General features: G+C 57.2%; 41 protein-coding genes and 7 pseudogenes (1 of these 48 running past the window's edge). 25 read left to right on the top strand and 23 right to left on the bottom strand.

What is annotated here, in order from left to right; genetic code table 11:
• Nucleotides 1–62, bottom strand: partial view of a sigma-54 interaction domain-containing protein gene (locus AC3WWR_RS12730; protein WP_492598744.1) — the beginning only. It extends 946 nt beyond the left edge of the window; only the first 62 of its 1,008 coding nucleotides appear in the window; its start codon is at nucleotides 60–62; the stop codon falls past the left edge of the window.
• A 249-nt stretch (nucleotides 63–311) separates the two neighbouring features.
• On the opposite strand from AC3WWR_RS12730, the gene AC3WWR_RS12725 reads away from it, so the two are divergent.
• Nucleotides 312–560, top strand: a complete 249-nt coding sequence (locus AC3WWR_RS12725) for a hypothetical protein (protein ID WP_492598743.1) — start codon at nucleotides 312–314, stop codon at nucleotides 558–560.
• 619 nt (nucleotides 561–1,179) lie between these two features.
• Nucleotides 1,180–1,839, top strand: coding sequence for a hypothetical protein (locus AC3WWR_RS12720; protein ID WP_492598742.1), 660 nt, complete (start codon nucleotides 1,180–1,182; stop codon nucleotides 1,837–1,839).
• A 1,244-nt stretch (nucleotides 1,840–3,083) separates the two neighbouring features.
• On the opposite strand, the gene AC3WWR_RS12715 is transcribed toward AC3WWR_RS12720, so the two are convergent.
• A complete protein-coding gene (locus tag AC3WWR_RS12715) occupies nucleotides 3,084–3,968 on the bottom strand; it encodes a LysR family transcriptional regulator (protein WP_492598741.1) in 885 nt (294 codons plus the stop codon).
• Nucleotides 3,969–4,134: 166 nt separating this feature from the next.
• Here AC3WWR_RS12715 and AC3WWR_RS12710 point away from each other — a divergent pair.
• The 3 genes and pseudogenes from AC3WWR_RS12710 (at nucleotide 4,135) to AC3WWR_RS12700 (ending at nucleotide 7,390) form a co-directional block, all read left to right on the top strand.
• Nucleotides 4,135–5,490: pseudogene (locus tag AC3WWR_RS12710) on the top strand (MFS transporter).
• A gap of 15 nt (nucleotides 5,491–5,505) precedes the next feature.
• Nucleotides 5,506–5,961, top strand: a complete 456-nt coding sequence (locus AC3WWR_RS12705; protein WP_020797506.1) for a type II 3-dehydroquinate dehydratase — start codon at nucleotides 5,506–5,508, stop codon at nucleotides 5,959–5,961.
• Nucleotides 5,962–6,094: 133 nt separating this feature from the next.
• Nucleotides 6,095–7,390 carry an OprD family porin gene (locus tag AC3WWR_RS12700; protein WP_042955353.1) on the top strand — a complete coding sequence of 432 codons (1,296 nt, stop codon included), beginning with the start codon at nucleotides 6,095–6,097 and terminating at the stop codon, nucleotides 7,388–7,390.
• Nucleotides 7,391–7,819: 429 nt separating this feature from the next.
• Here AC3WWR_RS12700 and AC3WWR_RS12695 read toward each other — a convergent pair.
• The 10 genes and pseudogenes from AC3WWR_RS12695 to AC3WWR_RS12650 form a co-directional block, all read right to left on the bottom strand.
• Nucleotides 7,820–8,007: pseudogene (locus tag AC3WWR_RS12695) on the bottom strand (histone-like nucleoid-structuring protein, MvaT/MvaU family); the annotation flags it as partial.
• Between the two features lie 54 nt (nucleotides 8,008–8,061).
• Entirely contained in the window at nucleotides 8,062–9,480 is a 1,419-nt protein-coding gene (locus AC3WWR_RS12690; RefSeq protein WP_020797504.1) for an aldehyde dehydrogenase family protein, read from the bottom strand.
• A gap of 12 nt (nucleotides 9,481–9,492) precedes the next feature.
• A complete protein-coding gene (locus AC3WWR_RS12685; protein ID WP_492598740.1) occupies nucleotides 9,493–10,533 on the bottom strand; it encodes a homoserine dehydrogenase in 1,041 nt (346 codons plus the stop codon).
• Between the two features lie 114 nt (nucleotides 10,534–10,647).
• Entirely contained in the window at nucleotides 10,648–11,085 is a 438-nt protein-coding gene (locus AC3WWR_RS12680; protein ID WP_020797502.1) for an Lrp/AsnC family transcriptional regulator, read from the bottom strand.
• Nucleotides 11,082–12,470, bottom strand: a complete 1,389-nt coding sequence (gene thrC / locus AC3WWR_RS12675; protein ID WP_083349092.1) for a threonine synthase — start codon at nucleotides 12,468–12,470, stop codon at nucleotides 11,082–11,084. The genes AC3WWR_RS12680 and thrC overlap by 4 nt, the downstream gene beginning before the upstream one ends.
• 18 nt (nucleotides 12,471–12,488) lie before the next feature.
• Nucleotides 12,489–13,379, bottom strand: a complete 891-nt coding sequence (locus AC3WWR_RS12670) for a LysR substrate-binding domain-containing protein (protein ID WP_033045435.1) — start codon at nucleotides 13,377–13,379, stop codon at nucleotides 12,489–12,491.
• Nucleotides 13,380–13,430: 51 nt separating this feature from the next.
• The gene (locus AC3WWR_RS12665; protein ID WP_020797499.1) at nucleotides 13,431–14,867 is read right to left on the bottom strand and encodes an amino acid permease; all 1,437 of its coding nucleotides are present in this window, start codon (nucleotides 14,865–14,867) and stop codon (nucleotides 13,431–13,433) included.
• 134 nt (nucleotides 14,868–15,001) lie between these two features.
• Nucleotides 15,002–16,270, bottom strand: a complete 1,269-nt coding sequence (locus tag AC3WWR_RS12660) for a cystathionine gamma-synthase family protein (protein WP_151142280.1) — start codon at nucleotides 16,268–16,270, stop codon at nucleotides 15,002–15,004.
• 438 nt (nucleotides 16,271–16,708) lie between these two features.
• Nucleotides 16,709–18,070, bottom strand: a complete 1,362-nt coding sequence (locus tag AC3WWR_RS12655; protein WP_492598739.1) for a heavy metal sensor histidine kinase — start codon at nucleotides 18,068–18,070, stop codon at nucleotides 16,709–16,711.
• Nucleotides 18,067–18,738, bottom strand: coding sequence for a heavy metal response regulator transcription factor (locus AC3WWR_RS12650; protein WP_020797495.1), 672 nt, complete (start codon nucleotides 18,736–18,738; stop codon nucleotides 18,067–18,069). The genes AC3WWR_RS12655 and AC3WWR_RS12650 overlap by 4 nt, the downstream gene beginning before the upstream one ends.
• 150 nt (nucleotides 18,739–18,888) lie before the next feature.
• Between AC3WWR_RS12650 and AC3WWR_RS12645 the strand changes: the two genes are divergently transcribed.
• The 11 genes and pseudogenes from AC3WWR_RS12645 to AC3WWR_RS12595 all read left to right on the top strand — a co-directional run bounded on the left by AC3WWR_RS12645 (nucleotide 18,889) and on the right by AC3WWR_RS12595 (nucleotide 28,612).
• Nucleotides 18,889–19,392: a GlcG/HbpS family heme-binding protein gene (locus AC3WWR_RS12645; protein WP_492598738.1), complete on the top strand. Its 504-nt coding sequence runs from the start codon at nucleotides 18,889–18,891 to the stop codon at nucleotides 19,390–19,392.
• Nucleotides 19,393–19,402: 10 nt separating this feature from the next.
• Complete coding sequence (uraH, locus tag AC3WWR_RS12640) at nucleotides 19,403–19,813, top strand: hydroxyisourate hydrolase (RefSeq protein ID WP_492598737.1); 411 nt, start codon at nucleotides 19,403–19,405, stop codon at nucleotides 19,811–19,813.
• A gap of 363 nt (nucleotides 19,814–20,176) precedes the next feature.
• Nucleotides 20,177–20,950 (top strand): annotated as a pseudogene (locus AC3WWR_RS12635) (PAS domain-containing protein); the annotation flags it as partial.
• 33 nt (nucleotides 20,951–20,983) lie between these two features.
• Nucleotides 20,984–21,493 (top strand): methyl-accepting chemotaxis protein, encoded by a 510-nt coding sequence (locus AC3WWR_RS12630; RefSeq protein WP_371106610.1) that lies wholly within the window; start codon nucleotides 20,984–20,986, stop codon nucleotides 21,491–21,493.
• Between the two features lie 144 nt (nucleotides 21,494–21,637).
• A pseudogene (locus AC3WWR_RS12625) lies at nucleotides 21,638–21,832 on the top strand (DUF6482 family protein); the annotation flags it as partial.
• 26 nt (nucleotides 21,833–21,858) lie between these two features.
• The gene (locus AC3WWR_RS12620; protein WP_492598736.1) at nucleotides 21,859–23,397 is read left to right on the top strand and encodes a cryptochrome/photolyase family protein; all 1,539 of its coding nucleotides are present in this window, start codon (nucleotides 21,859–21,861) and stop codon (nucleotides 23,395–23,397) included.
• Nucleotides 23,394–23,515: pseudogene (locus AC3WWR_RS12615) on the top strand (DUF2256 domain-containing protein). The gene AC3WWR_RS12620 and the pseudogene AC3WWR_RS12615 overlap by 4 nt, the downstream one beginning before the upstream one ends.
• A 49-nt stretch (nucleotides 23,516–23,564) precedes the next feature.
• Nucleotides 23,565–24,500: pseudogene (locus AC3WWR_RS12610) on the top strand (LysR family transcriptional regulator).
• Nucleotides 24,501–24,670: 170 nt separating this feature from the next.
• A complete protein-coding gene (gene tcuA / locus AC3WWR_RS12605) occupies nucleotides 24,671–26,122 on the top strand; it encodes an FAD-dependent tricarballylate dehydrogenase TcuA (RefSeq protein ID WP_020797488.1) in 1,452 nt (483 codons plus the stop codon).
• Nucleotides 26,109–27,266, top strand: a complete 1,158-nt coding sequence (gene tcuB / locus AC3WWR_RS12600; protein ID WP_020797487.1) for a tricarballylate utilization 4Fe-4S protein TcuB — start codon at nucleotides 26,109–26,111, stop codon at nucleotides 27,264–27,266. Before tcuA ends, tcuB begins: the two co-directional genes overlap by 14 nt.
• Nucleotides 27,267–27,313: 47 nt before the next feature.
• The gene (locus AC3WWR_RS12595; RefSeq protein ID WP_020797486.1) at nucleotides 27,314–28,612 is read left to right on the top strand and encodes an MFS transporter; all 1,299 of its coding nucleotides are present in this window, start codon (nucleotides 27,314–27,316) and stop codon (nucleotides 28,610–28,612) included.
• A gap of 190 nt (nucleotides 28,613–28,802) precedes the next feature.
• Here AC3WWR_RS12595 and AC3WWR_RS12590 read toward each other — a convergent pair whose 3' ends face one another.
• The 4 genes from AC3WWR_RS12590 to AC3WWR_RS12575 all read right to left on the bottom strand — a co-directional run bounded on the left by AC3WWR_RS12590 (nucleotide 28,803) and on the right by AC3WWR_RS12575 (nucleotide 34,062).
• Entirely contained in the window at nucleotides 28,803–30,056 is a 1,254-nt protein-coding gene (locus tag AC3WWR_RS12590; protein WP_083349081.1) for an OprD family porin, read from the bottom strand.
• Between the two features lie 93 nt (nucleotides 30,057–30,149).
• The gene (locus tag AC3WWR_RS12585) at nucleotides 30,150–31,454 is read right to left on the bottom strand and encodes a CitMHS family transporter (RefSeq protein WP_020797484.1); all 1,305 of its coding nucleotides are present in this window, start codon (nucleotides 31,452–31,454) and stop codon (nucleotides 30,150–30,152) included.
• A 149-nt stretch (nucleotides 31,455–31,603) separates the two neighbouring features.
• On the bottom strand, nucleotides 31,604–32,935 hold the full coding sequence (gene dctA, locus AC3WWR_RS12580; protein WP_033043348.1) for a C4-dicarboxylate transporter DctA: 1,332 nt from the start codon (nucleotides 32,933–32,935) through the stop codon (nucleotides 31,604–31,606).
• Between the two features lie 44 nt (nucleotides 32,936–32,979).
• Complete coding sequence (locus AC3WWR_RS12575; protein WP_033043347.1) at nucleotides 32,980–34,062, bottom strand: 4-oxalomesaconate tautomerase; 1,083 nt, start codon at nucleotides 34,060–34,062, stop codon at nucleotides 32,980–32,982.
• A gap of 167 nt (nucleotides 34,063–34,229) precedes the next feature.
• On the opposite strand from AC3WWR_RS12575, the gene AC3WWR_RS12570 reads away from it, so the two are divergent.
• Entirely contained in the window at nucleotides 34,230–35,120 is an 891-nt protein-coding gene (locus AC3WWR_RS12570) for a LysR family transcriptional regulator (RefSeq protein WP_020797481.1), read from the top strand.
• A 35-nt stretch (nucleotides 35,121–35,155) separates the two neighbouring features.
• Here the strand turns inward: AC3WWR_RS12570 and ilvA are convergent, their stop codons facing one another.
• A complete protein-coding gene (gene ilvA, locus AC3WWR_RS12565) occupies nucleotides 35,156–36,169 on the bottom strand; it encodes a threonine ammonia-lyase, biosynthetic (RefSeq protein WP_080725354.1) in 1,014 nt (337 codons plus the stop codon).
• A 495-nt stretch (nucleotides 36,170–36,664) separates the two neighbouring features.
• Here ilvA and AC3WWR_RS12560 point away from each other — a divergent pair, with 495 nt between their 5' ends.
• From AC3WWR_RS12560 to AC3WWR_RS12550, 3 genes are all read left to right on the top strand, one after another.
• Nucleotides 36,665–37,480, top strand: a complete 816-nt coding sequence (locus AC3WWR_RS12560) for a DUF1206 domain-containing protein (RefSeq protein WP_083349076.1) — start codon at nucleotides 36,665–36,667, stop codon at nucleotides 37,478–37,480.
• A gap of 136 nt (nucleotides 37,481–37,616) precedes the next feature.
• Nucleotides 37,617–37,865: a hypothetical protein gene (locus AC3WWR_RS12555; RefSeq protein ID WP_042955357.1), complete on the top strand. Its 249-nt coding sequence runs from the start codon at nucleotides 37,617–37,619 to the stop codon at nucleotides 37,863–37,865.
• 78 nt (nucleotides 37,866–37,943) lie between these two features.
• On the top strand, nucleotides 37,944–38,195 hold the full coding sequence (locus AC3WWR_RS12550) for a hypothetical protein (protein WP_370628215.1): 252 nt from the start codon (nucleotides 37,944–37,946) through the stop codon (nucleotides 38,193–38,195).
• Here AC3WWR_RS12550 and AC3WWR_RS12545 read toward each other — a convergent pair.
• Nucleotides 38,182–38,418 (bottom strand): hypothetical protein, encoded by a 237-nt coding sequence (locus tag AC3WWR_RS12545; protein WP_404821811.1) that lies wholly within the window; start codon nucleotides 38,416–38,418, stop codon nucleotides 38,182–38,184. The two genes, AC3WWR_RS12550 and AC3WWR_RS12545, sit on opposite strands and share 14 nt — an antisense overlap.
• A gap of 371 nt (nucleotides 38,419–38,789) precedes the next feature.
• On the opposite strand from AC3WWR_RS12545, the gene AC3WWR_RS12540 reads away from it, so the two are divergent.
• A complete protein-coding gene (locus AC3WWR_RS12540; RefSeq protein ID WP_033043344.1) occupies nucleotides 38,790–39,482 on the top strand; it encodes a 3-oxoacid CoA-transferase subunit A in 693 nt (230 codons plus the stop codon).
• Nucleotides 39,483–39,490: 8 nt separating this feature from the next.
• Nucleotides 39,491–40,132, top strand: a complete 642-nt coding sequence (locus AC3WWR_RS12535) for a 3-oxoacid CoA-transferase subunit B (protein WP_020797475.1) — start codon at nucleotides 39,491–39,493, stop codon at nucleotides 40,130–40,132.
• Nucleotides 40,133–40,300: 168 nt separating this feature from the next.
• On the opposite strand, the pseudogene AC3WWR_RS12530 reads toward AC3WWR_RS12535, so the two are convergent.
• Together AC3WWR_RS12530 and AC3WWR_RS12525 are read right to left on the bottom strand one after the other, a co-directional pair.
• A pseudogene (locus AC3WWR_RS12530) lies at nucleotides 40,301–40,702 on the bottom strand (methyl-accepting chemotaxis protein); the annotation flags it as partial.
• Between the two features lie 786 nt (nucleotides 40,703–41,488).
• Nucleotides 41,489–43,384 carry a sigma-54-dependent Fis family transcriptional regulator gene (locus AC3WWR_RS12525; protein ID WP_083349073.1) on the bottom strand — a complete coding sequence of 632 codons (1,896 nt, stop codon included), beginning with the start codon at nucleotides 43,382–43,384 and terminating at the stop codon, nucleotides 41,489–41,491.
• Between the two features lie 245 nt (nucleotides 43,385–43,629).
• Between AC3WWR_RS12525 and AC3WWR_RS12520 the strand changes: the two genes are divergently transcribed.
• The 3 genes from AC3WWR_RS12520 to AC3WWR_RS12510 all read left to right on the top strand — a co-directional run bounded on the left by AC3WWR_RS12520 (nucleotide 43,630) and on the right by AC3WWR_RS12510 (nucleotide 52,360).
• Nucleotides 43,630–45,453 (top strand): NAD(P)/FAD-dependent oxidoreductase, encoded by a 1,824-nt coding sequence (locus AC3WWR_RS12520; protein ID WP_492598735.1) that lies wholly within the window; start codon nucleotides 43,630–43,632, stop codon nucleotides 45,451–45,453.
• Nucleotides 45,454–45,579: 126 nt separating this feature from the next.
• Nucleotides 45,580–46,545 carry an endonuclease gene (locus tag AC3WWR_RS12515; RefSeq protein ID WP_042955351.1) on the top strand — a complete coding sequence of 322 codons (966 nt, stop codon included), beginning with the start codon at nucleotides 45,580–45,582 and terminating at the stop codon, nucleotides 46,543–46,545.
• Nucleotides 46,546–46,744: 199 nt separating this feature from the next.
• Entirely contained in the window at nucleotides 46,745–52,360 is a 5,616-nt protein-coding gene (locus AC3WWR_RS12510; protein WP_492598734.1) for a putative Ig domain-containing protein, read from the top strand.
• 225 nt (nucleotides 52,361–52,585) lie between these two features.
• Here AC3WWR_RS12510 and AC3WWR_RS12505 read toward each other — a convergent pair whose 3' ends face one another.
• The 3 genes from AC3WWR_RS12505 to AC3WWR_RS12495 are packed head-to-tail and all read right to left on the bottom strand — an operon-like array spanning nucleotide 52,586 to nucleotide 57,022.
• Nucleotides 52,586–53,935 carry a TolC family outer membrane protein gene (locus AC3WWR_RS12505; protein WP_151142292.1) on the bottom strand — a complete coding sequence of 450 codons (1,350 nt, stop codon included), beginning with the start codon at nucleotides 53,933–53,935 and terminating at the stop codon, nucleotides 52,586–52,588.
• 2 nt (nucleotides 53,936–53,937) lie between these two features.
• On the bottom strand, nucleotides 53,938–55,308 hold the full coding sequence (locus AC3WWR_RS12500) for an HlyD family type I secretion periplasmic adaptor subunit (RefSeq protein WP_492598733.1): 1,371 nt from the start codon (nucleotides 55,306–55,308) through the stop codon (nucleotides 53,938–53,940).
• The gene (locus AC3WWR_RS12495) at nucleotides 55,301–57,022 is read right to left on the bottom strand and encodes a type I secretion system permease/ATPase (protein ID WP_492598732.1); all 1,722 of its coding nucleotides are present in this window, start codon (nucleotides 57,020–57,022) and stop codon (nucleotides 55,301–55,303) included. Before AC3WWR_RS12495 ends, AC3WWR_RS12500 begins: the two co-directional genes overlap by 8 nt.
• Nucleotides 57,023–57,671 lie beyond the last annotated feature (649 nt).

Raw genomic sequence — 57,671 nt, 5'->3', positions numbered from 1 at the left:
GGCGACTCCCCGATAAGATTCAGTCGTACAAAGTCGACTGTATTAACCGACAGTTCGGACAATCTCTCTCCCTCCCTGCAGAATTTTTTGCCGTTGTCGCAATATGCCGGGTGGTGATCGAGGCGACATCCGGAGCAGCCTAGCATGCAATCCAAACTGCCGTACGAAACCCGCATCCGCCCACCTAACGTTTCAATCAAACGATTGGGCAATCCATACAGAAGTACCTTAGCGTATGGGGGATCAAAGACAATCACATATGACCAAGACGGATATTTGTGTGCCGCAATTGGGAGTAATCCGCGGCAGTCATGGCCGCACGGACCTTGGCGACGGCACCTGGCAGGCTTTTAAGTGCCTTGTACTCACCCAATGCCGTGCAGTTTGCCGTTTCACGTGCGATTGCCGGGGAAAGCAGTGAAATACAACTGGACGATGTCTTGAACGGCATACAGCGTGAATATGAAAAAGAAGGAAAGTTGTCCGGCAATGGAAAGAACCAGACACAATCCGCAACGCTACAGGTCGGGGCGCTGATGCAAACCAACGCTCGCGACTAACCACACCAGACCATTCCGCATGCCATTACCGATAGCACTAATGAAGAGCGCCAATCAGTCTAGTGACTTGTAACCATGAATATAGACTTATAGATTGTTTGAGAAAGAGTCTTGTATGAAAGCCGGGTGGCGGTTACATATAATTTTTCTATTGGGCGCTCTACCTTCAATAGAGTTAATGGCCGCATCGGAGACAGCCTGCAGGGCTTATGCAAATCGAGCCGTCCAACAGTACCAGATCGCGAATACCCACGCCAACTGCCATCACAATATGAATGCGAGGTGGCAACCAAATTACCAGAACCATTACGGCTGGTGTCTCAATGCGCAAACCAGCTGGCTACAATCCGAGCAAAAAATACGTGACAACTTCCTTGCCAAGTGTGGTGGCCTGAGCCCCATTGATAACGGCCCCCAACTCCATCCGGTCAACGAGTAAGCGTTTTGCGCACTACAAAAGCTACAACGGGAAATGGCAAGAAATCATCGCCTGCGTGCGCGAGCCCCTTCTGGGCTGAGGTGAACGGATAGTTGAACCTGCCTCACACTGCCCCGAGGCGCATTGGCTCAGCGCTGGACGACTTGCCATGGATTGGACTTTCCGCCTTGGGAGATAATGATGGAAACGATCATTGCTGCAATCCAGAACACCCCCATCCCCACTATCCTGATACTCGCCGGTTTGCTTTTTCTATTGCTGGGTTTTGTAACTAAGCTCGGAGGAATCGTAGAGGTATCGCCAGAACAAAAAAGATTAGCTTTCCCGATTGGACTGTTGGTTTTAGCTATTGGCTTATTGTTAAACTTCATACCGACTAATGATCATGAAATTCCTGAACAACATACAAAGTCTGAAGCAGATTCCACAGCTCCCCCAAAATCCACAGTCCCGCCTACTCCTGCAGTTGTGAAGACCCAGGCTCCAGCTTCACCGAAGCAAGAAGTAAAAGTACAGGACGTGGCTGTTGCACATGAAACAAAACCACCCATAGAGAATGCCACGACAAACCGTACCCGTTGGTTGACCTTCGACTTTCCACCGCCCAACGGCGGACTGCTGGTTTACACGATCACGCCGGATGGCGATCCAGCATGCGCGTCCTACGACGGTGCCAATTGCTTGTGGGGACTCGTTTACGATCAAGTTGATTTTAAACGACTCAAAACTCTAGTCTGCGGTGAAGGGCATCGCGCCAAATGGGGTGTCACGGGTTACGAAGACCCCAAACACTGGTGCAATTTGGCGGTGCAGACTAGCAAGGTCAAGCCCGCTAACTAGAGCCTGTGTTCTACACCTATGGAGCGATCCCGTTGTCAGGTTGACACGAGTGTCGCAAACCTTGGGGTTTGTCGGTTGTAGATGAGGTGCAGCGGTTGAGATGAGCCAGGACTTAATGAGTGGCCAGCTTGACTCAGCGCCCTTGCTCACTCACACCCTGACGCTGGCGCGAATCAACGTTCTGCCTGATGCATGAAGACAAATCAATCCGCAGCGCCATGATTGCAGGCCTTCCTCGTTCTTCAACGCACATAGAAGCTCCCAGGCATCGTCTTTTTAGTAGCAGCTATTTGCGACTATTCGCCAGAAAACTGGCAGCCATGAGCAAGATTCGAAGAGCAAACGCACCGGTTTGTCAGCCATTGAGCGAGCAGCTGTGCCTTTTTGGACAACTCATGAACGCCCGGCATCGCCTATAAGTTCAATTAGGTGCTATGTCAGATATGTTCACGAGCAGCTTAAACCACTGATTCGACAAACCCGCTTCTGGCGTCCACTCTCTCAACGGGCCATGTCCTTCGTGTTCATGGCGCGTCATTGAATGAGGTGGCTGCCAATGAAGCTGATTCAGTGCCGTTTCTCTTCAGGTCTGCGTGTACCGCTGCTTGTGCAAGCTGGTAATGCGGCGCCGTTACCCATACTCGTTCCGTTCATCTACGTACAACTCAAACTCAGACACCGCGCATACAACACTGCCGCAGCGCACCTGTGCGCGCGATCCAAACTTTCTACACCTATGCCAAAACCCGAGACCTGGATATAGATAAACGCCATCTTGTCCTGTCGCTTTGAAGCGATTCTCGCCTTGTTGGATGCTTACGCGATCTGGCTCCAAAGCGACCGTCACGGCGACAACCTGATCGCCCGAACGGGCACAGCGGTATGAGTTTCATGAGCGCTATATTTCGAAACTCCGGCGGGTCTGCGGTGGGTCTGACAGTTCGACGATGCCACGCCGTTATGCAATTCGTTATCTAGCCGACTCGGCCAACCTCCACAACACCTAGCGTGCCTCGGCAGCCTGGAGCCGACTTGAGAGTTCAGGAGGTTCGCCGTGACGAAAACAGCCGATAAAGAACACGCGTCACCCTCCTCCTCTTTGCCTTCCTACGTGTTCAAGGGGCCGGCACAGGTTGCTATTCGAACCCGCACTAATGGCCAGCCCAGGTACTGACAGCTCGAACATTTCCTCGATGTGCTCTGAGCCTGTACGCAAAAGCAAAGGGCCCAGAAGCGCTAAAGCATCAACCCCAACCATGAGCTTCCTCGATGAAGTGCAACACGGCGCTGGAACGCTCATCAATGCGCGAAATCAGAGAAAGCTCACTGACCATTTCTGGCTGAGCCAACGGAATTATCCGTACGCCAGGCATGGTCAGTCGGGTCATGGTTTCCGGCACGATACTCAAGCCAATACCCGCTGCGACCAGTCCGGGGATGCTCATCAACGAGGGCACATACATGATGTTCTCCGGATGCAGTTGATTCTGTCGGCAGGCCTGGAGTGTGTGCGAGGTTAAGCCGATACCGGCAGTGTCCTGCAAAAATACGAATTTCTCGTGTCGCAGCAAAGCCAGCTCGCCGGTAAAACGTTCGGCTAGTTCGTGGTTGTCCGGCATGAGCAGGACGAGATTGGACTGACTGAAATGATGTGTGCGCAACCGGTCTGGAAGGTGATCCTTGAACACCCTGGCAAATGCCAGATCCAGCTTGTGATCGAGCAGCATTTCAAACTGCGCGCGAATACCCGCATCCACCAGCGACACTTTGACTTCGGGGAACGTGCTGAAGTAATGCCGCAGCAATTGCGGCAGATTGGCCTCGAACAATGCCGAATGGTAGCCGATGTTGATTTCGCCGACTTCGCCCCTCCTGGCACGCCGCGCAGCCGCAATCGCCAGTTCGCTAGACTCAATGGATTGCCTGGCATGGGGCAGAAACGCCAGGCCGGCAGCGGTCAATGCCACGCCACGGTTCTCGCGCCTGAACAGTGTCAGGCCTAACTCTGATTCAAGGGTACGCATCAATTGACTGAGCGCCGGTTGTGCAATGCCCAGCTGCTCGGCGGCCTTGCTGAAATGCTGGAGGTCGGCTGCAACGACAAAGGCCTTCAGATGTCGCAGTTCCATTAGGCTTACTCATAAGGTTGGCTTATGTATTTGTACGGATTTCGATAATTATTCTGCAAGCAGGATGCGTTAACGTCTACCCACTTCGACGCGTCCTGCCAGTGGCCCTGCCCCGAACGGGAACGTGTGAGTACCCATAACCATAAAAACAACGACGAGCACCTCTATGAGCACGACAAGTCACGAGACTCATGATTCGCGCATGCCTCGCAAAGCGGTGACCGCCGCGACTATTGGCACCGCGCTGGAATGGTTTGACTTCACGCTGTATGGCGCGATTTCGGCAACCATTTTGCCCAAGCTGTTTTTCCCGGCGATGGAACCAACGGCGGGCCTTCTGGCCTCGCTGGCAACCTTCGGTGTGGGTCTGGCCGCTCGCCCATTGGGCGCGATTACCTGTGGCTACCTCGGCGACAAACTGGGCCGTCGCAACCTGATGCTGGCCACCGTGACCCTGATGGGGCTGGCGTCGGTACTGATGGGCCTGTTGCCGACTTATGGTCAGATCGGCGTCTGGGCACCGATCCTGCTGGTGCTGCTGCGCATCATTCAAGGCTTCGCGCTGGGCGGTGAGTCCACCGGCGCCCAACTGATGGCCTTGGAACACGCCTCACCCGATCGCCGTGGGCGCTATTCGGGCATGCTGGGCCTGTGCTCACCGCTTAGCCAGATTTTGGCCAATGGCGTGCTCATGGGACTGGCCGCCACGTTGTCCAGCGAGCAGTTTGAAAGTTTTGGCTGGCGAATCCCCTTCCTCCTCAGTTTCATACTGGTGGTGGTCGGAATCTTCATCCGCCTGAAAGTCGATGAAACACCCGCGTTCGTTGCCTTGAAAAAGACTCCGGTCAAACAGGAAAAAAGCCCACTTAAATCCGCCGTCGGCAGCCACTAAAAGACCATCCTGCGCTTGATGTTGTTCTTCTGCTCGCCCGCCGCCCTGTTCTATCTGATCGTGATCTTTTCCCTCAGCTACCTGACCAAGCACCTGGGCTTTAGCCAGCAGACGGGTTTTATGTCGCTGATGGTGGCAAACGTCTGCGCGATTTTCGGTGCACTGGCCGGTGGTTACCTGGCCGATCGCTGGGGTCGAAGAAAGGCGCTGGCGCTGGGTTCATGCATGACCTTGCTGATCCTGTTCGTGTACTTCCCGATCCTCAACACCCTGAACGTCCCCGCCATCATGGCAATCATGGGTCTGTTCCTGGGCTTCACCCAGTTCCAGAGCGGCATCCAGCCCGTGGCATTCGCCGAAGCGTTCCCGACCCAGGTTCGCTATTCGGGTTCCGCACTGGCCTACACCGGCGCCAACCTGGTCGTTGGCGGCCCAATGCCAATGATCGCGGTCTATCTGATGGCCCAGTCGAACAACTCGCCGTGGCCTCTGGTGACGCTGTGCGCGGTGATCAATCTGATCTCGCTGGCGATGATCGTCATCGGCCCGGAAACCCGAGGTATTGACCTAAATACCGTCGCTGCACAAGACACCGTTGATACCACCCCCACCGCCATACTCACTAAATAAAGCAGCAGGACGACCATGAACCGCACTGTCTTCATCCTCAACGGCCCTAATTTGAACCTGCTGGGTCGGCGCGAGCCGCACATCTACGGCCACACCACGCTTGATCAGATTCGCCAGACCAGTGAAAGACTGGCCGAGGAACTTGACCTGGTCTGCGACTTTCGCCAGACCAACCACGAAGGCGTGATGGTCGACTGGATCCAGGAGGTTTTTGAACAGGGCGCGGCGCTGATCATCAACCCGGCCGGCTTTTCGTTTCACTCGATTCCGGTGCTCGATGCCCTGAAGTTGCTCGATACACCGCTGATCGAACTGCACCTGTCGAACATCCACGCCCGCGATGAACTACATCGTCACTCGATCATGTCCGGTGTGGTCAACGCCGTTATTTGCGGCATGGGAGCCGACGGTTATCCCCTGGCTATCAGGGCCATTGATGACCTGCTGCGCCGCAAGGCCCTGGGCAACTGACGCATCTCATCGCTTACTCCTGATACGGCGGTCTCTTTGGCAGAAGGTTAGCCGGGCCGCCTGCGCCTGAAATCCAGGTGCCGACCTCATAAGTGCACACAAAAAAACAATAATCCACTGCGAGAACACCTCCATGTACTCCCCTCTTTTTCACTGCAACGTGCCCGTACGACGCTCCTTGATAAGCCTGGCCCTGGCACTCGGTGCAGGACAGGTCGCCGTTGTCCAGGCCGATGAAAACAGCGGTTTTATCGAGGGCGCCAGCGCCACGCTGAATCTGCGCAATGCTTACATCAACCGCAATTTCGTCAACCCCGCCTACCCCAGCAGCGCCGCGCCTCAGGGCAAGGCTGAGGAGTGGACGCAAAACTTCATCCTTGACGCCCGCTCCGGTTATACCCCGGGAGTCGTAGGGTTTGGTGTTGATGTGCTGGGGCTTTATTCACAGAAACTCGACGGCGGCAAAGGCACGGGCGGCACTCAGCTTTTGCCTATCCATGATGACGGACGCCCCGCCGACAATTTCGGACGGCTTGGCGTTGCCGCCAAGGCCAAGGTGTCGAAGACGGTGGTCAAGGTAGGCGAATGGGTCAGCACGCTGCCGATTCTCCGTTCCGATGACGGCCGTTCGTTGCCGCAGACCTTTCAAGGCGCCCAGATCACCTCCCAGGAAATCAGCGGATTGACGTTGTACGGCGGTCAGATCAGGCAGAACAGCCCGCGTAACGACGCCAGCATGGAAGACATGTCCATGAACGGCAAAGCGGCGTTCACGTCTGACCGATTCAACTTCGGTGGTGGTGAATACACCTTCAACGAGAAACGCACCACCATTGGACTCTGGTATGACGAACTCAAAGACATCTATCAGCAGCAATACATCAGCTTGACCCACAGCCAGCCGGTGGGCGACTGGACGCTCGGCGCCAACATGGGCTTTTTCACCGGCAAGGAAGACGGTGCCGCCCTCGCTGGCGACATGGACAACAAAACCGCCTTCGGCTTGTTCTCGGCAAAACTGGGGGGCAACACCTTCTATGTGGGCTTACAGAAACTGACCGGAGACACTGCCTGGATGCGCGTCAACGGAGCCAGTGGCGGCACGCTGGCGAACGACAGCTACAACTCCAGTTTTGATAATGCTCAGGAACGCTCCTGGCAGGTGCGCCATGACTTTAATTTCGTCGCAGTGGGCCTCCCGGGACTGACCATGATGAACCGCTACATCAGTGGCGACAACGTGCACTCGGGAGCGTTTACCGATGGCAAGGAATGGGGGCGCGAGTCAGAACTGGCTTATGTGGTGCAGTCCGGCACGTTGAAAAACCTAAGCGTCAAATGGAGAAACTCAAGTATCCGCAAGACTTTCAGCACCAATGAGTTTGACGAAAACCGGCTGTTCATCAGCTACCCAATATCGTTGTTGTAGGGGGGGGGCAGTTGAGCCAACTGCGCTCATCGGTACCCGGCCTTGCGAACCAAGGCCGACCCACAAAGGCAGACAGTAACCGGAGTGCAACGAGCTGAGCCGAACCTGAGTAGAGGAGCCGTGTCTCCTCCATACTCATGCCTAGCGACATTCCCATCTCAATAGCCATAAACCCGGTAACCAGCACGAATGGAACCACTGCGGGAGTCAGTGGGATGAGCGTCCGAATTACGAATTGATGTGTCAACAGCGCTCGTGAATCTTTTTGCTTTTGCGTGATTGACGGTCGCAGGCATAGGCGCTGATTCGCACCAGGTGTCGATGGGAGGGATGAAGTTGGGTTTAAGCCCGCGACGTGTACGCGGTGTGCGAAATTTAGGAGCCCACAAAAAAGGGCCCTCGACGGGCCCTTTTGTTCTCAAACCAAAATCACTTGGTCAGCCAGGACTCAACGGTCGCGGAGCCGTGTTGCACTTTCCATTCCTTCAGCGTTTTGTGATTGCCGCCTTTGGTTTCGACGATCCGCCGGTGTGCGGCTTTTTGTAGACTTTTACCTGACGAGGCTTACGAGTGCTGGTCCTGGACTCAGTAACTGGTGCACGACGACCGGACATCGGGCGTCAGAAAAAGCGTCCACCCGATGTGAGTCAATCGCAATTTTTTTTGTAGGTTTAATCCAACTCGCTGATGCAGACCACTTTAGGCTGCGTCATGTCCTCATACGCAAATCGAACACCTTCGCGCCCCAGACTTCCGTACTTGAAACCACCGAAAGGCATGGCATCGAAACGATAATCCGAAGAGTCATTGATCATTACGCCACCCGCTTCAATCTGACGCGATAGTTTTAAAGCCTTGGAAATATCACGTGTAAAAAGACCTGCATGCAGGCTGTACTCTGTTGCGTTAGCCAGAGCAACGGCGTCGTCCAGATGATCAAAAGGTTCCAGGATAACCACCGGCGCGAAGACTTCCTGCTGCCAAATCGTACTGCTATGTCTCACATGCTCGAGCACGGTCGGCGCATAACTTCCAGCTTGGCGTTGGTGCCCACACAGAAGGACAGCACCTTCGGCCAGTGCTTCATTGACCAATTGCTCCGTACGGCGCGCCGCCTGCTCCGTAATCATCGGGCCTACATCCGTTGCTCGCTGGTTAGGATCACCTACTACCAAGGCGCGCGTTTGACTGACAAAACGCTCACGGAACTCCTCATAAATTGAACTATGTACGAGGATGCGTTGAGTGCCGATGCAATTCTGCCCTGCTGCCCAAAAGGCACCCGACACACAGGACTCAACGGTCGGGCCGATATCACAATCTTCAAGCACAAGAACCGGGGCATTTCCCCCCAGATCCATTGCCAGCTTCTTCAACCCGGCGGTACGAGCAATGGCCTCACCCGTAGCAAAACCACCCGTGAAGGAAATCATCCGTACGTCGCGAACCTCCACCAATGCTTTACCCAGGTCAACGCCACCCGTAGCCGGGGTAATCACAGAGGGTGGAAGCCCCGCTTTCACCAAGCACTCGACGAGCTTGAGAGCAGACAGCGGCGCGAGTTCCGAGGGTTTCAAAATCACGGCATTGCCGCCGGCGATGGCCGGGCCGAGCTTATGGGCGACCAGATTCAGCGGATCGTTATAGGGCGTGATGGCGACGATAAGTCCCAACGGCTCCCGTGTGAACCAACCTTGCCGCGATTCCGATCCTTCATAGGCCCCAAATGGAATTACTTCACCGGCGTTACGACGCGCCTCTTCCGCCGATAGCTTCAAGGTGTTCACGCAACGCTTCACCTCCTTCTCTGCTTGTCGCAGCGTTTTTCCCGCCTCTGCAACGATCAGCTTGGCAAATGCATCAGACTCAAGCTCCACACACCGAGCGGCATCCTCAAGAATGCGCGCACGCAGGTGACGAGGCATTGCCGCACTCTCGCGCACGCCGATTCGCGCGCGTTCCAGCAAGCCAGGAACTGCGGCTGCATCAAGGCAAGGGACGCTCCCTACCAAGCGACCATCGAATGGACTGAACACATCAATCTGTTTGGCTTCCACAAGCTGGATACTGGCCATGCTGGATACGCTCATGACAACCTCCTGTTACTTGCCGTGGGTGGTGTGAATGGCGACGATGTCCGACAGCAATGCAAAGGCCGTCTCGATACGCCCTGCCCCAGGCCCGGACACCGTGACAGCTCCCAGCAGTTCGGTATTGAATGACACGGCATTCGTGGCGCCGGCAATACCTGTCAGAGGATGCGAATCCGGCAGCAGCCGGGCCTCGACACTCGCTCGAACCGAGCCATCGGCTGCACGATCGGCTGAGCCAATCAGTTTCCAGCTCGCACCATTGGCACTTGCCTGAGCAATATCTTGCGCACTGATATTGCTGATGCCCGAACACGCTACATCACTGACATTCAGTCGTGCATTCAGCAGTTCGTTGGCCAGGATGACCACCTTGAGGCGTACGTCAAACCCCTCTACATCGGCGGTTGGATCGGCCTCGGCGTAGCCGAGTTGTTGCGCTTGCACCACGGCATCGTTAAACGCCAGGCCATCTTTCATCTGGCTGAGCACATAGTTGGAAGTGCCATTGAGGATGCCTTCAAAACCTTGGACGTTAGCACCCGCCAAGGCCTGCTTGGCCAGGCGAATCACAGGAGTGCCACTCATCACCGCCCCCTCGTATTCGAAAGCCACCTGGTTGCGACGGGCCAACGCTTTGAGCTCGGCCCCGTGCAGCGCAATGGGCCCCTTATTGGTGGTGACTACATGAATGCCACTTTCCAAGGCCCAACGGCAAAAGGTAGTTGCGGGCTCACCATCCACCGGGTTTGTGAAAGTGGCCTCAGCGATGATGTCTGCACCGGAGTTCTTGATCACGGCTTCATTGAAGGCCTCAGCCTTGCCGCCAGGCAGGTGAGCGAATGCGCCTTTTTCCACCGGTAGCGCGACCAACTGCTTTGCATCAAGACCCTCTTTGGCAACGATGGAGCCAAGGAACAGATCGGTAACACCGACGATCTTAACCGTGAAACCCAGGGAGTTTTTCCACTCGGCATTACGCTCGGCGACCAATTGGGCAAAGCCACGGTTCACGCCACCAAACCCTACCAAGGCAATTTTGTACTCAGTCATAACAGCTGTTCCTTTATTGATGTTGTTCGATAGGAACATCCTAAGAGCGGAGCTTTGGCAGTTGAATATGGCAGTCTGCTGTATTAGTTGAGCGTTTTGCCCAAGCGCGATCTTTTAAAACACCGCGGAAAGAACGAACGATGTCACGGTGTTTTCCACCCCCGACATGGCCGCAATTTCCTTCCACACGAGGTGGACACGTTCAGGTGTGGCGGCATTCACGCGTAACATCAAATCGAACTCACCACTGAGTACTTCACACTGCACGACTTCGGGAATGGAGCGCAGAGCCGCGAGTACTTCTTCGCCACGCATGCGGTCATAGCGGTAGACAAAGATCACCGCGCTGATAAGCGATGTAGGTCGTCGTGACTCACCGAGAAGGACTGTGTAGCCCTGGATCGCACCATCGCGCTCAAGACGCTCGATACGCTGTCGCACAGCATTGCGCGACAAGTTGATCTTGGCACCCAGTTCGATATGGGCTATTCGCGCATTGGCGGTCAGTTCGGCCAGTATGCGTTCGTCCAGCGGATCCAGAATGCGCTTCATGAAAGCCTCTGCTGTGCCAGACGGAGAGCCTGGCACAGGCCCTCGAGATCGCCCTTGGCCAGGTAAGGCAGTTGCTCGCGCACCTCGACAGTCCTCGCAACGCTTGCTTGCCAGACGCCGAGCTCTGCCAACAGCGCTGCCGACTTGGCCGGCGCTATTTGCCCGAAGGTGACCATTGGCGCCCCCAGGCTGCGTCGATGAAGCCGGCCGGCCAGCACACCGACAGCGGTGTGAGGATCGATGGCAGAACCTGTCTCTCGAAACAGTTCGACCACCTCATCGCGCACCTGGGATTCGTCTACCGCATAGGAATCGAAGAGTACTCGGGCACGCAGCCATTGCTGATTGCCGATGCTCATTTCTCCGCAACTTTCAAATTGCTCCATCAGCGCTTTTGTTGAGCAGCCATCGTGCTCGTAAATCTCCCAGATAAACCGCTCCAGGTTGGAAAACAACGAGAAGTCCATCGCTGGCGAAACTGTTCGACTGGTCATCCGGGTGGAGTAGCGATTGCAATGAAAAAACTGGTGCAGCGCATCATTGCTATTGGTAGAGATGATCACCTGATTGATGGGTAATCCCATTTTCTGCGCAATGTAACCTGCGTATATCTCGGCCGAGCTGGCAGCGGGAACGCTAAAGCCGACGGGACGTGAACCACCCCCCAGTTGCAACGCCGCGTGGAAGTAAAAAACGATTTGGGCCAGGACGCCGATCCAATTGGTCGAGTTGAAACAGACCGGCATCACTGCGTCCAACGGCCACTCACGCAAGAGTCGGGAGACCAGCGTCTGGCAATCATCGAAATTTCCGTCAACCGCAAACAGCTGAACCCGCGTTGGGTCGGCTGCCTGCAAGGCACTGAGTTGCTCAGGCGCAAGCCCCTCGCGCGGATACAGTATCGCCATGCGGACAGCCGGGCAGTCAGCAAAGGCTTCAAGCGCCGCGAGACCTGTATCACCATTGGTTGCACCGACCACCAACGCCTCTCTACCCACCTCCTCCAGAAAATGCTTGACCAGGCGCGACTGCAACTGCGCGGCGAAATCCTTGGAAGAGTGCGTCGGGCCATGAAACAGCTGGAGTATCCACTCGTTATGCCCGATCTGCTCAAGCGGGGTAATAGCGCGGTGCTTGAATTGTCGATAACTGTCGCTGAGCAATGCTCGGAGGGTGCTTTCGTCCATGGACGAACCAACAAATGGCGAGATTACCCGCCATACCAGCTCATCAAACGGCAGCCATGACCAGCTGGTGATTTGTTTCTCTGTGAATACCGGCAAACGGGTTGGTACATACAGGCCACCATTCTCGGCGAGCCCCGACAGCACCACACGGCGAAAGTCCGCCCGCATGTCACCGCCGCGTGTGCTTACATAATCCATGGTCACTCCCAATCGGTATTACAAAAGGCGATGGGCTTGAGCCACCAGCCAAGTAGAAAAATTTGCGGCATCAGGCGATAGCACTTCGGACTGCTCGTGCACCAGATAAAAAGATTCGCTGGCCTCTATTCGGTGATTGAATGGCGCAATCAATTGCCCACTCTGAAGCAAATCCTCGACAACGGAAGACCGCGCCAGCGCAACGCCCTGCCCCAATTCGGCCATGCGAATCGTGGAAATCAGCGTGTCAAACTGAAGCCCACGGGAATAATCGACGTCGTCTGCTCCAACTCGCTTCAACCAATAGCCCCAACCTTCTTCGTAACCCAACACGTGAAGCAGGGAATGGTTCATCAAGTCGCGAGGCTCATGTATGGGTGATCTGACCATGAGATCTGGAGAGCAAACAGGTTGAAGGATGTCCCAGGTCAATCGCTGAGCGTGCAAGCCAGACCACTCACCGCATCCCCACCGGATCTCCAGGTCATCCTCACCATCCGGTTCTTTCACCCAAAGATTGCTGATGTATCGAATATCAATCTGGGGATACTCCCGACAAAAGTCTGCGAGTCGGGGGGCCAACCAATAATGAAGAAAGGAAAGGCTGCCGCGCACCTTCACATGTCTTCGATTGTGCTGACCGAAAATCTCGTTCGTGCCAACGGCAAGGCGACTGATCGCGTCCTGAACAACAGGCAGGTACGACTGCCCCTCCTCGGTCAAGCCAAGCCCTCGGGGTAAGCGCTTGAACAGCGCCACACCGAGGTGACTTTCTAACTGACGAATCTGCTGACTCACGGCCCCTTGAGTCAAATGGAGTTCTTGCGATGCGTGGGTAAAGTTCAAACAACGCGCCGATACTTCGAATGCCCTCAACCAATTCAAGGGTGGTAGTGACTTTTGACTCATCGGCGCAACCTCATCAGGGCGTTATCTATACTCAATCATTGCCTGAGAAATTCACGCAGTGCTAGAAGAATGAGCAGCTGCGGCTAATGCCAACCTTTCTGCTCTCTTGTTTCGAGTGATCCAATAAACGAAATAGCACCACGCAATAAAGGGCAGGCCGAAATAAAGCGCCACTCGCTGCTCAGGATCAAATGCAATACCGACGCAGGCCAGGAGGCAGCACAACATTGCACCGATAGGCACCCACGGATAGCCACGCACACGGAAATGCAGGTCTTCAACGCGTCCGCCATTGGCAACGTATTGACGACGGAACGCGATCTGGCTTGCAGCAATGCTCATCCACACGACGACGACCGCCAGACCGGAAATGGACACCAAAGCCAAGTAAACCGTATCAGGGGCAAACACACTGCTGAGCAGAGAAGCCACTGCTCCTGCCATGCTAAGAACGATGGCGTTTACGGGCGTTCCGCGCCTGGAAAGCCTGGCGTAGCGCTTAGGCATATGTCCTTGATCGCTCAATGTCCACAGCATGCGCGATGCTGCATACAGCCCAGAGTTGGCGGCAGAAATCAGTGCAGTGAGAATGACAAAGTTCATAATGTCGGCGGAGTATGGGATACCAATCAACTCAAACACCATGACGAATGGACTTTCTACAAGTCCCGCCTGCTCCCGTGGCAGTAAGGTCGCAAGGACGAAAATTGTTCCCACAAAGAACAACGCCAAACGCACCACTGTCGTGCGGATTGCCTTCGGTACACTGGTTTGTGGATCTTTCGCTTCGCCTGCAGCAATTCCGATCAGCTCTGTTCCTGAAAATGCGAAGGAAACAGCCAGGAGGGTCATTGCAATGGGCAAGAACCCGGTGGGGAACAGCCCCTCACGAGTGAAGTTGGAAAGTCCCGCCCCCTGCAGACTCTGTACTTGCAAAAGTCCGATAATTGCCGCCCCCCCGATCGCTATGAACGTGATAACGGTCAGGACCTTAATCAGCGAAAGCCAAAATTCAGTTTCCGCAAACAACCGGACAGAGACAACATTGCTTAAGAAGACTGCAATGGCAAACAACGCACTCCAAATCCAGACCGGCGTTTCAGGAAACCACCGCACCATCAGTATACCCGCGGCTGTAAACTCTGAACCGATAGCGACTGCCCATGTGAGCCAGTAAAGCCAGGCCACTGTATAGCCGGTGCCTGGGCCAAGGTATCGCGTTGCGTAGCTACTGAACGATCCGGTTTCTGGCATCTGTACAGCCAACTCACCGAGACAGACCATGACTAAATACACCATCACCGCACCGATGATGTAAGCGATCACCGCACCGAGCGGCCCTGCCTGATTCACGGTGTAACCGGAGGTAAGGAATAACCCCGTACCAATCACACCGCCCAGTGCCAACATAACGATATGACGGGTTTGCATTTCCTTTTTAAAGCGCGAGTTTGGATCGGGCTGATTATTTTCTATACGCGTGGACATAGTTGTATTCTCATGAAATGTTCGGACAAAACTTGTAACTGGTTTTTTGGCAGTACAATTTTTTCGTCGCTGGATATTATTATTTTCATTCTTCATGAATGGCTTAAGATGAATATCGAAAGTCCTGCCTGCATTCAGGCTTCTATCTCAATGAAACGTTTGGCACTGTCAGCGTGAAGGATTGCATCATTTTGTTTACTTCGCACTAAAGCGAAGGCTTGCTTTAGATCAGCCAGTAAATCTGCTGAATCTTCAATTCCTACAGACACCCGAACCAGACCTTCGGAAATTCCAAGTGCCTGACGTTCTTCCGGGGTATTTTCCACATGACTGGTTGTCCGAGCAGGCCCATAAATAGTCTCGACCGCACCCAAATTACCCGCCCGATGCGCATATCTGAGCAGCGGGAGCAAACGAGTCACAGTGTCCATGCCGCCTTTAAGCACGAAGCTGACGATGGCTCCGAATCCGTTCATTTGCGATCGAGCAATGTCATGACCAGTGTGTTGAGGCAAGCCCGGATAGTTCACGGACTCTACCAACGGCTCGGTACAGAGGTACTCGGCCAAAAGTTGTGCGCTCGCCTGTTGCTGACGAAGGCGCAGAGCCAGAGTCTTGATGCCACGGATGATTAGATACGCCGAAAAAGGATCCAGCGAGGCCCCATTGATTTCGCGGTAATGGCGAACTTGAGACATCAGATGCTCAGCGCCGCACACTACACCGCCGAGTACATCACCATGACCGGACAGAAATTTGGTCGCGCTGTGCACAACCACATCAACGCCTAACGCGAGCGGATTCTGATTAAGAGGCGTCGCGAATGTGTTGTCCGCAACAATCAAAGCACCCACTCGCTTCGCCGCTGCCACAAGGCGCCGAATATCAACAATTTTCAGCGTAGGGTTCGTGGGTGTTTCCAAGTACAGGACGCTGCATCCTTTAGCAATCTCCTGCTCAAGAACCACAGTGTCGAGCGTATCGCAAAGGGTGACCTCCACCCCCATGCGTGGAAGGAACTCCTCAAAAATCTTGTTCGTACCACCGTAGCTGTCACGTGTAGATATCACACGCTGCCCATAGGATAGGAAGGTGTGTAGTACACCGCTGATTGCGGCCATTCCGGTGCTGAAAGCTACGGCAGACTCTGCGCTTTCGAGTTCACAGAGTTTATCTTCCAGGACAGAGACCGTGGGATTGCTCATCCTGCTGTAAATGAAGCCGGGCTCCTTTCCCAATGCCACGTCATACCACTTGTCGATATCGTCATAGCCGTAGGCGGCACTGACCACTATGGGTGCCTGGGTCGCATTATAGGGATGTTGAACCTGCTCTCCTCCCCATACGGCTCGAGTTCCCATCCCAACCTCTGAAGCTTGGACGGTGCGTTTTTTGTTTTCCATAAAGTTGTCTCGCATCAAGGGAAACACAACCCTTCCTGGTGGGCTTGGGAGGACTATATGGAAGGCTCGTGCTTGTGAAAAATCATGATATCTGGGAGTAAGGGGTGCTTTTTTTAATGGCTGGATGCCAGTTAAAGAGTGTCAAACCGTTACTGGCTGAGAAGTGCTCACATTCAGCTGCGCATGTAGTGGCTGGTATCGCGCCGGGCTACTTGAGCCGTTCTGTAGCCCATGGTCGGTATCCATTTCGTTTTCAAGCGGAACACGCGCTCCATTGGCGCGTTGACCCTCGCGCTCATGGCGGATCGCAAAGTTTGGGTCCCGGGCCCGGGCAATGTCTTCGGTGATCACCCGCTCGCGCCGAAACGCTGCGGTGCCGCAGGTGCCTTCCTGTGTTGTGAACCTCTCTCGCAGCGTTTTATACAGCTCTACCCGGCTTTAAAGAGGGAATTCCAAGTGAAAGGTCGTGCCTGCTTCAATGCTATCAACGGATACGCGACCGCCATGCAGTTGCATGATTGAGCGAACAATGGCCAATCCCAGACCACCGGAATCGTCGGGTTGATTGCGTGAAGGGTCGCACCGGTAAAAGCGCTCAAACAATCGCGGTAGATGTTCTGCTGCAATCGGCTCGCCGTGGTTGTGCACCGTAATTTCGAGCGTGTCTTGCGAAACCCTGCTGCTAATCGTCACTGCAGATTCGGGAGTTGCGTAGCGCAGCGCATTGGCCAGCACGTTAGCCAATGCTCGACGGATCAAGCCTGGATCACCCACCAACTGATCCTGAGTCCGGTTTATCAGTTGCACATCTCGCTCTTGCGCCACGCCTTCAAAATACTCACATAGCTGCTCGATCAGACCGTGCAGGTTGATTTGCTCGAATTTTACGCAAGCGTTTGGCTGCTCGGTGCGAGCAAGAAACAGCATGCTGTCGATCATTCTCGCCAGCCTTTCATACTCTTCCTGATTGGAAACCAGCAAGTTCTGGTAGTCCTCGATAGATCGACTGCGTCTCAGGGCTTGCTGGGTTTGTCCCATCAGGTTGCCAAGCGGGGTTCGCATCTCATGGGCGAGGTCTTCCGAGAAGCGTGAAAGCTGGGCGAATCCATCCTCAAGGCGTGCAAGCATCTGGTTGAGGGCGCTACAGAGCAGCTTGAGCTCATTCAGTTCATTGAACTGATCCAGCCGCAGATGCAGATGCTGCACATCGATTCCCGCTGCGCGCTTGGCCAGCAGGCGCACAGGGTGCAAGCCTCGTTGACTGACCCACCAGCCGAATGCGAACGCCAGCAGCGCACCGACTGACATGGCCACCCAGAGCTTGAGCCGGTAAGCCCCCAGCATTTGGTCGCGCTCCCCCAACAACTTGCCAGCAATCAGGGTCAAACCGCGATCACCCTCTATTACATCCTGCCAGGCAAGTCGCACCGGCTCGGAGGACTGATCGTCAACGAGGCGAGCGTGGGGTGCAGCCGGCAACTTTGGAAAAGTCATACCCACCGGGTTGATTTCGATCAACACCTTGCCGGTGTCATCGACAATCCATAGCAGACTGTCGCGATTGCCCAGCATGTTTTCGTAAAGCTTGGGCCGAGCTCGCAGTTGCTCGATGCTGTCGCTATCGCTGATCAATGCTTGCATTCGCTCCAGGCGTCCCAGCAGGGCCTGGTCGTCGCGCCACGCAATCTCTCGCTGTAACGATTGATAAAGATAAAAACCAATGGAGCCCAGTAACAGTGCGCTGACCAATGCGAACATGATCGCCAGGCGCAGGCTCAGGGTGCGCGGAAAAAGAGTCAAGATTGCACCTCAAGCATGTAACCGATACCACGCACTGTGTGTATCAACTTGAGCGAGTATGGATCGTCGACCTTGGCCCGCAGGCGACGAATCGCGACATCCACCACATTGGTGTCACTGTCAAAGTTCATTTGCCAGATCTGTGAGGCAATCAACGAACGCGATAGCACCTCCCCTTCACGACTGAGCAGAAGATGCAGCAGGGCGAATTCCTTGTTGGTCAGGGTGAGGCGCTCTCCGTTGCGCGTTACCTTGCGTCGCAACAAATCCAGGCTCAGGTCGCCAGCCACAAAATGCTCCACCTCGCGAGGCGGGCCACGGCGCAGCAAAGTGCGTACGCGCGCCAACAGCTCGGCATAGGAAAAGGGTTTGACCAGATAATCATCGGCCCCCAACTCCAGCCCTTTGACCCGATCATCAACCGAATCACGTGCGGTGAGAAACAGCACCGGGGTCTGCCACTTACGGCGGATGATTTGCAGCAATTGCCAGCCATCCAACCCCGGCAGCATGACATCCAGAATGATCAGATCGTACTCACTCTCCTGCGCCAAATGCTGGCCATCCAGCCCGTCAAGGGCGATCTCTACGACATAGCCCGATTCAGTCAGGGCTTTGCGCAGGTAATCCGCCATTTTCGTTTCATCTTCAACCACCAGGATACGCATTTTTTCCTCCAGGACTGGAGCACAGGCTAGCCCGCTTCGCTGATTTCTCACATTACATATTGGTAATCCGCAGGCAATCATTCTGACGGGGTGCTCTGTTCATGATGTCTGGCAATGACTCAGACAGACTCCACCCACCAAGGAAACAGCATGCGTAAAAGCCTATCGACTTCATTGCTGATCACACTCGCAATGAGCTCTGCATTCGCCGTTGCAGCCCCGGATCAAGTTGCGCAGCGCAAGGACGTGTCACTTGCAATGGCCAACGATTTGCTAAATGCCGCGCTGACGGCCTGTCACGCCGATGGCCGCACAGCCGTTGCCGCCGTTGTTGACCGAGGGGGCAATCTGGTTGCCGTGCAACGCGATGACAATGTCGGCCCGCACAACACGTTAGCCGCGCAACGCAAAGCCTATACCGCCCTCTCGACCAAGACTTCGACGCGTTTGTTAGCTGAACGCGCTCGCGCGAATCCGGACGCTGAAAACCTCAACACCCTTGATGAGTTGTTGCTGCTGGGCGGAGGCGTGCCATTGAAATTCGATGGTCAGGTCATTGGCGCCATCGGAGTGGCCGGTGCAGGGGGCGCTGCAAACGATGAAGGTTGTGCAGAGGTCGCTATCAACAAAGTTTTACCTGCCGTTAAAAACTAAGGACATCCCCATGACTGTATTGAAAAGCTTCTTCGTTGGCGCTGTATTGAGTGCCCTTTCAGCCCTTGCATCAGCGGCAACAAATCCATTGAGCGTGCATGTACTCAACTTGCAGGATGGCCTGCCCTCCCCTGGCGTCAATGTCACGTTGGAAAAACAGGACGGGAAAAACTGGGACATGCTCAACAGCGCGGCAACCAATGAGCAAGGTCGTATTACCGGGCTGTATCCGGAAGGTCGGGGCCTGGAGAAAGGTACGTACCGTGTCACCTTCAAAACCGGTGAGTGGTTCAAGGCGCACAAAACGTCCAGCTTCTTTCCGGAGGTACCCGTCATATTTGAGGTGGACGGCACTGTCCCGCACTACCACATCCCGTTGCTTCTCAGCCCCTACGGTTTCTCCACGTACCGAGGAAATTGATAGTTAAGCGATACCCAATGGTAGCCGCCAGGAGGAGAAGACAGCCGCCCTACTCGAAAGGGCGGCACTGTGGCCTGACTTTGCGGCGTCAAAACCTTGCGCGATAACCGGCTACGGAAATGACTTTAGGCGCCATCCGTGCGCCCCTTTCAGTCGGATATTGAGTGCTCTGCCAATCATGCGGCAGCTGCGAAAAGAGAGGGGCAAACGCCGATGCGCAATCCCCTACCCGATCAATGCGTGATTCGCGATCAACGTGCGTACCTCGTGTTTAACCACGGATTTACTTGTACAATCTCTATCGCTATGTATAAGTATTGCGTTTAATGAAAGTGCCAAGCAGTCCATACCACTGAGGTACATATGTTCAACTCGCAAATCAAAAAAGAACTGGCCATCAGCCAGCAGCGCTTGGCCGACTGCGAAGCCACCCTCGCTGCACTGGGTGGCTCCATGGCTCTGATTGAGTTCCAACCTGATGGCACTGTCCTCGACGCCAATACCAATTTCCTGAGACTAATGGGCTATCGCCTTGAGGAAATTCAATCCCGGCATCACCGCTTATTCTGTACGCCGACATACGCCAACAGCCCCGCTTATCAAGATTTTTGGTCGCGCCTGAGCAAGGGTGAGGTCATAAACGACAACTTCCTGCGCCTGGACAAACAAGGGCGTGAGATCTGGCTGGGGGCCACTTATAACCCAGTTCGCGACATATCCGGACGGGTGATCAAGGTCGTCAAGATTGCGACTGATGTCACTGCCCGGGTACAGAAGGAACAAGAGCAGGAGAGCCAAATCAAGGCGATTAACCGTTCCATGGCAACCATTGAGTTCAACCGGCAGGGAGAAGTGATCAGCGCCAACGAAAACTTCCTTGCAGTGATGGGTTACCGCCTGGATGAGATTATTGGCAAGCACCATCGTCTGTTCTGTGAGCATAGCGAAAGTGAATCCAACGAGTACCGACAGTTCTGGGAGCGCTTGAATCAAGGCGAATTTTTCTCCGGTAACTTCAAGCGCCTCAACAACCAGGGACACACCGTCTGGTTACGTGCGACTTACAATCCGGTTTTCGACGCCAACGGCAGCCTTTACAAATTCGTCAAGTTTGCGAGCGATATCACTGCTCAGGTGCTCCAGCAGGAAGCTGAGTCACGAGCCGCGCGCATGGCCTATGAGACTTCATTGAAAACCGACGGTACAGCGCGCGAAGGAGCACGAGTGGTGCAGGAGACAGTGGATGTCATGCAAAGCCTGGCTGGCGAATTGAATCACGCAGCCGAAGGTATCAATGCTGTCAGTCAGCAGTCGGAAGTCATCAGCAGCATCGTGCAGACCATCCGTGGCATCGCCGAACAAACGAATCTTCTCGCACTTAACGCAGCCATCGAAGCGGCTCGTGCCGGAGAGCAGGGTCGTGGTTTTGCGGTGGTCGCCGACGAAGTGCGCAATCTCGCTTCGCGCACAAGCCAAGCCACCATCAAGATTGTCGAGGTGGTGCAACACAATCGTGAATTGGCCAAGGGGGCAGTGACCAGGATGGAGGCGAGTAAAGACAAGGCAGAACAAGGCGTCAAATTAGCCGGTGAGGCTGGACAAGTGATCCTGGATATTCAGGACAGTGCTCGCCAAGTCGTACACGCGATCAGCAATTTCTCGTCGGCATTAGCACGATGATTCAGCCTTGCAGCCTTGTGCAAAGTCTTGTTTTGTCAGCATCAATTTTTTACCCAATGCGGCCTATGTTATGCAATACCTATACGCGACCATACCATCTGTACAATAAAGAGCATCGGCCACTGACGCTGTACCCTGAGCGTGAAGTTAACTTTACTGGACGATGTAGCGAAGCCTATGCACCTTCGTTCCATCAATCACCTGCGTGAGTTAATGCAGCTTGTCCCGCCATTTCCATGCGTGCTTGTGCAGCAGTGTGTCCATGACGAGATGTGCGGCTCACGTGAGGGTCCCATCGAGCCGTTGCGCATTCCTTTCTCCCTGGCTGCGCCTTGGTAAGTCACACTTACGCTGGATCCTGTCAAATGAACAAGACTCACCGACTATACCTGGTCTTGGGCGACCAGTTGTCCTTCGACCTGGCCTCATTGAAAGGGCTGGATGCGGAGCAGGATACGGTTTTGCTGGTGGAGGTAATGGAGGAAGCCAGCCATGTGCCCCATCACCCGCAAAAAATCACCCTGATCTTCAGCGCCATGCGCCATTTTGCCGAAGCGTTGAAGCAGCGTGGCATCCGAGTGCAGTACGTCACCCTTGATGACCCACAGAATAGCGGAACGGTGCCGGGCGAATTGCGCCGCTGGCAGACGCTGCTGCACGCAGAGGAACTGCACCTGACTGAGTGTGGTGACTGGCGCTTGGAGCAGTCGCTCAAGGACTGCGGCTTAGCGATCCAATGGCATAGCGATAGCCGTTTTCTCTGCAGCCGCGCCGAATTTTCGTCCTGGGCCAAAGATAAAAAACAACTGCGCATGGAGTTCTTCTACCGAGAGATGCGGCGCAAGAGTGGCCTGTTGCTCAATGGCGACGGCAGCCCGGTCGGCGGCTCCTGGAACTTTGATGCGGAAAACCGCAAGGCATTACCCAAAGGCGTGCGCCCCCCCTCGCCCGTGCGCTTTTCGGCAGATGCGATTACCCAGGAAGTGCTGGCGCTGGTCGTAAAGAACTTCTCCAGCCACTATGGCGTCCTCGACACCTTTGACTACCCGGTAACCCACGCCGATGCCCAGGCGTTATGGGACTATTTCCTCGATTGGGGCCTGGCAGCCTTCGGCGACTACCAAGATGCGATGGCCAGTGATGAGCCCTTCCTGTTTCACGCGCGGATCAGCGCTGCACTCAATATTGGCCTGCTGGATCTGCGTGAATTGTGCAATGACGTGGAAGCTGCTTACTGGGCGCACAGGATTCCGCTGAACGCTGCCGAAGGCTTTATCCGCCAACTCATCGGCTGGCGTGAATACGTGCGAGGGGTCTACTGGCTGAAAATGCCCGAGTACGCCAGCGGTAATCTGTTTGGCAACAGCAGGCCGCTTCCGGAGTTCTATTGGACGGGCGCTACGAAGATGAACTGCATGAGCCAGGCGATCGGTCAAAGTTTGAAACACGCCTATGCCCATCATATCCAGCGCCTGATGGTGACCGGCAACTTTGCGCTGCTGGCCGGCATCGCGCCGAGCCAGATTTGCGACTGGTACCTGGCGATATACATGGACGCGTTCGACTGGGTTGAACTGCCGAATACGTTGGGGATGGTCATGCACGCCGATGGCGGTTACGTGGGCTCCAAGCCTTATTGCGCCAGTGGCCAATATATAAAGCGAATGTCTGACTACTGCCGTAACTGCGCTTACAAAGTCAGTGAAAGTACGACGCACGACGCTTGCCCTTTCAACTCGCTCTACTGGCATTTCCTGATGCGTCACGGTGACCTTCTGCGTGGCAATCAGCGCATGAGCATGATTTATAAGAACCTTGATCGCATGCCTGAATCCAGGCAGCAGGCGCTATGGCAACGTGGCCAATTTTTGCTCGCGAAACTAGATGAAGGTGAGTCATTCTGAAAAAGAGTGAACGCCTGTCAAAGCATGCCTGGCATGCGGCCTTCCCTTCACATGGAGGAAGAAGTGGGCTCACGGCCGGGAGGAAGTGCACTACTGCCCGGAATGCTGCCATAGGTAGTCTTCAGACGTAGGCATTCCAACAACAAATTGACGTGGAGCAGCAACGCTTGGAATTAAGACAACTGCGTTATTTCGTAAAAATCCTCGAACACGGCAGCCTGGGACGCGCAGCGCTTGAACTGGACGTGGGCGTATCAGCCCTTAGCCAACAGATCGCGAAACTTGAAAGTGAACTGTCAACCCGCCTCCTTAATCGCACCACCACTGGCGTCACACCGACCAGCTCCGGTATGGCGTTCCTGCACCATGCCCAGCTGTGTTTGCGGCAGGCCGACAATGCGATCATGGCGGCTCACCGTGGGCGAATGAGTGGGTAAGTCACCGTCGGAATGGCGCCCACGACTGCCACTGTTCTCGCCCTGCCATTGATCAACGCGATGCGAGAGCGCTACCCGGATATTCAATTGCACCTGGTCGAGATGCTGTCCGGGCATTTGGCCACGCAACTCAATGCTCGCCAGATCGACCTGGCCATTCTGTTTCAACTCGAAGGGGGTAAGCGCTGGAGCGTGACGCCGCTGCTCGACGAGAAACTATTTGTCATCAGCTCACCTCACCTGCTCCACGCCCCCCAAGGAACCAGCGTGCAACTGGCGGATCTGGGTCAACTTCCACTGGTGATGCCGAGTGTGCAACACGGTTTGCGTTCTACGCTGATGGTTGCGTTTGAACGTTCGGGATTGGCGCCCAACATCATCATGGAAGTGGATGGTCTTGCCGTATTGATGAACGCCGTACGCGCAGGTCATGCCGCCACCATCCAGCCCGGAGCGGCGGCGGCGCTTAAAGGCGAGTCGGGACTTTCCGTGGTGGAAATTTCCGATGCTCACGTGGGTCGACGAAACCTGTTGGCGACACTGCCTGATGATGAACTGGCTCCCGCAGCCCTGGCGGCGCGGCTGGTCATCACTGATGTCGCGCGACAGTTGGTGATTGATCATCAGTGGCCGGGCGCTTCGTGGATCGAAGACGTCGCGCCATGATCTCTATGCCCCCTACCCCGGCTTTACGGTGAGCGCCAACCGGCAAAGCCTTTACGAAAACTAAACACCCCAACTCATTTCGCGCCTTTCGACAATAAGCTGACAGCACTACCTTCTCCCCACTCGCGAGGAGCACTTCGTTCATGCCTCCTTGCGATTGAGGAGTGATGATGATCGACGTATTAGTAATTGGCGGTGGCAATGCTGCCTTGTGTGCAGCGTTGATGGCTCGAGAGGCCGGCGCTAGCGTCATGTTGCTGGAAGGTGCACCAAAAATCTGGCGCGGCGGCAACTCGCAACACACCCGAAACCTGCGCTGCATGCACGACGCACCGCAAGATGTGTTGGTCGATGCCTATCCCGAAGAAGAATATTGGCAGGATCTGCTGAAAGTCACCGGTGGGATTACCAACGAAAAGCTTGCTCGTATTGTCATCCGCGCCTCGTCGAACTGCCGTGACTGGATGCGCTCCCATGGTGTGCATTTTCAGCCGTCGTTGTCTGGAGCCCTACATGTTGCGCGCACCAATGCGTTTTTCATGGGCGGCGGCAAAGCGTTGGTTAATGCCTACTTCCGCAGCGCCGAGCAGCTGGGCGTCAAGATCCGCTACAACGCACAAGTCACTGACATTGAGTTGAAGGGTGGAGAGTTCGTCGCGGCGTACATCGGTGAACGTGAGGTCGATGGTCAGCGTTTTCCCGCCGAGCGTATCCAGGCCAAGGCCTGCGTTCTGGCCGCTGGCGGATTCGAATCCAACCGCGAATGGCTCCGCGAAGCCTGGGGTCAAAACGAGCGCGGAGAATGGCCTTCAGACAACTTTCTGATTCGCGGGACGCGTTTCAATACCGGCGTACTGCTTCGGCGCATGCAGGCCCTGGGCGCCGATTTCATTGGCGACCCGACGCAAGCGCACATGGTGGCCATCGACGCCCGTGCGCCCCTGTATGACGGTGGTATCTGTACCCGTATCGATTGCGTATCGCTGGGCGTGGTGGTTAATCGCGACGGTGAACGCTTCTATGACGAGGGCGAAGACTTCTGGCCCAAGCGGTATGCGATCTGGGGGCGCCTGGTCGCGGGTCAACCCGGCCAACAGGCTTACTCGATCATCGACCAACAAGCCCTCGGCCGGTTCATGCCGCCTGTGTTTCCGGGCACTAAAGCCAACTCGTTGGAAGATCTGGCCCGCCAGTTGAAGCTTCCCGTTACCCAATTCGTCAAAACCATCGAGCAATACAACGCGGCCTGCCGCGTCGGCACGTTCGACCACACCGCACTGGACGATTGCCACACCGAGGGTTTGGCGCCCGCCAAAACCCATTGGGCCCGCCCGCTGGTAAAGCCACCGTTCTGCGCCTACCCACTCAAGCCCGGCGTGACATTCACCTATTTAGGTCTCGCTACCGACGAAACCGCCGCCGTTCACTTCAACGACAAGCCTAGCCCCAACCTGTTTGTTGCAGGAGAAATGATGGCGGGCAACGTATTGGGCAAGGGCTATACCGCCGGCATCGGCATGGCCATCGGTACCGCATTCGGTCGCATCGCCGGTGTGCAAGCCGCGGCTGCGGCCGGCTTCCTTACCCCTTCATTCACGGAGCCCCAACATGCAGCTGTTTGATCCCCAGGCACCGGGTCAATTGATACCGGTACTCAACCTTGAAGAAAGTGAAGTCCAGCGCCAAATGACCGTTTGCAATGCCTGTCGTTATTGCGAGGGCTTCTGCGCTGTATTCCCGGCCATGACAAGGCGTCTGGAGTTTTCTCAGGCAGATATCCATTACCTGGCGAACCTTTGCCATAACTGCGGTGCGTGCCTGCATGCCTGTCAGTACGCTGCCCCTCACGAGTTCGAAATCAATGTGCCCAAGGCCATGGCCAAGGTCCGCCTCGACACTTACGCCGAGTACGCCTGGCCACAGGTGATGGGCAAGTTGTACCGGCGCAACGGACTGACTTTGGCGCTGGCATCCGGTGCAGGGCTCGCGCTGTTTCTCTGCCTCACGTTGTTGGCGATGGGCAATCTGTTTACCGCAATGCCCGGGGGAAATTTCTACGGGATCTTCCCGCATAACACCCTGGCACTGATGTTCGGTGCGGTCTTCGGCTTCGCGGTACTGGCTTTGACGATTGGCGTGCGACGCTTCTGGCGCAACGTTTCACCGGCGGATGCGCCCCGCCAGGAAAAGACAGCCGCTGTGCTGGAGGCCACGGCCAACGTCGCCCAACTCAAATACCTGGACGGGGGTCATGGCGAGGGCTGCAATAACGCCGATGATCAATTCACCCAGTGGCGGCGGCGCTTCCACCACTTCACCTTCTACGGCTTCATGCTGTGCTTCGCCGCCACCGGTGTCGCCACGCTCTACCATTTCCTGTTGGACTGGTCGGCGCCCTACCCCGTCCTGAGCTTGCCGGTAATGCTGGGTATCACCGGTGGACTCGGCCTGCTGATCGGCCCCGCAGGCCTGTTGTGGCTGAATCTGCGTCGCCACCCCGAGCACGGCGACGAGAATCAGAAACCCATGGATCGCGGCTTTATCGCGCTGCTGTTTCTAGTTAGCGCCAGCGGCCTCGCACTTCTCGCGTTTCGCGACACCACTGCCCTGGGCCTGCTGCTGGCGATCCATCTCGGCCTGGTCATGGCGTTTTTCCTGACCATGCCCTACAGCAAATTCGCCCATGGCATTTTCCGCAGCGCCGCGCTGCTCAAATACTCCATCGAAAAACGCCAACCGAACCCGATCAACGCTGGAAGCGACTGATCGTTGAGCCATCTATTCCAAAAACAATATTGATCACCACGGTAGCCATGATGAAAACAACAACTCAAGACACCCGATCCAAGGGGTCGAAACTGGGCGCCATCCTGCGTGTCACCAGCGGCAATTTTCTCGAACAGTTCGACTTCTTTCTGTTCGGGTTCTACGCGACCTACATCTCGCAGACTTTCTTCCCTGCCACCAGCGAGTTTGCTTCGCTGATGATGACCTTCGCCGTATTCGGCTCGGGGTTCCTGATGCGTCCGTTGGGCGCTATCGTGCTGGGGGCGTACATCGACAAGGTGGGACGGCGCAAGGGACTGATCGTGACGCTGTCGATCATGGCTGCCGGAACAGTATTGATCGCCTTGGTACCCGGCTACGCCAGCATAGGCATCGCAGCGCCGATATTGGTGTTGCTCGGGCGACTGTTGCAGGGATTCTCCGCGGGTGCGGAAATGGGGGGTGTTTCCGTGTACCTGGCTGAAATCGCCACGCCCGGACGCCGGGGTTTCTTTACCAGTTGGCAGTCGGCCAGCCAACAAGTGGCAATCATTCTTGCGGCTTCGTTGGGTTATGCGATTAACGCGTCCATGGACGCTGCGGACGTTGCAGCCTGGGGCTGGCGTATCCCATTCTTCATTGGTTGCCTGATTATCCCGTTCATCTTCATCATTCGCCGCTCGCTTCAGGAAACCGATGCTTTCAAAGCGCGCAGCCATCACCCAAGTGCCAGTGAAGTCTTTCGCTCGATGCGCGACAACTGGCGCACGGTACTGGCTGGTGGTCTGTTAGCGTCGATGACCACCACCACGTTCTATCTCATTACCGTCTACACCCCGACTTTTGGCCGGTCTGTACTGAACCTGAGCACCAGCGACAGTCTGGTGGTCACGCTCTTCGTCGGCCTGAGCAACTTCATCTGGCTACCCATCGGCGGTACGATCTCTGATCGCATTGGTCGCCGCCCCTTGTTGCTGGCGGTCAGCTTGCTGTGCATCTTCACCGCCTATCCCGCCATGCATTGGCTGGCCGCGGCGGCAAGCTTCGAACGACTGCTCGCCGTGCTGCTGTACTTCTCTTTTTTCTTTGGCATTTACAACGGCGCGATGGTTGCGGCATTGACCGAGGTAATGCCGCAGAACGTACGAGTCGTAGGATTTTCACTGGCATTCAGTTTGGCAACGGCTGTGTTTGGCGGTTTTACACCCGCCATCTCAACAATCCTGGTACAGGCAACAGGAGACAAGGCGTCGCCCGCCTACTGGCTGATGTTTGCTGCGGTGTGTGGGTTCACAGCGACGACGATCCTGTATCGCAGGCAAAAAGCAGTGCCAGTCAACGCTTGATCAAAGATAGGTTTCGGCGGAATTCAGGGCTTTGCGCTGAATAGATATCGCGCCCTGGCCTGCATTGAGTCCTCTTCGTCTCAATGCAGGCCAACAACCTACCTATCCTTTCCAGAGCCCTGCTCCACGGTGCCCAAACCTAAAACCAGAGCAAACAACATCTCGGGTGCGCGAGGCCGCGATCAGGGGATCACCAAAGAACGATGTCGTAGGTAAAGTAGACCCGGTTGCTGTCTCGGCCACGGGAATAATCCGAACGGTAAACGTAGTTACGCAACCGCACACCCAGGCCTTTGAAGGTGCCTTGCTGTACGACGTAAGCCAGTTCGGCATCACGCTCCCACTCTTTTACCGTGGTGTTGGATTTACCGTCGTTGCCGCTCAAATAGCGGGTGGAGAACGTCAGGCCCGGCACACCAACGGCAGCAAAGTTATAGCCGTAATTGAGCATCCAGGTTTTTTCATCTTCCTCGACGAACTTGCCTATCCCGGCGTTGCTGAACGAGTAAACCGTAGCGCCACTGATAAAGGGCAAACCAGCATCACCACTCAGGGTCTGGTATCCGCCACCGAAGGTATGGCCGGAGATGGCGTAGGACAGTTGCCCGCTCAGCATGTTGTTGTCGATCTTGCCGCTGTAGGCAGAACCGGTATCAACACTGTTGAAGTAGCGCAAATCACTGGTCAGCACGCCGCCGCCCAACGGAAGATCGTGCTGGATACCCGCAAAATTCTGACGGTAGAAATTTTCCAGCTCGCCGTAGAAGTAACTCAAGCGAATGGTTTTCCCCAGCTTGTACTCGGCCCCTGCGTAGCTGAAGTCGCCTGATTTATCACCGCCATAACCGTCGGGCACAATCGGCATGCTGTCGGTGGAATCACGCTGTTTGAATCGATCCAGGTAGCCCCCGGTGAGGGTGAGGTTGTCGATGTCGACGCTACTGATATGTGTGCCCTGGAACGTTTGCGGCAATAGTCGCGCATCGTTGTAGATCAGCACCGGAGTCTTGGGTAACAAGGTGCCGTATTTGACCGTGGTCTTCGCCAATTGGGCCTTGGCGGTCATGCCCAGGCTTGAAAACTCGTCAGCCGCACGTCCGTCATCATGGACAGGCAACAAGCCAGTGCCGCTACGGCCCCGGCCGGAGTCAAGCTTGACCCCGAGCAGGCCAAGGGCATCCACACCAAACCCGATGGTGCCGGGGGTAAACCCTGACTGGTAATCCAACAGGAATCCCTGGGCCCACTCGGTTCGCTCGCTCTTCGCCGTCCTTGCCGATTTGGCACTCAAACCATGCTCGTCGCGGAAATTTTCATTGAAATAGACATTACGCAATTGCAGCTTGAGCTTGCTGTCATCGATAAATCCTTGCGCACTGGCACTGGCCAGCGGCATCAAACAAAGAAGTGGAAATAGCGCCCGTTGGGTGTGCAAAGTGGTCATGACAAGCTACTCATTGTTGTTTTTTTGGAGTGCAGGACAGCGCGCGCCTCACTGGCGAGGCGCGTCGGGAAAAAGCAAGTGGTGTTGGGGGAATCAGGTGAAGAGACTGATCGCCCCGGTCAACAGCGCTAGCGCGGTAATCACCAGGGAAGTGAGCACCGCCCATTTGACGGTGGCTTTCTGGAAGTCGCCGATATCGCGATCAACCATTCCCACCAGCAACAGGGTTGAAGCTACCAACGGACTCATCAGGTGTACTGGCTGGCCGAGAATCGATGCGCGGGCGATCTCCACCGGATCAATGCCATACGCCGCAGCGGCATTCGCCAGGATGGGCACCACACCGAAATAGTAAGCATCGTTGGACAGGACGAAGGTCAGCGGCATGCTGGTAATCGCCACTACCAGTGGGAACAGATGCCCCCAAGACGGTGGAATCCAGTCAACCAGGGTTTGCGCCAGCGAGTCGACCATCTTGGTGCCGGAAAAAATCCCGGCAAAGATACCGGCGGCAAACACCAGGAGTACGACTGTCATCGCGTTGCCCGAATGGGCAAGGATGCGTTCCTTCTGAATATCCAGTTGCGGATAGTTGATCATCAGCGCCAGTACGAATCCGATCAGGAACAGGATCGCGGAATGCATGATCCCCATCACCAGCGCTACCATCACCACGATCACCAACAGCAGGTTGACGTAGGCCAGCTTCGGGCGCTTGTGCGGAGTGTCTTCAAGAATCGCCTTGATGTAGCAATCACCGCCGCCGCTTTCCAGTTGGATATTACCGATACGCTTGCGCTCGGCACGGCCCAGCAGGAAGGCAGTGAAGACCACCCACATTGCACCGCCGATCATGGTCGGCAGCAAGGGAACGAAGTAGGCGCCGGCATCCAGGCCCAGCGCCGCGATCGCTCGGGTCGCGGGCCCTCCCCAAGGGGTCATGCCACTCATGATGCTCAGAGATAGCATGGCAATGGTCGCCAGGATCATTGGATTCATCCCGATACGTTTGTACAGGGGAAGCATTGCCGCACAGGTAATCATGTAGGTGGTGGTGCCATCACCGTCCAGAGCTACCAGCAGCGACAACAACGCTGTGCCGACCGCGATTTTCATCGGGTCGCCGTTGACGCGCTTGAGGATCTTGCGAATCAGTGGGTCAAACAGGCCGGCGTCGATCATCAAGCCAAAAAACAAGATCGCGAACAGCAGGAGCGCGGCCGAAGGTGCGACCATTTTCAAGCCGTCGAGCATCATCTTGCCGGTAGTGCCCCCAAAACCGCCAATGACGGCAAACACAATCGGCACCACTGTCAGGGCGACAATCGGCGACAACCGTTTGGTCATTATCAGGACTGTGAAGACCACCACCATGGCCAAGCCAAGCAATGCGAGCATAGTTAAGTTCTCTTGTTCTTATGAGTAGCGTGGCCGACGCACAGACGCACAGACGCACGACCCCGTGCCCGCCAGATGGCACGATCAACGGTACCTGGCGGGGGGTGTTAATTGAAGTATTGAAGGGGGCTCGATTCAGCCGTGACCGGTTAGACGTGTTCCGTGACCTTCAGGCCGTCCCAGTCCGGCGTCTGGACTTGGGTAGAGGCCACCGCGGGCAAAGGTGTGCCGTCCAGGGTGCGCATCAAGGTCTCGCGGTCGCAGGCGTTCTCCGAGATGGACATCACCACGGTAGCCACCGCGTTGCTCGCCAGACTGGTCAATGCCCGGGCTTCCGACATGAAGCGGTCGATACCGATCAGCAGGGCGAGGCCGGCCAGGGGAATATCATGGATCACGGTGAGTGTCGAAGCCAGCGCGACAAAACCGGCGCCGGTGACACCTGCGGCCCCCTTGGAGGACAAGAGCATGATCGCCAGCATGGTCACGGTCTGGGTCATGCTCAGTTCGATGTTGCAGGCTTGGGCAATGAACACTGCTGCCAGCGAGAGGTAAATCGCCGTACCGTCGAGGTTGAACGAGTAACCCGTTGGCAGCACCAACCCCACCACACCTTTCTTGCAACCCAGGGCTTGCAGCTTTTCCAGCATCCGCGGCATTACAGGTTCAGTGGAAGAAGTCCCCAACACCACCAGGAATTCTTCACGGAAGTAGCGCAGCAGCTTCCAGAGGCTGAAACCATTGGCCCGGCAAATGCTCCCCAGCACCACAAAGACGAAGAACGCGCAGGCGATGTACAACGTCATGATCAACTTGGCTAACGAGCCCAGCGATGTAATACCGTACTGGCCTACGGTGAACGCCAAAGCGCCGAACGCACCGATCGGAGCGAAGCGCATCAGGTAGGAGAAGATCTTGAACACCATGTGCGAGGCGGATTCCAGTACATCCAGTACCGGCTTGCCACGCTCGCCGATCGCCGAGAGTGCAAAACCGCTAAGCACTGCGATGAACAACACCGGCAGTACTTCACCTTTATTGAAAGCCCCGATGAACGTGTCCGGGATGATGTGCATGAAAAACTCGACCACTCCCAGCTTCGCGGCAGAATCGGTGTACTGCGACAGGCCCTTGGTGCTCAACTGGGTAGGGTCAATGTTCATGCCCACACCGGGCTTGAACAGGTAGACCGACACCAGGCCGATGATCAAACTGATCACGGTCAGCGCCAGGAACAGCAGCATGGTCTTGCTCAACAGGCGGCCGAGGGAGCGTTTGTCGCTCATGCCGGCGATGCCGGTGACGATGGTGCAGAACACCACCGGAGCGATCATCATCTTGATCAGCTTGATGAAGGCATCACCCAGCGGTTTCAAGGCAATGGCCTGTTGCGACCAAAAATGTCCGACGAGTACGCCCAACAGCACGGCGAGGAGGATCTGGAAGTAGAGCGATTTTACAACTTTCATGGCATCACCCATTTTTAGAATTGTGCTGATGCAAAAACGGCAATGACTGGGGGGAATTATCCGGCGAGTCGTTGGGAAGCCGCGGCGTAGACAAAACCGGAGAACAGTCGGCGCGCTGTACGTACCACCGAGGCGCGAATGGTCTCACCCTGATCGCCGGTGTAGGACAATACGACATCTATTCCACCACTTGGATGTTCAATGCGTACTTGCTTCAAGCGTGGCTCGCTTACCCCGCCAAGCAAATGCGCGACCACACTGCCTGGCGTGACGCAAGCGGTGGCCAGGCCGATGGAACCGGTGATCGCCAAGGCCCGGTGGCAGTTGTGGGGCATGAAGTAGCGCACCTGGATTGTGCCGCCAGCCTTGGCCGGAGATACCAGCACGGGCTTGGGAATCACTTTATCGCTGACATCACCCAGGCCCATTGCCAGGCCGGCTTGCAGTCGCAAGGACTCCAGGCGACGCAGGAACTCTTTATCGGCATCCAGTTCAGCAGGGCTTTCATCACCCTGTTTACCCATTTGGCCAGCTTCGACGATCATCATCGGCATTGCCATGTCGATGCAGGTCACTGCGATACCGTCGATCAGGTCCTGCGTTCGCCCTGTCGGGAAAAGTTTACCGGTCTTGCTGCCCGCAGCATCCAGGAACGTCAGTTGCACGGGCGCGGCGGTACCCGGCACACCATCGATGGCGGTGTCGCCTTCATAGCTGACCGTGCCACCGGGGGTCTGAACCTCGGCGTTCACAAAAGTCCCGGTATTGAGGTTGCGAATACGCACACGGGTCAGGTCTTTGCCGGCTTTGACCAGCCCTTGCTCGATGGCGAATGGGCCAACGGCGCAGAGCATGTTGCCGCAATTGGGCGCGGTGTCGACTCGACGCTGGGAGACCATGACCTGAACGAACAGATAGTCGACATCCGCATCAGGATGCAGCGACGGGCTGACGATCGCCACCTTGCTGGTTTGTGGGCTACCGCCACCGATACCGTCAATTTCCAGCTCATGTCCAGAACCCATAAGGTTCAGCAGCAGTTCATCACGCTCTGCGATCGCAACAGGTAAATCCCAGGCGAGAAACACCGGGCCCTTGGAAGTACCACCGCGCATTAGCACACAGGGAATTCGTTGCATGAATACTGACTCTTGTTGATCAATGGGGGTTATTGATGTCTTGTGAGCAAGAGTCGCAGGCTTTCAAAATTGTTTCCAATGCAAATATCAGCCTGATTATTGCGTTTGACGAATGATAAATCTAGGATGACTGGGCTGACCAACGCTCCTCTGAGGGGATAAAAAAAGTGAATTATGAGCTCAATGACATCCGATCTTTCGTGAAGATCGCAGAACTTGGCAGTTTCCACGAAGCAGCCGATGCCTTGCATCTCTCTCAACCGGCGTTGAGTCGCAGGATGAAAAAGCTAGAAGAAGGATTGGGAACAGCGCTTCTCGATCGCACGACAAGACGGGTAAGCCTCACCAGTGTCGGTCGAGACTTCCTGCCCAAGGCACGACGCTTACTGGATGACTTCGACGACTCGATACTCAACATCCGGGAGCTGGCGGAGCGCCAAAGCGGCCGGGTAACCCTGGCCTGCATCCCCACCGCAGCCTTCTACTTTCTGCCATCGGTCATCCGTCTCTACAACGAGCGCTATCCACAAATTCGCATTCGCTTGCTTGACCTGAGTGCGAACGAAGGGCTGGAGGCTGTCCTGCGTGGCGAAGCCGACTTTGGCATCAACATGATGAGCGGCCAGCACCCGGACATAGAGTTCGTGCCGTTGGTCAACGAGCCTTTTGTCCTGGCATGTCGACGCGATCATGAGTTGGCCAAACGAAGCGCCGTCACCTGGTCTGAACTCAGCAATTACCGCCTGATCGGGGTCGGTCGCCTGAGCGGCAACCGAATGTTGCTTGACCACGCTTTGTCGGGCTTGAGCTGGCGCCCGCAGTGGTTTTATGAGGTGCAACACCTGTCTACATCGCTGGGTCTGGTAGAAGCTGGATTAGGTGTTTCGGCAATGCCGAGCCTGGCAATGCCTGCAGTGGATCATCCAACGTTGGTGAGCATCCCTTTGATCGAGCCTGTTGTGAACCGATCGTTGGGACTGGTTTACCGACGAGGTGCCTCCCTCTCCCCTGCAGCGGAAAAATTCGTCTCCATCCTCCTGGAACAGTGGGAGCAATGACCCATGGCCGGATTAACCCGCCCTGGAATCCACCATTACGCTGATGCCTCACTCAATGCAGCGCGTTCGGCCACATGCCGTAAAGAGTCGAAATTGATATTGGCGCCGGAGTCGATGGCAATCAGTGTCTGATCCCGCACACCCGTTCGCGCAACGTATTTCTTGATGCCAGCAACGGCCAGAGCGCCAGAAGGCTCTGTGATAGAGCGTGTATCGTCGTAGATATTCTTCATCGCGATGCAAAGCTCATCGTTACTGACAGTCAGTACCTCATCGACGCAAAACCTGCACACCTCAAAGCCGTGGGCGCCGATCTGCGCGACCGCAACACCATCGGCAAAGGTGCCCACACTTGGCAGCACCACTCGATCATCGGCCTGGAGGGCTGCATTCAAACAGGCTGAATGTTCCGACTCGACGCCAATGATGCGCACCTCTGGCCGCAAGTATTTAACGTAAGCCGCGATGCCGGCGATCAAACCGCCACCGCCCACCGGAACAAAGATGGCATCCAGCCCCCCTTGATGCTGACGCAGTATTTCCATGGCGACCGTGCCCTGCCCGGCAATGACATCTGGATCATCGAAAGGCGAAACAAAAGTTTTGCCGGTTTGGCTTGCCAGTTCTAGTGCATGAGACAAGGCAAACGGAAAGCTTTCGCCGTGCAGCAGTGCCTGGGCGCCACGACTACGGACTCCTGACACCTTCAACTCTGGCGTCGTGGTGGGCATGACAATCATGGCGTCGATGCCAAGTTGCCGTGCTGCCAATGCCACACCCTGGGCATGATTACCCGCTGAAGCGGTGATCACTCCGCGCTTCTTTTGCGCCGCGCTCAAGTTGACCAGTTTGTTGTAGGCGCCTCGGATCTTGAAGGAAAAGGTCGGTTGAAGATCTTCGCGCTTGAGCAGGATCTGGTTACCCAATGCCAACGATAATGCAGGTGCCGGCTGCAGGGGCGTATGCACGGCCAGTTCGTAAACCGGCGCGGCGAGGATCTTTTTGACGTACTGCTCAAGTAGGGTGTGTTGGGCGAGCGTACTGGGCATGATCGTCTCCTGACATTGATCAGAGCCCCGAGACAGAAAATGAAAACCCGCCTCCAGGGCGGGTTGGGTGCTGCAGTCGTGAGCTAGCCCGCCAAATGAGGAATGGCGGTAATAATGCTTGGCTGGCAGCGCAATACGATGAAAGTCATGCTCGGAAATTAGCCGGGCGCCGACGGCAAGTCAACGGCCAATTTCCAAATTCTTCGGTAGCTGATTGGCAACGCCTCATTTACGTTTGCGTGGCGGCAAAAGCATCGGACTTTGCAGTGTTCCGTAACGCAGTTGCCCCTTTATCTGAAACATTGCAGTGGATTAGACCGCACCAACTCAACAACGGACTGGCTCCAGCTAAGGCCGAGAAAAAACTTAACGTCGTGTCCGGGATTAGTTGCCCACTACAGAGCGTCCGTTCTGAGTGACTGAAGAACTCGACCTTTATCGAACCCTTGCCGAAGCGATAGGTCTGCTCTTGTACACGTCCACGGAAATAATCGAATGTCCGCTCAACACACCCTTGTCGTCCTCGCTCGGGGCGGATATGCCGCTCGCGGCGTTCTGTATCTGATCATTGGTATCTTCGCGCTGCTGGCGGCTCAAGACTCAACAAAACCGAAGGACAGCCACAAAAGCCTTGAAGCGTTATTGAGCCAGCCATTTGGATATGTCCTGGTTGGGCTAGTGGTGGCGGGACTACTGGCCTTCGCAGGGTGGCGAGTGCTGCAAGCCATTCGCGACGTCGATCATCACGGTACGAAACTAAAGGGGCTGGTGATTCGTGCGGGTTTGTTGGCGGGCGGTTTACTCAATGGTGCTCTTGCGTTTTTTGCATTAGGGCTGCTCATTAGCGGCGTCAGAAGCTCAGGTAATGCCGGAGGTGGGGAGACGAAGGATCTACTGGCGCATCTTTTGTCCTGGGATCACTCAAACGTGGTCGTCTACCTCATGGCGCTCGTTCCATTAGGCGTAGGAATTGCTCACATCATCAAAGGATGGAAAGCGTCGTTCGAGAAGTATTTTGAGGCTGATGAGGACGTGATGCGATACGTCCGTCCGGTGGCTCGTTTCGGACTCATGGCTCGCGGCGTGGTGTTTCTTGAGATCGCCCTGCTCCTGGCAATCAGCGGCTCCCGTTATCAGGCCACGGATCCACCTGGCATGAAGGAAGCGCTCGATGCTCTGCAGAACCTACCGGTTGGCGGTTTGATTCTGATGGTGATGGCTTTGGGGTTAATTGCCTTTTCGGCCTACAGCTTCTCCGAAGCCGCATGGCGCAAGATAAACATGGATGTGCCTGGGGTAACGAAAACATAGGCGCGTGGCAGGAGTCATCGCCAAAGCGGAACCCTCCGTATTAAATTAATTTGAACCGCTTTGGGACGTGCCCGCCTAATGATCAGCTTGTGATGAATTGCACAGGCAATGTGCCAATAACGGCATGCTCCGAGAGGTGATCGACGTGGCTAAAGACGAGAAGAAAAGCAAAGGTGACGCTTCGAAAGCAAGCAAGGATTTGAAAGACAAAAAGGCATCACCGGCGAAGAAATCAGCTGCGGCCTCGGCTCTTTCGAAGTCTTCCGAAAAGAAAGACAAGAAAAAAGATGCCGAACCAAAGAAATCTGCAAAAAAAGCTGATAGCAAGCCAGAAAAGGCCAAGAAATCAGAGAAAGCAGAAAAGTCGACGAAAAAGAAAAAGTGACATCCTGGTATTTGCTAGGGCTTTACGCCCTAGCTTACTCAGGCCGAGTTGTTCGCAACCGCGATCAGTACCTTCGCCATGAAGGTGGAGCATTTGGACAATCTTGATTGGGTTCAATGGCCCGCTATGTTCGTCACGGTACTTGCGGCGTGGCTGATCGGATCTCAGCGCCCAAGAAGGCGAATGACCGGGTTCGTATTGTTCAGCTTGAGTAACGTGCTATGGGTGATTTGGGGCATTTATGCGCAAGCTCATGCGCTTATCGTGTTACAGATTTGCCTGTTCCTGATGAATCTCCGTGGGTTCAAAAAGAACTCTAGAGGCCCGTAGCATCAGGATCCCGGGATACCCTCGAATCTTTGAGATTCTTTCTGAAACCCCGGGCGTTCATCCCTAGAAGCACACACTCAAGTACGATCAACGCATAAGCGTGCGAGTGAAGACCCCAGACAACCCACAACGCATTGCTCGCGATGAACCCCCAAAACGCGATCATCCGTCGGCGTGGTCGTTGGGAACCGACGAACCAGGCCGAGATCACCGTGACCACCATAGCGGGCCATTGCACAAGATCGATATATTCCAAGCCAGCTCCCCTCGCGCTACAGCCTTATTCAATGTGCAACGCCAGCACTCGCCAGCGAGTTGAGAGTGGGCAGTCCACTCAAACCGTGGATATGGCGAATAGGTGATTCGGGCCATCGGCGCGGTAGATGTAAGGGTCTGGACACCGCTGCACAGCTCAAAGTTCTAAGCGAAGCCTTCGGGTTACGGTTTCGTTCGCTAATCGCACGACATCTCCTGCCAGGACACCCGCCTGCGCCCATTGTTTGGCACCCTATGCACATCGTTGCAGTAACCATGAATTCATGCGGTTTGGCGTCAGAGCATTCTGTTCGGCCAACTTGAAAACAGGAGTAAGCCTTGATCAATAAAACATTTGAATCCGTCGCTGCTGCACTGGACGGTATTGCCGATGGTTCGGTCATCATGGTGGGTGGCTTCGGTACTGCCGGGATGCCGTCGGAGTTGGTAGATGGCGTCATCGCTTCGGGTGCTCGCGATCTGACCATCATCAGCAACAATGCCGGCAATGGTGAAATCGGCCTGGCCGCCTTGCTCAAGGCCGGGCGCGTTGCCAAGGTCATCTGTTCGTTTCCGCGCCAATCCGATTCCTATGTATTCGACGAACTCTACCTGGCGGGAAAAGTACAGCTTGAGGTGGTGCCGCAAGGCAATCTGGCCGAACGTATCCGTGCGGCAGGCTCTGGAATCGGTGCGTTTTATTCGCCAACCGGATATGGCACGTTGCTGGCCGAAGGCAAGGAAACCCGAGTAATCGACGGTCGCAATTATGTGCTGGAAATGCCGTTGCACGCTGATGTCGCATTGATCAAGGCCGAAAAGGGCGATCGCTGGGGCAACCTCACCTATCGCAAAGCCGCGCGTAATTTTGGACCGATCATGGCGATGGCAGCGAAAACGACAATCGCCCAGGTCAACCGGATCGTCGAGTTGGGAGAGCTGGACCCCGAACACATTGTCACCCCGGGGATCTTCGTTCAGCGCGTGGTAGCAGTGCCGCTCGCCCCTATCTCGAATGCCAACGTCAACTGAGGCCCGCCATGACTGTCATGAAAAAACTATCGCGTAGCGAAATGGCCCAACGTGTGGCCGACGATATTCTCGAAGGCTCTTACGTGAACCTGGGCATTGGCGTGCCCACGCTGGTGGCCAACTACCTGGGTGACAAGGAAGTGTTCCTGCACAGTGAAAACGGTGTACTGGGCATGGGCCCGAGTCCTGCGCCGGGCGAGGAAGACGATGACCTGATCAACGCGGGCAAACAGCATGTGACGCTGCTGCCCGGTGGGGCCTACTTTCACCACGCCGATTCGTTTTCGATGATGCGCGGTGGGCACATCGATATTGCCGTGCTTGGCGCCTTCCAGGTTTCGGTCAACGGCGACCTTGCCAACTGGCACACCGGTGCCGAAGGTTCCATTCCCGCAGTGGGTGGCGCAATGGACCTCGCGACAGGCGCACGCCAGGTGTTCGTCATGATGGATCACCTGACCAAGACTGGCGAAAGCAAATTGGTGCCGCAATGCACTTACCCGCTGACCGGCATTGGCTGCGTGACTCGGATTTATACCGACCTGGCTATTCTGGACGTGACTGCGCAAGGCTTGAAGGTGCGGGAGATCGTCGCCGATATCAGCTTTGAAGACTTGCAAGCGCTCAGTGGCGTGCCGCTGATTCGATAACGGATCGAGTTTGCGTGGCCACGCAGCCATGTTGCCGGACGACTTCAAGCGTGTCCGGCAACATGGCTGCGATGGGTTGCTTGTTCGCTGGCGGCCGGACGCAGGCTGAACTGAACGTCATCTCGACGTTGTGGCCCTGGGTCGAACTGGGAAGAAGAGTCAGCCTGTTCAGGCCGCTATCCGGGTTGCCTGCAGTGCCAACTCGTGCAAACTGGCCAAACGCTGCATGACGCGCTCGACCACTTCCAGCCTGGCCACCGCACCACTGCGCAACTCCCCCATCGATTGCAAGGCGACCTCGGCCTTGTCCAGCCCCAGGCGCGTTGAATCGGTAAGCTGTTCAAGCCCCTGACGGGCATCTTGGGCCGACTTTTCCAGGCCTGTGGCGATCTGCCGGATTTGCGCACTGGAGTCCGCTGCCTGGCGCGACAGATTACGGACCTCGTCCGCCACCACTGCAAAACCGCGGCCATGATCACCGGCCCGCGCGGCCTCGATCGCGGCATTGAGTGCCAGCAGGTTGGTCTGTCGGGCGATGTCCTGGATGCTGCCGACAATCGCACCGATGCGTACCGACTGGCTGCCCAGTTCGTCGAAGACCTGGTCCAGGCGCTGCAGATACTGATCCAGGTCCCCAAGCACCGCAGCCGAAGACTGCATGCTCACCGCACTGGCCTGTACCCGCTCGCCCGCGCCTCGCGCCAACTGGTTGGCGAAGCGCATGTCTTCTTCAGTTTGCAGCACCACTCGGGTCAGGTGTTCAAGTGCCACCTTTACTTGAGCCCCCGGCCAAGCGGGCTCGGCCACAGGCAACGACACAAGCGGGACCGGCGCGTTGCAAATCATCGGTTCCGGCTCCTGCTGTACAAGCACTTCAACCACCCGCACTGGCTGACGGTGATAAAGCACCGCCGCTGCCAGCAGCAACAGGTCGATGATGCCGGCATATATCAGGTGCAGGCCATTGCCGGCAGCGAGCAGCAACACCGCGCTGCCAGCGGCAACCAAGGCCAATCGCGCCAGAATTTTATTGCTCATACTTGTCTCCAGGTCACTCACAGCAACGTCCAGGTGAAGCTCAGGATCAGTGTGCTCTTATTGTTGTTATGAACGAGGCAAGGCGTGGCGTCAGCATTGTTGCGCGCCATGTAAAGCACCGTCACGCAGGATGCAAGTGGAAGGTATTGAGACGGTGAGCGTGGCAATATCCGCTTTGCGCTTATCGCTATCCGCTTTGTGCAAGGGCACGACATAGATGCTGATCAGCGCGCGTACCGATTCTGCAAAGACCGAAGGCAAAATCAATGACGCCAACGTACCGATCAAGGTGTTCTGAACAGCATGAGCGCGCCCGGTTCAACCGGGCCGTGAAATACCGTGCTGACGCAGTTTGCGATAGAGCGTATTGCGGCTAATCCCCAGGCGTGCGGCAACATGGGCGATATGCCAGTGTTCTGCCTCAATCAGCGTCAGCAGCGTCTGCCGTTCGGATACCCCAAGCGGATCTTCAGCCAGCGCGGCGGTCGCTGGCGGTTCCGGCAGCAACTCTGCCAAGTCGTCCAGGGTGACACGTCCCTCCAACGCCAACGCTACCAGTGTGCGCAAACACGTACGCAGCTGCCGGACATTGCCCGGCCACGGTTGTTTCAGCAAGCGTTCCCTGACGCCCGCCTCCAGCCGAATCCTTGCACCTTTCGTCTCTTCGCGTAGCAGCAGGTCGAGCACACTGCCTTTGTCTGATCGTTCGCGCAACGGCGGGAGCTGCACGGCGAATCCGGCGATGCGATAAAACAGATCTTCGCGAAAGCGCCCTTCGGCCACACAGGTCAGCAGATCCTGGTGGCTGGCACTGATAAGGCGTACGTCGAGGGGACGCGCCGTCGCGCTACCTAGCGGCACCACTTCACGCTCCTCCAGCACCCGCAGCAGGCGAGTCTGTAACGCCAGTGGCATATCGGCGATCTCATCGAGAAATAGAATGCCGCCATGGGCCTGTTCCAGCTTACCGATCATCCCGTCCTTGCGTGCACCGGTGAAGCTGCCGCCGCGATAGCCGAACAGTTCGCTCTCGATCAGCGTTTCTGGAATGGCCGCACAATTGATCGCCACAAACGGCTGGCTCGCCCTGGCGCTGGCGCGATGCAGCGCCGCCGCAAAGGCTTCTTTGCCGGTACCGGTTTCGCCCTGCAGGAACACCGGAACGTCACGTTCCAAAACACGCAATGCGCGAGCAAAGCCGCGTTGCAGGCGCGGGTCTTCGAGGCACACGCGCACATCGTTGATCTTGGGGACAGCAGGAGTGACCAAAGGCACCTGGCGCAGGGGTTCTCGCAGCTGTCCGTAGAGCAGGCGCCCGTCCACCAGCCGCATTGGCCAACAGACACTCGGTTGGGCGCTGGCCTGACTCATCACCTGATCGATAGGTGTTTCCAGCAGCATCGTCAGAGATTGCCCGATCACTTGATCACGGCTGAGGCCCAGCAGATCCAGCGCCGCTTGATTGACGGAACAGATACGGGCGCCCTCGTCGAAACTGAGCAGTCCTTCACCCAGCAGCCCAACGAAGCCGGCCTCAGGATGGAAGCGCAGCAAGTATCGTTGCGGATCATGCCCCAGGAAAAAACAGTTCTCGATCAACTTGGCTGACAGGTTGGTCAATGCCATGGCCTGGAAGTGTTGCTGAAGACTGTGGTCATCCCTTGCAGAAGAGAGGTTGAGCACGGCAAGCAACTCTCCACCGGCATCGAATATCGGGCTGGCCGAACAGGTCAGGCCGACGTGTTTGCCACGGAAATGCTCATCTCGACGGATGGTCACATGTTGGCGCTCGACCAGGCAGGTGCCGACACCGTTGGTGCCCTCACAATCCTCACTCCACACCGAGCCGAGCCACAGCCCGGAGCGCTGGGCATCGGCGCGTTCCGATTCGTTGAACACACTGTCGATCGCCACACCGCGAGCATCGGTGAGCAGTACCACGTGGCCGTCCCGCCCGAGCTGTTGGTGCAAACTGTTCATCTGCCAGTGCGCCACGGCAATAATGTGTTCCAGAGGCGCTCGGTGATCCTGCAAGCGTGCTTGTTCAACCACATTAGGTGCGCGGCGGCTGGCGGGATCGAGCTGATACTGATCCAGGCATCGGCGCCAGGATCGCGTGATGGCCAGGTCAGCAACGGGACTGTGGCTGGCGACAGTGCCCTGCACAGCTTGTAGCACTTGTTGTGCATGGGCGTTGATCAAAGCCGGCTTCATTGTTGTTGTTCTCCGCTACGGTCAGGACACGGGTCTATTCGCAGCTTATATGAAAAGACGGCAACGAGCGTTTTTTGCGCCGCGTGACACTCTGTCATCCGCCATTCCCGAATTCGTGACATGAATCCTGATCAAGGCCTGGGCAATATTACGCCAGCCGCTCTGCAACAACGCTTTCGTGAAGATGGCCCGCGCCTTGCTCTAGGACTGGTCGTTACCAAAACAACAAGATCGGGAGAGGCTCCATGAACATCGCTGTCGAAACACCCCTGCAAACGCCAACTGCCCAGCTCGCGACCTGGGTCGAAACCCTCGGCGAGCGCCTCGCCCAACGTGATCTGGACGGCACGCTGGAACTGTTTGCCGAGGAGTGTCACTGGCGGGACCTGCTACTTTTCAGCTGGAACCTGGTGACCTTGGAAGGCAAGCCTGCCATCCGGGATATGCTCGAAACGCGCCTCGACCAGACTCATCCCGGGCGATGGATACTGGAAGGTGAGGCGACGCTGAACAACGGTGTGCTCGAAGGCTGGATCAGCCTGGAAACCGACGCGGCGCGAGGTAAAGGCTACGTGCGCTTGAAGGAAGGCTTGTGCTGGACGCTGCTGACGACCATGCGTGAGCTCAAGGGTTATGAAGAACCCAGCGGCCGCCGTCGCCCAATGGGGGCCAGTCATGGTCACGCCCATGCCGACAAACGCAACTGGCTGGAGCGCCGTCGTGATGAAGAAGCCGCGCTCGGCATCACCAGCCAACCGTACTGCCTGATCGTGGGCGGCGGCCAGGGCGGGCTGGGGCTCGCAGCGCGGCTCAAGCGAATGGGCGTGCCAACCCTGATCGTCGACAAGGCCGAACGGCCTGGCGATCAGTGGCGCGGTCGCTACAAGTCGCTGTGTTTGCACGACCCGGTCTGGTACGACCACATGCCCTACCTGCCCTTCCCCGATCACTGGCCGGTCTTCACCCCGAAAGACCAGATTGGCGACTGGCTGGAAATGTACACCAAAGTCATGGAGCTCAATTATTGGCCGCGCACAGAATGCGTGAGCGCCAGCTTTGACGAACAAAGTGCCACCTGGAAGGTTGAAGTGCAGCGCGATGGCGAGCGTCTGACTTTGCAGCCGACCCAGTTGATCCTCGCCACCGGCATGTCTGGCGTACCCAATGTGCCCAGTTATCCGGGTGCCGAGGCATTCAAAGGCCAGCAGCATCATTCCAGCCGCCATCCCGGCGGAGACGCCTGGCGCGGCAAGCGTGCGGTGGTCATCGGTGCGAACAATTCGGCTCACGACATCTGCGCCGACCTGGTGGAGAACGGCGCCGAGGTGACCATGGTGCAGCGCTCCAGCACCCACATCGTGCGTTCCGACAGTTTGATGGAGCTCGTGTTCGGCGGGCTCTACTCTGAAGACGCCGTGGAATCGGGTTTGACCACGGACAAGGCTGACATGCTGTTCGCCTCGATCCCCTACAAGGTCATGCCAAGCTTTCATCAACCCGTCTTTGACGCGATCAAGGAGCGTGACAAGGACTTCTACGAGCGCTTGGCCAAGGCCGGCTTCATGCTCGATTTCGGTGACGATGAGTCCGGGCTTTTCATGAAGTACGTACGCCGTGGTTCTGGTTACTACATCGACGTCGGCGCCTCTGAACTGATCGCCAACGGCACGATCAAGCTCAAGAGCGCGCCTGGCCTGGGTGTCGAACGCATCGAAGCGGATGCCGTCGTGCTCAACGATGGCAGCCGGCTACCGGCCGATCTGATCGTCTACGCCACGGGCTATGGCTCAATGAATGGTTGGGCGGCGAAGCTGATTTCCCAGGAAGTCGCTGACAAGGTCGGTCGTTGCTGGGGCTTGGGTTCCGGAACCACGAATGATCCTGGCCCCTACGAGGGCGAACTGCGGAACATGTGGAAGCCAACCCAGCAGGAGAACCTCTGGTTCCACGGCGGCAACCTGCATCAATCACGGCATTATTCGCTGTATCTGGCGCTGCAGTTGAAGGCGCGCTTCGAAGGGATCAATACATCCGTCTACCGCCTTGCAAAGCGTCACCACACCGGCTGAGTCAAATGGCGCCCAGTCTTGGCTGGGCGCCTCTGCACTCTGGCCCCATTGGGTCTTCTGGTTCTCCATCCGTCGCCATCGAGTCGTGCGTATAATGCGTTTCCTTTCAATCGCTTAAGCTGTCCAATGAAAAAACTGCTTGCCATCGTAGCGCTGTCGCTCTCGATCATTACCCCCGCCTTTTCCAGTCCTCCATCGACCTTCTCCGAAGCCAAGGTCATCGCAAAGCAGAAGATCTACCTCGACCAGGCGAACAGCGCCATGGGCGAGCTCTATTGCGGCTGCAAATGGACGTGGGTCGGTAAGTCGGGTGGCCGTATCGATGCCGAATCATGCGGCCTCAAGGCCAGGAAACACGAGAATCGTGCGCAGCGGACTGAGTGGGAACACATCGTTCCCGCCTGGACGTTCGGTAACCAACGCCAATGCTGGAAGAACGGCGGGCGCGAACACTGTGTAGACGATGATCCTGTGTTTCGAGCAATGGAAGCAGACCTGTTCAACCTGTACCCCTCTGTTGGAGAGGTGAACGGCGACCGGAGTAATTTCAACTACGGCATGGCCGCCGGGATAGCGCCGCAGTATGGCCAATGCAAGACGCGGGTGGATTTCGACCAACATGCTGCGGAACCGCGTGACGAGGTCAAAGGGCTGGTTGCCCGAACAACCTTTTACATGTTCGACAGATACAAACTGAGCATGTCACGCCAGCAGCAACAGCTACTGATGGCTTGGGACAAGCAGTACCCGGTTTCGCCTTGGGAAATAGAGCGGGATCGACGCATTGCAGCGATCATGGGGCACTCCAATCCATTCGTAACGGGCGAGCGTCGATGGTCGCAAGGATACAAGGCCGTGGGTGATGGGGTGGTTAGCGCCATTCCTGTTAATCCTCCGCGAACAGCAGCCCAGCCAACCTTGGCCAGCGCGACCGGCGCAGGCTTGATCATTGGCAACCGAAATAGCCAGGTCTACCACCTCTCCATCGGGTGCCCCGGGTATGCTCAGATGTCCGCGAAAAATCAGGTCTCCTTCACGTCAGAATCTGAAGCTCAGGCGGCGGGATATCGAAAGGCAGGCAACTGCAAATAGGGGGTTTGCCGCCCCCGGCAACGTCAAGAGAACGGCCTTTCCAGCAAAGGCCCTTCCGACCACTGATCATTTATATTCGTGGTTTTCCCGTACTTCCGATATGCGGTCATAACTTTCGCGTTCCTCCGAGTCCTAACAAGCTGATCGTCGATGGAATATTGGCGTGCGCTGCGGTTTAGCCTGTTACGGAGATAAGTTAATGATATTCAACGTACAAAATTTTGGCGCTAAAGGCGATGGAAGTACCGACGACACGGCGGCGATACAGAGTGCCATTGATGCGGCAGCTGCTGCTGGTGGCGGTCAGGTGTATATGCCAGCCGGAACCTACATCGTTTCCGCAGGGACGGAACCCTCAGACGGTTGCCTGATGCTCAAGAGCAACGTCTACCTGTACGGCGACGGGATGGGCGTCACCAACGTCAAGGTGGCCGACGGCTCCGACACCAAGATCACGGGCGTTATCCGCTCCGCCTATGGTGAGGAAACCCACGATTTCGGGGTCAGTAATCTGACCATCGACGGCAACCGCGACAACACCACGGGCAAGGTCGACGGATGGTTCAACGGCTACATTCCCGGCGAAGAAGGCTACGATTCCAACGTCACCCTCGACAGCGTCGAGATCAAGGATTGCTCCGGGTATGGTTTCGATCCCCACGAGCAGACCGTCAACATGGTCATCAAGAACAGCGTGTCCCACGGCAATGGCCTGGATGGCTTCGTCGCTGACTTCCTGAGCGACAGCACCTTTGAAAACAACATTGCCTACGATAACGACCGGCACGGTTTCAACGTCGTTACCAGCACCCACGACTTCACCCTGACCAATAACATTGCCTACGACAACGGCGGCAATGGCATCGTGGTGCAGCGCGGCAGCGAAGACATTCCCTCCCCGAGCAATATCACCATTACCGGTGGCGAGGTGTACGGCAACGGCGCCGAAGGGGTGCTGATCAAGCTGTCCAGCGAGGTGACGGTCACTGGCGTCGATATCCACGACAACGCCAGCGCCGGGGTGCGCATCTACGGCAGCAACCACGTCGAGATCATCGACAACACGCTCAACAACAACTCCCTGGGCAACCCCGTTCCGGAAATCATCATCCAGTCCTACGACGACACCCTGGGCGTGTCCGGCAAGTACTTCAACGGCAGTGACAATACGATCCAGGGCAACAGCATCAGCGGCAGCGACCTGTCGACCTATGGCGTTGCAGAGCGCAATGAAGACGGCACCGATCGCAACGCCATCGTCGGCAACACCATCAGCCACACCAGCAAAGGCGCGACGCTGGTCTATGGCGACGGCAGCTACGCCAGTGCCACGGTGCCGATGACCACTGTGCAAGGCACGGCTGGCAACGACACCCTGCTGGGCAGCACCGCCAGCGAGATCTTCTTCGGCGCAGCCGGGAACGACACCATCAACGGCGGAGCCGGTGCCGACATTCTGGTGGGCGGTGCGGGCATCGACAAACTCACGGGCGGTACCGGCGCCGATACCTTCCGTTTCTCCTCGCAGTCCGACAGTTACCGCAACGCCACAGCAAGCTTCGATGACACGATCACCGACTTCGACGTCACCCAGGACAAGATCGACCTCGCCGGCCTTGGTTTCACCGGCCTGGGCAATGGCCGTGGCGGCACGCTGCAGGTCAGCTACAGCGCCAGCAATGACCGTACCTACATCAAGGACTACGATGCCGACGCCAGCGGCAATCGCTTCGAGCTGATTCTTTCGGGCAATCTCGCCAGCACCCTGACCGCCAGCAATTTCATCTTCAATCGAGTCATCACCGGCACCAGCGCCAGTGACGCGTTGTCAGGCAGCGATTCGGCCGACACCTTGCTTGGCCTGGCAGGCAACGACAGCCTGGCTGGCGGCGCGGGCGATGACAAGCTTGACGGCGGCGCCGGCATGGACAGCCTTTCCGGTGGCGCCGGAGCGGACACTTTTGTCTTCTCCAGCCGCATGGACAGTTATCGCAACTACAACACTGGCGGCGCCAACCTCAGCGACGTGATCACCGATTTCGATATCAGCGCCGACAAGATCGACCTCTCGGCCATCGGTTTTACCGGCCTGGGCGATGGCAAGAACAACACGGTGTACCTGGCGCTGAACAGTACCGGCACCAAGACCTACATCAAGTCGCTGGCCGCCGACGCCGATGGCAACCGTTTCGAAGTGACGCTCACTGGCAACTACCTCGACAAGCTGACCAGCGCCAACTTTGTCTTTGCCACGGCGTCTACGACCAACCAGGCGCCGGTGCTGGCTACCCCCCTGCTCGATCAGAACGCCACGGAAAGCACCCCGTTCAGCTACGTGGTGCCGGCCACCAGCTTCACCGATCCGGATAACGACAGCCTCAGCTACATCGCCAAACTGGCCGATGGCAGCGCCCTGCCCGCCTGGCTGACGTTCGATGCGGCGACTCGTACGTTCAGCGGAACACCGAGCGATACCGCATCGGGCACTTACTCTATCCAGGTCACCGCGACGGATGGCAGCAACGCCACGGTCAGCGACAGCTTTACCCTCGCGGTGCAGGATGTGCCGGCCTCTTCCACGCAGATCAACGGCACGCCGAACAATGACACCCTGACCGGCACCGCTGCCAATGAACAACTGTTCGGTGGCGCCGGCAACGACACGCTCAATGGCGGCGCGGGCAACGATATTCTGGTGGGTGGCACGGGGGCGGACAAGCTCACCGGCGGCGCGGGTGCCGATGTGTTCCGCTACACCTCGTCGCTCGACAGTTACCGCACCAGTTCCACCAGCGTCAGCGACCAGATCCTCGATTTCGACGTGACCGCCGACAAGATCGATGTGGCGGCGCTTGGTTACACGGCCCTGGGCAACGGTCTGAATGGCACCCTGCAACTGACCTACAGCGCGTCGACCAACCGCACTTACCTCAAGGACCTCACCGTCGACGCCAACGGCAACCGCTTCGAAGTGTCGATGGCGGGCAACCTGGTGAGCAGTCTGACGGCGAGTCATTTTGTCTTCGCCGGCCAGAACACCTCGAGCAATGTCGCGCCGGTGGTGACCATTCCCCTGCTCGACCAGAACGCCACCGAAAGCACGCCATTCAGTTACACGGTGGCCCGTGACAGCTTCACCGACGCCAACCAGGATGCATTGGTCTATACCGCGACCCTGGCCGACGGCAGCGCCCTGCCTGCCTGGCTGAGTTTCAACGCCACCAGCCTTTCGTTCAGCGGCACGCCGCTGAGCACGGCGTCCGGCAATTACAACGTCCTGGTCAAGGCCACCGATCCATCGGGAGCCTCGGTCAGCGACAGCTTCGCCCTGGCGGTGGCCGATGCGCCGGCCACTACCATCGCCGGCACCAACAATGCCGAAACCCTCAACGGCACGGCGGGCGCGGACCTGATCCTTGGCCTGGGTGGCAATGACACCATCAAGGCCGGCACCGGCGCGGACATCCTTGATGGTGGCGCTGGGCGCGACTCGCTGTACGGAGGCGATGGCGCCGACACCTTCCGCTACACCGACGTGCTCGACAGCTACCGTGACTACGACACCGGCGGAATCACCGCCACCGATACGATTTATGACTTTACCGCAGGCGTCGACAAGATCGATGTGTCGGGCCTGGGCTTTCTCGGTCTGGGCGACGGCAGCAATGGCACGCTGTACATGACCCTCAACGCCGCTGGCGACAAGACCTACGTCAAGTCCGCCGAAGCGGATGCCGATGGCAACCGTTTTGAGATTGCCCTCAATGGCAATTACCTCAACACCCTGACCGCCAGCGACTTCGTGTTCGGTGAGCGCGCGCAACAGGACATCCTCTACCTGCCCACCCTCGGCCAATCCAATGCGCGCCTGCTGCGCATGACCGAAGACGACGATCAGTCCGGCACCTCGATGCTGGTCAAGGACCTGGACCGCTACACGCCTTATGACGTGCGCAGCCAGTTCACCGATGCCGATGGCAACGGTATCGACATCGCGGTAGGTGGTAGCACGGTCAACGGCCTGTCGACCCTAAGCGCCGAGGAACTCAAGTTGTGCTGGTGGCTGACCGACACCGATCAACCGGGGCCCGCGCTATTGCGTGCCGTAGCGTTGCTGGGAGATCAACTGACCGAACTGAAATCGATCGATAACGTCACCATGGGCATCATTTGGGGACAAGGCGAAGAAGCCGCCCAGGAGATTGGCCGCGCCACCGACAAGACGGCGGCAGCCGCGGCCTACAAGGCGGCAACCCTGAAGGTGTTTGATTACCTGCATACCCAGTTCGGCAGCTTCAGCGTGTACATGATGGAAACCGGCCACTACCAGGAGGATGCGGCGCGCGCCCGTGGTTATTCGCCCGAGAAGATTGCCTCCATCGTCGAGGGCGTTGGTTATGTCCGCGCCGTCCAAGAGGAGATCGCTGCAGAGCGCACCGACGTCAAGCTGGCGGTGGACTACACCGACCTGCCCTTGCGCTACGAAGTCGATCCGCTGGTGTATCCGGACGACGTCTGGCACCTGCACGAGGAATCGGCGGAAATCGTCGGCCAGCGCCTGGCCGACTACATCGCCAATGACCTTGGGTTTCAAGGTGACCCCAGCGACAACAATAGTGTTCAGGCGATTTTCGACAACGCTCAAAACCAGGGCGGCATGATCTCCGGTACTGACCAGGCCGATACCCTGGTGGGCAGCTCGGGCAATGACACCCTGGATGGCGACCTGGGTGCCGACACCATGACCGGTGGCGACGGCAATGACATCTATGTGGTCGATAACGCATCCGACAGCGTGGTTGAGACCAACACCTCACCCGCGCAGATCGATACGGTACAGGCCTCGGTCAGTTGGACCTTGGGCGCCAATCTGGAAAATCTGGTGCTTACCGGTGTGTCGGAGATCGACGGTAACGGTAATGAGCTGCGTAACTTCATCACCGGCAATGCCGCCGCCAACGTGCTCAATGGTGCCGCAGGGGCCGACAGCATGAGTGGCGGCGACGGTAACGACACCTACTATGTCGACAACGTCGACGACAGCGTGATCGAGGCCCAAAGCAATCCGGTGCCAGGAGGTATCGACAGCGTGCACAGCAGTTTGGCGGCCTACACCCTCAGTGCCAATGTCGAAAACCTGTATATCGATAGCACCGGCGCCGCCAACGGAACGGGCAATGCGTTGGACAACACACTGTTCGCCGCAGCGGGCAACAATGTGCTGGACGGGCGCGAGGGTAATGACACCGTGTCTTTCGAACGCGCCCTGTCCGGTGTCACCGTCACGCTCTCGACGTCAGCGCAACAAAACACCGTGGGTTCAGGGCTCGACACCTTGAAGTTCTTCGAAAACCTGACCGGCAGTGCCTACGCCGACAGTCTGTCGGGCAACAGCGCGGCGAACGTACTCAATGGCGGTGCGGGCAACGATACGCTGGTGGGCGGTTCCGGCGATGACCGCTTGATCGGCGGAGCAGGCACCGACACGCTCACCGGTGGCACGGGTGCGGACACTTACGCATTTGGTGCGCTGTCGGACATGGGTATTGGGGATTTGCGCGATGTGATCAATGGCTTCAAGACCACTGAGGGCGATCACCTGGATTTCACCGGCCTGGACGCCAACCCGTTGACCGCCACTGTCGATACCTTCACCTTCATCGGCAGCAACGCGTTCGACCCTGCCAACGCCACCGGCCAGCTGCGCTTTGCCGATGGCATTCTCTACGGCAGCGTCAACGCCGACGCCACCCCGGAGTTCGAGTTCGCACTGGTGGGGGTCAAGGAGCTGCACGCCAGCGATTTCACCGCATGAGTCAACACCTGTAGGCGCGAGCCCGCTCGTGAAGCGGTGGCAGATCCAGCATGGATGCTGACCGACCCACCGCTTTCGCGGGCAAGCCCGCTCCCACAGGTGGTTTGTCGTGCCCACAAATCCAAGGACAACCACAAATCAAAATGTGGGAGCGGGCTTGCCCGCTCCCACAGGGATTTGCACTTTGAGGGGAGGCAGGCGTCAATCTTGCCCTTGCTTCATGTCTCAGAACAGGTTTTGCACTTGCTCCAGGACTGCCCGGTTCATCTGGCCGGTATGGGTGTGCAGGCTTACATAGCTTTGCAGCATGTCTAGCTTGGTATCGAGCAAATCCCGTCGTGCCTGGAACACCCGCTGCTGGGCATCGAGAATATCCACCGTGGATCGCACGCCACCCTGGAAACCTTTTTGAGTGGAGATCAGCGCCCGCTGATTGGACTCCACCGCCCGCTGCATGGCCTTGCTCTTGGCAAATCCGGCCACCACACCCAGGTAGTCGGCCTCGATATCCTCGGCCAATTGTTGGCGCTGTACATCATAATCGGACTGGGCGCCGGCCACCTGGGCCTCGGCCTTGGCCACCGACGCACGCACCGCACCGCCGCTATACAACGGGATATCCAGTTGAACCCCCACGTAATAGGCGTCCTGTCGCGGGTCTTGCTCCTGATACTGACGGTTTTCCCGGCGACTCAGCTGGCTGGTCAGCGACAAGGTCGGATAATGCCCGGCGCGTTGGCTGTCGGCCTGGGCCTCGGCGACTTTCACCGCCGCCAGCCGCGCTGCCAGCTCGGGGTTGGCTTCACGGGCAATGTCCGTCCAGTACGACAGATCCCGTTCCGGCGGTATCGGGGTGCCAGCGGGCAGTTCTTCGTCCATCGCCTGGATGTCATCGATGGCGACACTGGCGCGACCGGACAATGCCCGCAACGCCGCCACCCGACGAGCCTGGGCCTCGGCCTCCTGGGCTTCGACCAGGTCGAGCCGGGCCTGGGCTTCATCAACATCGGTGATCGCGCCCTGCCCGCCCTGGTAGAGTTTTTTGCTCTGCGTCACCAACCCGTTGATGGCGGCCTTTTGCTGGGCGATCAACTTGATCTCGTTCTCGGCCCGGGCGACGTCGAAGTATCCTTTCGCAACCCGGTCGTACAGTGTCTGGCCGGCAACGTCGAACAATTGGGTACCCAATTGCCCACGCGCCTTGCCTTCCTGATACGCCGCCCAGCGCCCCTTGTCGTACAGCGGTTGCTGCGCCGCCAGGGTGACATTGTTCGACTGGTAATCGTTACTGTTGACGTAACTGCTGTCATCGCCGCCATCGGTACGACCGCCGTAGCCGTAGCGCGACGTCAGCGACACTTGCGGATAGAGGCCACCGCGGCCGATCGCCTCTTCATGGGTCGACGCCTCAAAGGCATGGGCGGCCGATTGCACGGTCGGGTCGTTGACGCGCGAAGCATCGTACGCGGCGGTCAGGCTCAGTGCCTCCTGGGACGCCCAGACGGGACTGAATGCTCCCCAACCGGTACACAGACTCAGCAACAGGCGGGCGCTATAACGGAACCGTACGGTCATGCTCATTCCTCTTTGAAGGCTGCGAGCAAGCGTTCGCGCAAGGGTTTCATCAGGTAGTTCATCAAGGTGCGCTCACCCGTGACCACCGTGACGTCGGCCAGCATGCCTGGGCGCACCAGCAGGCCGGCGGTCTGTAGCAACACCACGGTGTCTGCGGGAATTTCCACCTTGGCGGAAAAATACGGCTGGTGGGTCTGTTCATCGATCAACTGGTCGGCCGACACCGTCGTCACCGTGCCGGTGACCGTCGGGGTGTCCACCCGTTGCAGCGCCGTGAAATGCACGTGCACCGGCAGCCCCGGACGCAATTTATTGGCCATCAACGGCTCGAAACGCGCGGTGATCGCCATCGGCGCATCCAGCGGCACCACCTGCATCAGGGTTTGACCGGCCTGCGCAACGCCGCCGACCGTATGAATGCTCACGTCCATTACCTGCCCGGACACCGGTGCCCGGATCGCACCGTTGTCGACTTCAAACTCAAAGGCCTGGATCTGATCGGCATAGCCTGACGCCTCGGCCGAGACTTCACTGAGCTGGATTTCAGCATCGCGACGAAATTCCTGCTGCGCCTGCAAGGCCTTGAGCCGACTTTCATTGATCGCCTGGCGTGTCCGGCCGATATCGCCCACCCCGGAAGCGATTTGCCCGGCCATCTGGGCGGCGTTGCGCTCGGCCTCGAACAGCTTGTTGCGTGCCACATAGCCCTCGCGAGCCAGCTCACGCAGGCCTTCGAGCTCCTGCTGCTGGAAGCGCATCTGCGTGTCGTAGTTGCGCTTGACGCCTTCGTAGCCAAGCAATTGCTGCTGCAAGGCCGCGGCTTCGTGTTCGATGATCTGCAAGCGACTGCCCAATTCTGCGCGACGGGTCTCAAACAGCTGGCTCTGCAAGGCCATGGCGGCCTTGACCCGGGGCTCTTCAGCGTGGTCCAGCAGTTCGGCGGGCCATTGGATGCCGGTTGTGCCCAAGCGCTCGGCAATCAACCGCGCCTCGACGCTGCGAGCCTTGAGCAACTTGCCCCGGGTCACGTCGAGTTGTGACCGCGCTTGCACCGTGTTGAGCTGCACCAGCAACTGCCCCTGGTTGACGCGGTCGCCATCGCTGACCAACAGTTTTTCCACAACGCCACCCACCAACGACTGCACCGCTTTGCGTTCGCCCGCCACGACCACCGTGCCGCTGCCCACGACTCCCTGGTCGAGCGGCGCCAAGCAGGCCCATAGCAGGAAGCCGCCAAGCGCCAGGACCAGGAAACCCACGCCATAGCGCGCCACGCTTCCCGCGTCGGTATTGGCACCCGCCGGCGCCGGGTTTGCGCGCAGGATCGGTCGCTGCTCGCTGTACACCTGTGTGCCCGGAGTCAGATCATGCATCTTCGCCAGCCTCCTTGACCGCTGCCGGCCTTGGCGCCGCAATCAATGCCTTGAGCACCCGATCCCGTGGACCGAAGGCTTGTTGGGTGCCGTCCTTGAGCACCAGGATGTGATCGACCACCGCCAGTACATTGGGTCGATGGGTTATCAGTACCACGGTGCTTCCGGCCGCCTTGAGCGCACGAATAGCCTGGACCAGCGCCAACTCTCCGGCTTCATCGAGATTGGAGTTCGGCTCATCTAGCACGATCAGCGACGGAAGCCTGTAAAGTGCGCGGGCCAGCCCCAGGCGCTGCTTTTGTCCGCCGGACAAGCCAAGCCCGCCGGGGCCCAGCGGCGTGTCGTAACCCTTGGGGAACTTCAGGATCATCTCGTGAATGCCGGCATGACGTCCGGCCGCGATGATCTTGTCGGCGTCCTGCTCACCGAAGCGGGCAATATTGTCGGCCACGTTGCCGTCGAACAATTCAATGTCCTGTGGCAGGTATCCGAGGTAGGGGCCCAAGGCGTCGTGAGACCATTGACTGATCTCGGCGTCGTCCAGGCGCACCGATCCGCCCATCGCCGGCCAGATCCCGACCAGCGCCCTGGCCAGCGTTGATTTGCCACTGGCGCTGGGGCCGACGACAGCGAGCACTTCGCCGCTGGCCAGGCTGAAATTGATCCCGCGCAGGATCGGTTGCGAGGCACCGGGCGGGCCAACGTACACCTGCTCCAGACGTACTGCGCCGGTGGGTGGCGGCAAAGGCATACGCAGGCGCTCGCGCGGGTGTTGGGCAAGCAGCAGGCTCAGGCGCTGGTAACTCTGACGGCCAGCGGTGAATTGCTTCCACGAGCCGATGGCGATTTCCACGGGTGCCAGGGCGCGCCCCAACAGCAGCGACATGGCGATCATCATGCCCGCCGATAACTGGCCTTCGAGCACCAGCAATGCGCCCAGGCCCAGGGCCAGCGACTGCCCGGAGATGCGCACGAAACGTGTCATCGAAGTGATCCGCGCGCTTCGGTCGCTGGCATGGGCCTGGGCGGCAACGATGCGCTGCTGCAGCAGGCTCCAGCGCTGGCGTAATGGCCCGAGCATGCCCAGGGCCTGGATGACTTCGGCATTCTGGAAGGAGCTGTTCAGGTAAATCGAGGACTGCACGCCGAGCCGATTGGCTTCGCCCAGAGGCGTTCGAGTCGCCAATTCGCCCCACAGGGCCAGACCGATCAGCACCAGGGCCAGCACCACCGTCAGCACGCCGAACCAGGGGTGGATAATGAACGCTACCAGCACAAAAATCGGCAACCAGGGCGCATCGAGCAACGCAATCAGGCCCTGGCCGGTGATCAATTGCCGTAGCGTCGCCAAATCGATGAGCACTTGCGCCGGGTTGGCGTTGTGTTCGCGAAGACTGCGGGCGAAAGCCGCGTCGAAAATCCGCTCACCCAAGGCATCGTCAAGCCCCGCGCCCATGCGAATCATCACCACACCGCGAACCCATTCGATCAGGGCGCTGAACATCAACAGGCCCAGGGCGATGAAGGTGAGCATGAACAACGTGGTTTCGTTGCGACTGGTGAGTACCCGGTCGTACACCTGCATCATGTAGAGCGACGGCACCAGCACCAGCAGGTTGATCACACCACTGAACAGCGCCAACGACCAGAACACCCGGCGGTAGCTTAATAGAGCGGCATCGATGTCGTGCCGTGGATCGAGAAGAGAACCCAATAGAATGTCGCTCGTAAAAGAATGAGTCGGTTCGGGACGCAATCCATCGCGAGCGTAAGCCCAAGGGGCGAAACACTAAATGCAGCCTGACGTGCCGCTATCAGAGACGAATCTCGTCGTTAGAGGCGCCAATAACTGACAACGTGACTTCGGGATAGTGCCGGTCATGGACATCGGGCTTTTAATTGGGTGACGGGCGGGTATGTTGCGCATCGGCACGGGCGCTTGTTGTTGGAGTACATGTCCATTGCTGCGGTAGCGGCGGCTTAGGGTTTCGCTTCGCCCCACTGCCAGAACGAAGGCATTGCTCCGTGGGTCGCCCGCGATCAACAGCAAAGCGAGGCGGCCTTATAGCCGACCTGACTGTTACGGGTGCACCTGATCCCTTGTGGGAGCGAGCCTGCTGGCGATTGATCGTTCCCACGCTCTGCGTGGGAATGCCGGCAGGGACGCTCTGCGTTCCACTGACGACGCATTAATTGAGCCGTGCGCAACGGTGATGCGTAGCGTCACAGGAAGCCCTGTGTGAAATTTGCTGTCGGAGTGCATATCCATTGCTGCGGTAACGGCCACTTATGGTTTCGCCCTTACGGCGACTCCCTTTTTCAAACGCCAAAAAGGAAGCAAAAGGCTTTGCCCCACCACTCGG

The organism is Pseudomonas sp. EB271-G4-1 (assembly GCF_058791355.1).
This window is presented reverse-complemented; position numbering and strand designations above follow the sequence as displayed.

What these genes read in the sequence shown, in the direction of transcription:
- AC3WWR_RS12590 (WP_083349081.1), bottom strand. Translation starts at nt 30,056, where the DNA reads ATGACCACTTTGCACACCCAACGGGCGCTATTTCCACTTCTTTGTTTG.
- tcuB (WP_020797487.1), top strand. Translation starts at nt 26,109, where the DNA reads ATGCAGCTGTTTGATCCCCAGGCACCGGGTCAATTGATACCGGTACTC.
- AC3WWR_RS12670 (WP_033045435.1), bottom strand. Translation starts at nt 13,379, where the DNA reads ATGAGTCAAAAGTCACTACCACCCTTGAATTGGTTGAGGGCATTCGAA.
- AC3WWR_RS12535 (WP_020797475.1), top strand. Translation starts at nt 39,491, where the DNA reads ATGACTGTCATGAAAAAACTATCGCGTAGCGAAATGGCCCAACGTGTG.
- AC3WWR_RS12660 (WP_151142280.1), bottom strand. Translation starts at nt 16,270, where the DNA reads ATGGAAAACAAAAAACGCACCGTCCAAGCTTCAGAGGTTGGGATGGGA.
- AC3WWR_RS12560 (WP_083349076.1), top strand. Translation starts at nt 36,665, where the DNA reads ATGTCCGCTCAACACACCCTTGTCGTCCTCGCTCGGGGCGGATATGCC.
- uraH (WP_492598737.1), top strand. Translation starts at nt 19,403, where the DNA reads ATGACTGTATTGAAAAGCTTCTTCGTTGGCGCTGTATTGAGTGCCCTT.
- AC3WWR_RS12725 (WP_492598743.1), top strand. Translation starts at nt 312, where the DNA reads ATGGCCGCACGGACCTTGGCGACGGCACCTGGCAGGCTTTTAAGTGCC.
- AC3WWR_RS12720 (WP_492598742.1), top strand. Translation starts at nt 1,180, where the DNA reads ATGGAAACGATCATTGCTGCAATCCAGAACACCCCCATCCCCACTATC.
- AC3WWR_RS12665 (WP_020797499.1), bottom strand. Translation starts at nt 14,867, where the DNA reads ATGTCCACGCGTATAGAAAATAATCAGCCCGATCCAAACTCGCGCTTT.
- AC3WWR_RS12515 (WP_042955351.1), top strand. Translation starts at nt 45,580, where the DNA reads ATGAAAAAACTGCTTGCCATCGTAGCGCTGTCGCTCTCGATCATTACC.
- AC3WWR_RS12690 (WP_020797504.1), bottom strand. Translation starts at nt 9,480, where the DNA reads ATGAGCGTATCCAGCATGGCCAGTATCCAGCTTGTGGAAGCCAAACAG.
- ilvA (WP_080725354.1), bottom strand. Translation starts at nt 36,169, where the DNA reads ATGCCCAGTACGCTCGCCCAACACACCCTACTTGAGCAGTACGTCAAA.
- tcuA (WP_020797488.1), top strand. Translation starts at nt 24,671, where the DNA reads ATGATCGACGTATTAGTAATTGGCGGTGGCAATGCTGCCTTGTGTGCA.
- AC3WWR_RS12685 (WP_492598740.1), bottom strand. Translation starts at nt 10,533, where the DNA reads ATGACTGAGTACAAAATTGCCTTGGTAGGGTTTGGTGGCGTGAACCGT.
- AC3WWR_RS12715 (WP_492598741.1), bottom strand. Translation starts at nt 3,968, where the DNA reads ATGGAACTGCGACATCTGAAGGCCTTTGTCGTTGCAGCCGACCTCCAG.
- AC3WWR_RS12510 (WP_492598734.1), top strand. Translation starts at nt 46,745, where the DNA reads ATGATATTCAACGTACAAAATTTTGGCGCTAAAGGCGATGGAAGTACC.
- dctA (WP_033043348.1), bottom strand. Translation starts at nt 32,935, where the DNA reads ATGGGTGATGCCATGAAAGTTGTAAAATCGCTCTACTTCCAGATCCTC.
- thrC (WP_083349092.1), bottom strand. Translation starts at nt 12,470, where the DNA reads ATGGATTATGTAAGCACACGCGGCGGTGACATGCGGGCGGACTTTCGC.
- AC3WWR_RS12500 (WP_492598733.1), bottom strand. Translation starts at nt 55,308, where the DNA reads ATGCATGATCTGACTCCGGGCACACAGGTGTACAGCGAGCAGCGACCG.
- AC3WWR_RS12645 (WP_492598738.1), top strand. Translation starts at nt 18,889, where the DNA reads ATGCGTAAAAGCCTATCGACTTCATTGCTGATCACACTCGCAATGAGC.
- AC3WWR_RS12575 (WP_033043347.1), bottom strand. Translation starts at nt 34,062, where the DNA reads ATGCAACGAATTCCCTGTGTGCTAATGCGCGGTGGTACTTCCAAGGGC.
- AC3WWR_RS12585 (WP_020797484.1), bottom strand. Translation starts at nt 31,454, where the DNA reads ATGCTCGCATTGCTTGGCTTGGCCATGGTGGTGGTCTTCACAGTCCTG.
- AC3WWR_RS12650 (WP_020797495.1), bottom strand. Translation starts at nt 18,738, where the DNA reads ATGCGTATCCTGGTGGTTGAAGATGAAACGAAAATGGCGGATTACCTG.
- AC3WWR_RS12550 (WP_370628215.1), top strand. Translation starts at nt 37,944, where the DNA reads ATGAAGGTGGAGCATTTGGACAATCTTGATTGGGTTCAATGGCCCGCT.
- AC3WWR_RS12705 (WP_020797506.1), top strand. Translation starts at nt 5,506, where the DNA reads ATGAACCGCACTGTCTTCATCCTCAACGGCCCTAATTTGAACCTGCTG.
- AC3WWR_RS12620 (WP_492598736.1), top strand. Translation starts at nt 21,859, where the DNA reads ATGAACAAGACTCACCGACTATACCTGGTCTTGGGCGACCAGTTGTCC.
- AC3WWR_RS12595 (WP_020797486.1), top strand. Translation starts at nt 27,314, where the DNA reads ATGATGAAAACAACAACTCAAGACACCCGATCCAAGGGGTCGAAACTG.
- AC3WWR_RS12545 (WP_404821811.1), bottom strand. Translation starts at nt 38,418, where the DNA reads ATGGTGGTCACGGTGATCTCGGCCTGGTTCGTCGGTTCCCAACGACCA.
- AC3WWR_RS12630 (WP_371106610.1), top strand. Translation starts at nt 20,984, where the DNA reads ATGGCCTATGAGACTTCATTGAAAACCGACGGTACAGCGCGCGAAGGA.
- AC3WWR_RS12525 (WP_083349073.1), bottom strand. Translation starts at nt 43,384, where the DNA reads ATGAAGCCGGCTTTGATCAACGCCCATGCACAACAAGTGCTACAAGCT.
- AC3WWR_RS12520 (WP_492598735.1), top strand. Translation starts at nt 43,630, where the DNA reads ATGAACATCGCTGTCGAAACACCCCTGCAAACGCCAACTGCCCAGCTC.
- AC3WWR_RS12680 (WP_020797502.1), bottom strand. Translation starts at nt 11,085, where the DNA reads ATGAAGCGCATTCTGGATCCGCTGGACGAACGCATACTGGCCGAACTG.
- AC3WWR_RS12700 (WP_042955353.1), top strand. Translation starts at nt 6,095, where the DNA reads ATGTACTCCCCTCTTTTTCACTGCAACGTGCCCGTACGACGCTCCTTG.
- AC3WWR_RS12505 (WP_151142292.1), bottom strand. Translation starts at nt 53,935, where the DNA reads ATGACCGTACGGTTCCGTTATAGCGCCCGCCTGTTGCTGAGTCTGTGT.